Source organism: Mesorhizobium sp. C264A (assembly GCF_040324515.1).
GTDB lineage: Bacteria > Pseudomonadota > Alphaproteobacteria > Rhizobiales > Rhizobiaceae > Mesorhizobium.
In genome coordinates this window covers 2,232,844-2,288,735 of the sequence record NZ_JAMYVY010000002.1, presented here as the reverse complement: position 1 = coordinate 2,288,735, position 55,892 = coordinate 2,232,844, and the positions used below count along the sequence as shown (strand labels likewise).

The following is a 55,892-nucleotide window of genomic DNA, read 5'->3' as shown; positions in this document are numbered from 1 at the left end:
CCCGGATCGCCAGGCCGATGCCGAGATTGGTGTCGACCTTGAGGCGCGAGAAATCATAGTCGATCTTGCGCACGGCCTCGTCGGCGAAGCGATCCCCGAGCAGCGAATGCGGCAGCCGGCTTTCCAGTGCCTTGCCATAAAGCGTCATCAGCAAGGTTTCCCTTGCTCCGCTCAGATTCACCCTTTCGCCGGCCATTGGCATCTCCCGGGGCGCAATCCAGTATTTATCTGGTAACAGGCGGCAACAAGGCAAGTTTCGGGTGGTTGCAAGGGCGGAAAGACCGATATTCGCGGTCAAGGAGATATTGCCATGAACGCCCAGATGACCATGAATACGCAGATGAAACCGACAGCGATCCTGCAGCACGACATCACCCCGAGGGCAGCGACTACGAGGTCGTGCGCCGCGCCATCGAGAAGATCAGCCTCGACTATCGCGACCAGCCCTCGCTGGAAGCCCTGGCAGCCGATGTCGGCGAGACACCCACGGGCCTGCAAAAGCTGTTCACCCGCTGGGCCGGCCTGTCGCCAAAAGCCTTCCTGCAGGCGGTCACCCTCGACCATGCCCGCAAACTGCTCGATTCCGGCATGCCGCTCCTCGAAACATCGTTCGAACTCGGCATGTCCGGCCCCGGCCGGCTGCACGATTTGTTCGTCACCCACGAGGCGATGTCGCCGGGCGACTACAAGACGCGCGGCGCTGGCCTGACCATCCGCTACGGCTACCACATCTCGCCCTTCGGCATCGCCCTGATCATGGTCACCGACCGTGGCCTTGCGGGGCTCGCCTTCAACGATCCGGGCGGCGAGCGGGCGGCGTTCGCCGACATGTCGGGCCGCTGGCCGAACGCCACCTATGTCGAGGACATGAGCGCCACCCAGCCCTATGCGGCGCGCATCTTCGATCCGACATTGTGGCGCGCCGACCAGCCGCTGCGCGTGGTGATGATCGGCTCCGACTTCCAGCTGCGCGTCTGGGACGCGCTGCTCAGGATCCCGATGGGCAAGGCCTGCACTTATTCCTCGATCGCCTCCAGGATCGGCGCGCCAAACGCCAGCCGGGCGGTGGGGGCGGCGGTCGGCGCCAACCCATTGTCATTCGTCGTCCCTTGCCATCGGGCGCTGGGCAAGTCCGGCGCACTCACCGGCTACCACTGGGGCCTGACCCGCAAACGCGCCATCCTCGGTTGGGAAGCGGGCCAGACCGCGTCCTGAAGCTGCCCGCATCAAACAACACCGGCGAAATCCCTTCGCCGGTGTTGTTCTTTTTGCGAGCTCCCGGCGCAAAACATCCGCACGCTCTGGCAAGCCGCCGGCTTACAGGTTAGCTTCCCGCGCATTCCGCAGGAGGCTTTTCTTGATCATCGTTGTCGGCTCGATCAACCTCGACCTTATCGCCAATGTCGACCGCCTGCCTTCGCCGGGCGAGACGGTCCGCGGCTCCGGCTTCGCCACCGCGCCCGGCGGCAAGGGCGCCAACCAGGCGCTGGCTGCGGCGCGCGCCGGCGCCAAGGTGCGCATGGTCGGCGCCGTCGGCAAGGACAATTTCGCAACCGAAGCCCTGGCTTTGCTCGTGGCCGGCAAGGTCGATCTCTCCGGCGTCGGCCAGAGCTTCGCCTCCACCGGCACGGCGCTGATCCTCGTCGGCGCCGATGGCGAGAATGTCATTGCCGTGGTGCCGGGCGCCAATGATTCGGTGCTGCCCGGCGATCTCGCCAAGGCTTTCCTTGCGAAGGGCGACGTCGTCCTGCTGCAGCACGAGATCCCGTTGCAGACTGTCGATGCAGCGCTCGACGCCGCACGCGCCGCCGCCGCGGTCACCGTGCTCAACACCGCGCCGTTCCGTAGCGAGGCGGCAGCGTTGCTCGGCAAGGCCGACTACGCCGTCGCCAACGAAACCGAATTCGACCTTTACGGCGAGGCGCTGTCGCTGAAAGGCCGCGACCGCCCGGCGCGCATGCGCGACTTCGCCCGCAAGACCGGCCGCACCATCGTCGTCACGCTCGGCGGCGACGGCGTGCTGGCGGCGACCCCGGAGGATTTCCTGACCGTGCCGGCGCTGAAGATCACGCCGGTCGACACCGTCGGGGCCGGCGATACTTTTTGCGGTTATCTCGCCGCCGGGCTGGCGTCCAACCTGCCGCTGGAGCAGGCTCTCACCCGCGCCGCAGCCGCCGGCTCGCTCGCCTGCCTGAAGCCCGGCGCCCAGCCGGCCATCCCGCTGGCCGCGGATGTGGACACCGCCCTGCGCAACAACGCCGGATGACAGCCCTGCGCCCCGCAACGAAGCACGCCGTGCCCCCCGCCGGCGACATCTGCCGGATGTCCGCTGTCGACCTGGCCGAGGCGATCCGGCTGCGCCGCCTGTCCGTGCGCGAGTTGGTCGCCGCATTCCTTGACCGCATCGACGCGGTAAACCCGCTGGTCAATGCCATCGTCTCGTTGCGCGAGCGCTCCGACATCCTGCGCGAGGCCGACGCGGCGGACGCGCATCTAGCGCAAGGCGGGCCGGCCGGCTCGCTGTTTGGCCTGCCGATGGCGATAAAAGACCTCGCCATGACGCGCGGCTTGAGGACCAGTTTCGGCTCGCCGATCTTCGCCGATTTCGTGCCGCAGGAGGATGATTTCTTCGTCGAGCGCATCCGCAAGGCCGGCGGCATCATCATCGGCAAGACCAACGTTCCCGAATTCGGGCTGGGATCCAACACCTACAATAATGTTTTCGGACCGACGCTGAACGCGTTCGATCCGGCGCTGACCGCCGGCGGCTCGAGCGGCGGCGCAGCGGTCGCCCTTGCGCTCGACATGGTCCCGGTCGCCGACGGCAGCGATTTCGGCGGCTCGCTCCGCAATCCGGCGGCGTGGAACAATGTCTTTGGCTTCCGCCCGTCGCAGGGCCTTGTCCCCGGTGGGCCGGACCTCGAAGTCTTTCATGCCCAGATGGGCATAGACGGGCCGATGGGCCGCAGCATCAGCGACATGGCGCTGCTGCTCGATGTGCAGGCGGGCTACCACCCGCACGCGCCGCTGTCTTGGGAGAAACCCGGCTCGTTCCTCGAAGGGCTGGCAACGCCGGCAAGCGGCGGCCGCGTCGGCTGGCTCGGTGATCTCGGCGGTCACCTGCCGGTAGAGCCTGGCATCCTCGATCTGTGCGAGGCCGCACTCGGCCGCTTCGCGGAGGCATCCTTCCTGACCGAGCCCTTGCTGCCGGATTTCGATTTCGAGGCACTGTGGCAAGCCTTCGTGGTGCTGCGGCAGGCGAGCAGCGGCTCGGCGCTGAAAGTCCATTACGACGACCCGCTCAAGCGCGCCCTGCTGAAGCCGGAAGCCGTCTGGGAGGTGGAGAACGCCATGCGGCTGACGGCGCCGCAGATCCGCGCGGCCTCGGTCATCCGCACCTCCTGGCACCGGACGCTTCTGTCGCTGTTCGAGCACTTCGATCTCATCGCGCTGCCGACGGCGCAGGTCTTTCCTTTCGACGTCGGCACGCATTGGCCAAGTGAGGTCGCCGGACGGACGATGGACAGCTACCATCGCTGGATGCAGGTTTCGGCCTTCGCCACGCTCGGCGGCTGTCCGGCGCTCAACGTGCCGGTCGGCTTCGACGACAAAGGCCGCCCCTTGGGCATGCAGCTGATCGGCCGGCCGCGCGGCGACCTCGCCGTGCTCAGGGCCGGAGCGGCCTATGAGGCGACCTTGCCTTGGCAGGTGGGGGCGTCCTGACGCGAGGGGCGGCACGGTCTGCGACCGGCTTGCACCAGCCCCGCCGCCATGCATTGATTGCAGCCAGCCGCCTAAGCGCATCCTCGAGGAAATCCCCCATGTCGCTGGAACTCTACGCCGCCTATGTCCTTGCCTGCATCGTCATCATCCTGGTGCCCGGTCCGACTGTCACGCTGATCATCGCCAACAGCATCCGCCATGGCTACCGCGCCGGCCTTGCCAATGTCGCCGGCACGCAGGCTGGGCTCGCCGTGATGATCGCCATTGTCGGCATCGGCCTCAACACGCTGATATCGGGCATGGGCCACTGGTTCGAATGGGTACGCCTGATCGGCGCCGCCTATCTGATCTGGATGGGGGTGCAGATGTTCCGTTCCAAGGGCGCGCTGAATGCCGACGGCACCGCGAGAAAGCCGCGCGGCGGCTTCTTCCTGCAGGGCCTGCTCGTGGCGCTGAGCAACCCCAAGACCCTGGTGTTCTTCGGCGCCTTCTTCCCGCAATTCATCGCCCCGCAGGGCAATTACACCCTGCAGATCGTCGTCATGGGCCTCACCGCCATGATCTTCGCCGCCGTCTCGGATTCCACCTATGCTCTCGCCGCCAGCCGCGCCGGCCGCCTGCTCTCGGCAAGCCGCATTAAGCTGATGTCCAGGATCAGCGGCAGCTTTCTGGTCGGCGGCGGCCTGTGGCTAGCTTTTTCGAAGGCGAAGTAACAACCGTGGACGGTCGTTTCCAACGGCAGAATGAGCCCGTACGTGAAGGCTGATTGAAAGTCAGTCTCCACGCCACCACATGACTTTGTGCTGGGGATTCTTTCAAATGTCATGGACTTATAGGGATTTGAAAAGGAACGCGCCCGGCGTGGTCCTGATCGTCGCCATGTTCGCGATGATGGTTCCTTCGGCGCTCTACAAATGGACGAATGACGCGAGCCCTATCCGGTCAGTCGAGCCAATCCACGCAACGGTCAAAAGCGCCCAATCGGACCACGACCACACCCTTTATCTGGTTTCGCTCGAAAGCGGTTCGTCCATTCTTGTCGATGACGACCGGCCGCATCTGATCGGCGCGACGGCAAACATGGAGCGCGTCACGCGCGAGAATGGAATGGTCTTCTATCGATTTGCAAAGTGAACGGCGGCGGCGCCTTCCTTCTCCCCCTGTGGGAGAAGGTGGATCGGCGCGATAGCGCCGAGACGGATGAGGGGTGTTCCAGCGGAGTGAGACGTGGGCGTTCCCTGGAACACCCCACATCCGTCGCCTTCGGCGACGCCGCCCGGGGGCGAGCCACTTGTCTCGCCCCGTCCCTTCGGAACCCACAATGGGAGAAAGGAAAGACAGAGCTAAAGCCGCGCCAACCTCTCAACCAGCAGCGCGAAAAACGCGTCATGGTCGATGTCGCGCATCACCATGGCGTTCTTCGGCCGCTTGGTCACGCCCCACCAGTCGATCACGGTCATGCCCATGGTGAGTTCGGAGGTGGTTTCCACGGTGACGTTGCAGTTGCGGCCCTTGAACAGCTCCGGCTTCAACAGATAGGCGATGACGCAGGGGTCGTGCAGCGGGCCGCCATCGGTGCCGTATTTCTCCTCGTCGAAGCGCTCGAAGAACTCCAGCATCTCGGCCGTCGCGGTGCCGACCCTGGTGCCGAGCTGGCGGATGGCCTGCGTGCGCTTGGCCGTGGTCAGCGCCTTGTGGGTAACGTCGAGCGGCATCATGACGATCGGAATGCCGGATTTGAAGACCAGGTCGGCGGCTTGCGGATCGACATAGATGTTGAATTCTGCGGTCGGCGTGACATTGCCGCCTTCGAAGAAACCGCCGCCCATCAGTACGATTTCCTTGATGCGCGGCGCGATCTTCGGCTCACGGATCAGCGCCAGCGCGACATTGGTGAGCGGGCCGAGCGCGCACAGCGTGATCGTGCCGGCCTCTTCCTTCATCAGCGTCTCGACGATGAAGTCGACCGCATACTGGCCCTGCAGCTTCATCTTCGGATCGGGCAGTTGCGGGCCGTTGAGGCCGGTCTTGCCATGCACTTCCTCGGCGGTGACCAGCTCGCGCGCCAACGGGCGGATGGCGCCTGCATAGACCTTGATATCGGGCCGTCCCGCCAGTTCGCAGATTTTCCTGGCGTTCTTTTCGGTCAATTTCAGCGGCACGTTGCCGGCAACAGCAGAGATGCCGACGATCTCCAACTCGGCGCTGCCGAGCGCCAGCAATATGGCGACGGCATCGTCCTGGCCGGGATCCGTGTCGATGATGATCTTGCGGGTCTGGGGCATTTCATTTCCTTATGCGGGGGAGTCTTTTTGGCGAGGGTGTTCGGCGGCTTGAACTTGGCCGCGGCGCGGACCATATCAAGACCATCGGGAAAAATGCCATCCGGGTTTTTCCAGTTTATGTCGCTCCAAAGAGGACAGTGTAACATGAGCCGAATGACGCCCTTCTCCAGCCCGCTTCTCCTTGGTTTCGATGCCATGGAAAAGACCCTGGAACGACTGGCGAAATCCGGTGACAGTTATCCTCCCTACAACATCGAGCGCCTCAGCGGTGCTGACGGCAAGGCCGAAAGGCTGCGCATTACGCTGGCTGTCGCGGGTTTCGCCGAAAGCGATCTCGATGTCACCACGGAGGAAAACCAGTTGGTCGTGCGCGGCCGTCAAACCGACGACACCGAGCGCGAATTCCTCCACCGCGGCATCGCCGCGCGCCAGTTCCAGCGCTGTTTCGTGCTGGCCGACGGCATGCGGGTGATCGCAGCGGAACTGAAGAACGGCCTTTTGTCGATCGATCTCGATCGGCCGGATACCGAACGGCTGGTACGGAAAATAAATATATCGGTGAAAGACTGATCTTTACCGATGGCTCTCATGCGGGATGGCCTTGAGCGGCGTCCTCGCGCCAAGGAGGCTTGAAATGACCAGAACTGACGAAACCATCACCATGACCAGCGGCGAATTCGCCCATCTCGGCGAAGGCTCGGTCGCTTATCTCCGCAAGGTATCGAGCGACGAGCTGCTCGGGCGCTTCCCCAACCTCGGCGAAATAGCGCCTGGTATGGTCCTGTGGGCCCTGTTTGCCGCCAACGGCCAGCCGATCCTGCTTTCGGATGCGAAAGACCGGGCTTTGGCCGGCGCCATGGAAAACGACCTGACCACTGTCGCCATTCACTAAGGCGACTGCTGGCGGTTGAAATGGAGAGGGCCGCCTTCGGCGGCCCCTGGAAGACTTAAATCCGAAGAACTTCAGGCGGCGTGCGAGGCCTGCGTGTCCGAAAGCAGTGCGTGGATGGCGACCGCGTCGCGCGTGCCTCTGATCTTGGCCACCGTGTCGGCGTCGCGCAAAACCCTGGCGATGCGCGACAGTGCCTTGAGGTGATCGGCGCCGGCGCCTTCCGGGGCCAGCAGCAAGAACACCAGATCTACCGGCTGGTCATCCAGGGCCTCGAAATCGACCGGCGTCTCCAGCCGGGCAAAGACACCGGCGATGCGCTTCACCCCGGCGAGCTTCCCGTGCGGAATGGCGATGCCGTTGCCGACGCCGGTGGAGCCCAGCCGTTCGCGCTGCAGGATGGTGTCGAACACTTCGCGCTCCGGAATGCCGGAAATCGCCGCCGCTCTCTCGGACAGCAACTGCAGAAGCTGCTTTTTGGAGTTCGCCTTCAACGCCGGCAAGATCGCCGGAACGTTGAGAAGATCGCTCAGATCCATGTTTGAAATCCCTTATTCGCCTGCCGTCGCCAGTCCTCGCCCCTCGCGCGGCTGGCTATTATCCCTGTGCGACCATTGTCGTCACCTGTGCGACCGTTGTCGTTGTCGTCACGCCTGTGCGACTTTGGTCGTCGACGGGTCGATCCAGCCGATATTTCCGTCCGGCCGCCGATAGACGATGTTGAGGTGGTCGTTTCCGGCGTTGCGGAAGACGAAAACCGGGCTGTCCTTGGTGTCGAGTTCGATAACCGCCGACGCCACCGACATGGTCTGCAGCGTCATGGTTGATTCGGCGACGATGGCCGGGGCGTAGTCCTCCGGAATGTCCTCGTCGTCGGTCAGCGGCGCCATCACCGTATAGGCGATGTCGGTGATTTCGCCATTTCCATTGCCTGAATTGTGCGATTTCAGACGGCGTTTGTAGCGCCGCAGCCTGGTTTCGAGGCGGTCCGCGGCCGCCTCGAAGGCAAGTGTCGGATCTTGGGAATCGCCGGTTGCCTGCAGCGAAGCGCCGGAATCCAGCCTGATCATGCAATCGGCCGAGTAACGCGACCCCGATTTGATGACCGTGACGTGCCCTGAAAAACCGCGATCGAAATATTTTCCAATCGCCTCGCCGACACGATCGGTAATGCGCGTACGCAACGCATCGCCGATATCCATGTGTTTACCCGATATGCGCAATTTCATCTGAAAACTGACCTTCCTTGCTCAGGCTTCAAACTGGCCAGAGTTTATACTCGTGATCCGTGCGCACAAGCTTTGCGGCGTCAACTCGCGCCGATTTTAGATCCGAACTTTCCGGTTGATCACAATCCGCCTTCTTGGCCGTCCCGTGGCCTTCATCGTGACGGACCATCCGCATGCGGGCCGCGAGCCCGTCTCATGCGGGCGGGCTTCTAGACACTTCATTGCAGCTTGTCAATTAATGCATGTCGCCCAGAAGTGCGCTGCGGTTCTGGGACAACGACATGCATCAAAACAAAGACTTAAAGCGCGTCGTATGAATCCGTTTCAGCGCGGTGCGCTTTAAGGTCGGAAAGTTGTGGAATCCAGCCATAGCAAAAGCCTTGCCGGGCAAGCAGACCTAGCGCCCCGCGCTCGCCAGAGCGCGCTTTTCACGCCGCCGCTGCACCGACGAGGGAATATTCATACCCTCCCGGTACTTGGCCACCGTGCGCCGGGCAATATCGACGCCGCTTTCCTTCAACATATCGACGATTGCGTCATCGGACAGCACATCGGCGGGCTTTTCCTCGTCGATCAGCTGCTTGATGCGGTCGCGCACCGCTTCCGAGGAATGCGCATCACCGCCGCCCGACGCCGCGATCGAAGCCGTGAAGAAATAACGCAGCTCGAACACGCCACGCGGCGTCAGCATGTATTTGTTGGCCGTCACCCGGCTGACGGTCGATTCATGCATGCCGATGGCATCGGCCACCGTGCGCAGGTTGAGCGGCCTGAGCTGGCGCACGCCATGGACGAGAAAAGCGTCCTGCTGGCGCACGATTTCCGACGCCACTTTCAGGATCGTCTTTGCCCGCTGGTCGAGGCTCCGCGTCAGCCAGTTGGCATTCTGCAGGCATTCGGCCAGGAAATCCTTCTCCGCCTGATTCTTCGCATGCGGCGAGACCTGGGCGAAATAGATGTGATCGACCAGCACGCGCGGCAGCGTCTCGGCATTGAGCTCGACCGTCCAGCTACCGTCATTGGCGGCACGGACTTCGACATCGGCGACGATGGCATCGCTGGCGCCGCCTGAAAACGCCATGCCCGGACGCGGATCGAGCGCGCGGATTTCGGCCAGCATGTCGAGAAGATCCTCCTCGTCAACCCCGCAAAGCCGCTTCAGCGTCTGGAAATCGCGCCGCGCCAGGAGTTCGAGGTTGCCGATCAGCGTTTTCATCGCCGGATCGAGACGATCGCGCATGGCAAGTTGCAGCGACAGGCATTCGGCAAGGTCGCGCGCAAAAAGGCCGACCGGCTCGAATGTGTGGCAGGCTGCCAGCACCTTGGCCACCACCGCCTGATCGGCGCCGAGCCGTTTGGCGATCTCGGCGGGATCGGCGCGCAGATAGCCGGCCTCGTCCAGGCCGTCGGCCAGTTCGGCTGCGATCAGCCTTGCGGCCGGATCGGCAAAGGCAAGCGCGATCTGCTCGCCGACATGCTGGCGCAGCGTGATCGCCGCGGCGGCCATGTCGCCGACGTCGAAGCCTTCGGAAGAACCGGACGAACTATTGCCGGTGGCCGACTTCCACTGCGCCGTCAGGTCCGGACCGAGCCGCTCGCTGGTGCCGGGATCGTCGGGGAACAGATTTTCCAGCGAGCTGTCGAGCTTGTCGGAGATCGCTTCGGCGCTCCACGCCGTCTCGTTTTCGAACCAGTCGCCATCGGCAGCAGGCTCAGGAGCGGCATCGCCCTTCTGCACCTGGTCGCTTGCGGCGTCATCCTGGGGCTCGGCGCGCTCCAGCAGCGGATTGCGCTCGATCTCGTCGTCGATGAAGTGGTCGAGCTCGACATGGGTGAGCTGCAACAGCCTGATCGACTGCATCAGCTGCGGCGTCATCACCAGCGACTGGGATTGTCGTAGCTGTAGTTTCGCCGCCAACGCCATGGTTCGGTTTCAAACGCCCTTCTGCACCCGGAAGCCTACACATCAGAAGCTGCCGGAAAATGAATTTTTCCGACCTTCCATAGAAACTGGCCCGGCTTTTGCTTGTCAAGGCGAACGATGGCAAAAGGCCCCTACCGAAGCATTATCTCACGCAAAATCGGAGAAAAAGCCCGGCGGGGCGGCAAAAATCACGTCAGGAAACAAATTTCACGCTCAGAGCGTGAAACCTTCGCCGAGGTAGAGCCGGCGCACATCGGGGTTCGCCACCACCTCGTCGGCACGGCCATGAGTCAGCACCTGGCCGGCATGGATGATGTAGGCGCGGTCGATGAGGCCGAGCGTTTCGCGCACATTGTGGTCGGTAATCAGCACGCCGATGCCGCGCGCCGTTAGATGACGAACCAGCTGCTGGATGTCGGCGACGGCAATCGGGTCGATGCCGGCGAACGGCTCGTCGAGCAGCATGTAGGCCGGGCGCGTCGCCAAAGCTCGGGCGATCTCAAGACGCCGCCGCTCGCCACCCGACAGCGACATGGACGGCGACTTCCGCAGATGGCTGATGTGAAATTCCTCGAGCAGTTCGTCGAGATTGCGCTCGCGCACCTTGCGGTCCTTCTCAACCACTTCGAGCACGGCGCGGATGTTCTGCTCGACATTCAGGCCGCGGAAGATCGAGGCTTCCTGCGGCAAATAGCCGATGCCGAGACGGGCGCGGCGGTACATCGGCATCGAGGTGACGTCGAAACCGTCGATCTCGATCGTGCCCTCATCGACCGGCACCAGGCCGGTGACCATGTAGAAACAGGTGGTCTTGCCGGCGCCGTTCGGCCCGAGCAGCCCGACAGCCTCGCCGGCGCGCACGCCGATGGTGACACCGCTGACCACCTTGCGGCCCTTGTAGCTCTTGGTCAGACCCTTGGCGATCAGGGTGCCCTTGAACTTCGCGGAATCGACGGTGACTGTGGCCGGTGCAGCAAGTTTACTGGCCGCCCGTCCCGGAAGGCGGGTCAGCAGCGAAGATACGCCAGTCATTCGGGCTTCGGGGCCTCGGATTTCGGTGGCGGCGTCATCGACATGATGACGCGCCCGCCGCAGCCATCGACCTGAGCAAGGCCGCTTTTCATCTGCACGGTGAGCTTGCAGCCCTTGAGGACGTTGGGTCCTTGGGACAAGACGACCTCCTTGCCCGACAGAACTAGCACCTGCGTCTTCATGTCGAACGTGGCGTTGTCGCCGGTGGCGATCTGGTCATTCGACTTGATGTAGACTTTGTTCTTGACCACCAGATGGTCGATATTGGCCGAACCGGTCATCGCCGAAGCGCCGGCGGCAGCACCTTTGGCGGCGTTGGGGTCCTTGACGTAGTAGACCTCCATGCTGCCGGCCTTGAGCAGCGTCGGCCCTTGCGTGACGGTGACGTTGCCGCTGAACAGCGCCATGCTGTCGGCCTGGCGGACCTCAAGTTTGTCGCTCTCGATCTGGATCGGCTGGTCGCCCGACAGTTTGAGCCCGGACTGGCTGCTGGCGCTGGACTGAGCCCAGGACGGCGCCATACCCAGCAACAGCAAGGCCGAAGCTGCGGCGACAAGCCGTGCCGAATTACTGGGACGCATTCGTTTCTCCGCTCTTTGCCTCTGCCGCCTTCATAGTGGCCGGATCGATGTGAACGCTTACCTTGTTCTCGAAAACGATGACCTTGCCATTGTCTTCGACCGACATTGAACCCGCGGTGATCCGCGAGCCGTTACGGCTGACATCGACCGCATCACCTGTCTTCATAGAGCCTTTGCCCATATCGAGGAAGACCGATTTGAAGATGGCAGCGACGCCGTCGGTGGTGGTGACGGTAACGTCGCTGGTCATGTCCATCGTGTTGGCGTTTCTGTTGTAGATCCCGCGCTTGGCGTCGACGGTCGCCACATTGTCGGCCGTCAGCGGCAATTTGGCATGGATGCCTTCGAGTTCGATGATGTCCTGCTTGCCGACATCCTGGATGGCGCGCAAGGCCGTCAGCGAATAGGGCAGCTTGTCCTTGGTGAAGCCGTTGAGCTTCGGATTGGCCATCACCAGCTTGCCATCCGCGAAAGCGGTGCCGTCTGCCTGTATCGAAATGTTGATCGGCGCCGCCAGATAGGAATAGACCGGAAACGCAACCGCGATCCCGGCGGCAAGCACCGGCACGGCAAACTTAAGCACGCGCACGCGGCGCGAGTGGCGCTGGGCGCGGTCGAAGGCGTCGCCGCGCGTGCCCGCTGGCGCCGTGGGCGCCAAGGCCGCATCGGCGTTGGTCGGTTCGTTCGATCGCGCAAGCATGACTGACTTCTAATAAACCCTTGTCCGCCAAAACACCTGCTATAGGTGGGTTGCCGGCCCCCGCAAGCAAGCACAAGCGGAGGAAAACCGCAAAAATGTGACGGCCGCTGTTTTACAGACGGAACTCAGGCGACACAATTTCGTCACTTCATAGCAGAAACGAACGCGCCGCGTCATTTTTTCGTGAAATGCCTCCGTCGCGAAGGTCGCTTCGTCGCAGGCTCTTGAGGAAGAGGTAGCCGGGCGCGGACGCTTGCTTTAAAAGCATCGCTTCCCACCGACTGTGAGGCAGACCATGGCACTGAGAGCCGACGACCTGATCGACCGCCGCCGCTTGCGGCGCAAGCTGACCTTCTGGCGCGGCGCCGCCATTGCCATCGTGGCCCTTGGGGTGATTGCGCTTGCAAGCTGGTTCTATGGGGGCGACCTCGGCGGTTCTTCCGTCGACCACATCGCCAAGGTCAGGATCGAAGGCACCATCGCCGAGGACGAGGAACTGATCAAGCGGCTGGAAACCATCCGCACATCCCCGCAGGTCAAGGGCGTCATCCTGGCGATCGATTCGCCCGGCGGCACCACGGTCGGCGGCGAATCGATCTACGAGGAGGTGCGCAAGCTTGCCGCCGACAAGCCGGTGGTGGCCGAGGTCGGCACGCTGGCCGCATCGGCCGGCTACATGATCGCCAGTGCCAGCGACCATATCGTTGCCCGCAAGACGTCGATCGTCGGCTCGATCGGTGTGCTCATCCAGTATCCCGATGTCAGCGGTCTGATGGACAAGGTCGGCATCAAGCTCGAGGAAGTGAAATCCTCGCCGCTGAAGGCATCGCCCTCGCCCTTCAAACCGACCAATGAAGACGAGCGAGCCATGGTCCGCAAGCTCATCCTCGACAGCTATGACTGGTTCGTCGGCATCGTCGCCGAGCGCCGCAAAATGACCCGCGATCAGGCACTGGCCCTTGCCGACGGCTCGATCTTCACCGGCCGCCAGGGCCTTGCCAACGGGCTGATCGACGCTGTCGGCGGCGAGAGCGTGGCGATCGACTGGCTGGCGACCAAGGGTGTCGACGCCAAGCTCAAGGTGGTGGAATGGAAGGACACCGAGCGGCGTGGTGGCTTCCTGTTCTCGAAAGCAATAGCGCGCAGCGTCGGCAGCGCGCTCGGCCTGTCGGAGGCCGGCAGCGACGTGCTTCACGAAATTGGCGCGGATCGCTTGTTTCTTGACGGTCTCGTTTCCGTCTGGCACCCTTGATCTGCCGGTTGGGGCGAGTAAAAAAGCAAATAAAATCATCCTGATAATTTGACCGCAGCGCTTTCACGGGGACCTTTCTGATGATCAAATCCGAGCTTGTGCAGATCATTGCCACGCGCAACCCGCATCTTTTCCTGCGCGACGTCGAAAACATCGTGGGAGCGATCTTCGACGAGATCACCGATGCCCTGGCGGAAGGCAATCGGGTCGAGTTGCGTGGCTTCGGCGCTTTTTCGGTGAAAAATCGCCCTGCCCGCACCGGCCGCAACCCGCGCACCGGCGAATCCGTCGACGTCGAGGAGAAGTGGGTGCCGTTCTTCAAGACCGGCAAGGAATTGCGTGAAAGGCTGAATGGCGGCAAGTAGGCGCGGACCAACGCGCCGGCGTTATCAAGGCCTGCCTTCTCCAGGGAATCTCTATGTTGAACCGCTTCATACTTATCGTGGTCTTCGTGCCGCTCGCCGTCATCCTGATTGCGCTGGCCGTCGCCAACCGCGAGCTGGTCGCCTTCACGCTCGACCCGTTCAACCCCGGCAATCCGAAACTGACGCTGACCTTGCCGCTGTTCATCTTCCTGTTCGTGGCGCTCGCCATCGGCATGGTCGTCGGCAGCCTGGCGACCTGGGTCAAGCAGGGCCGCTACCGCAAGCTGGCGCGCCAGCGCGGCGTCGAGGCCGAGAATTTGCGCCAGGCGGTCAGCCGGGTACCCGCCGCACCGCAAGGCTCGGGCCAGGGGCCGGCGCTGCCGAAGCCAACGGCCTGAAGCCGGCGCTTTTATCTTCGCGGAGTTTTGCATGCTGACCATTTCGGCCGACGCTGTCGACCAGGCGCTGACCTTTCCCGGGCTGGTCGAGACATTGCGCGCGGCCTTCCGCGAGGGTGCTGTGCAACCCGTCCGCCATCATCACGGGGTCGAGCGGCCCGACGGTGCCACATCCACGCTGCTTTTGATGCCGGCGTGGACCGACTTCCATGCGGCCGGCACGTCGGACGGGGGTCATATCGGCGTCAAGATCGTCACCGTATCGCCCGACAACAACGCCATCGGCAAACCGGCGGTAATGGGGCTCTACCTCCTGCTCAACGGCGCCACCGGCGAGCCCGAAGCGCTGATCGACGGCCAACGGCTGACACAGTGGCGCACCGCTTGCGCCTCGGCGGTGGCGGCCTCCTATCTCGCCCGCGAGGACGCATCGCGGCTTCTGGTGGTCGGCGCCGGCGCGCTGTCGCCGTTCCTCGCCAAGGCGCACTCCGCGGTGCGGCCGATCAAGACCATCCGCATCTGGAACCGCACGCCCGCCAATGCCGAAAAGGTCGCGGCTGATTTGCGCGCGGACGGTTTCAACGCCGAGGCCGCAAGCGATCTCGACGCCGAACTCGCCGAGGCCGACATCGTCTCATCGGCGACGATCACGACGACGCCGCTGGTCAAGGGTGCGCTGCTCAAGCCGGGCGCGCATGTCGATCTGGTCGGCGGCTTCACGCCGACCATGCGCGAGAGCGACGACGACGCGATCGCGCGCGCCCGCGTCTATGTCGACACCCGCGCCGGCGCCACCAAGGAAGCCGGCGACATCGTCCAGCCGCTCGCCTCCGGCGTGCTGAAGCCGGAAGCCATCGTCGCCGATCTGCATGAGCTGGCGCGCGGGGAAAAACAGGGCCGGCAGAGCGCCAGTGAGATCACGCTGTTCAAGTCGGTCGGCGCCGCGCTTGAGGACCTTGCCGCCGGCATTGCCGTCTACAACGCGCTCAAGCAGTAGCGTCTGCCTGCACCGGCGCCGGCGCCGTTCCTGAGGCCAAACTTCCTGACCGCTTCCGCGCTGCCCGCGCCTTGGTCCCATCCAAACATTAGGCCTAGGAGACCAAGCGACTGAGAAGCGTGGGGAAGCGGAACGGCGGCTTTCGGGCCAAATCGCCGCTTCGCGTACGTCAGTGGTGACCGACAAATCTACGGGCGTTTGAAAGAAACTAGAATTGTGAAAGCGAGGAGACCCAAGCCAACGCTTATTGGTACGGCTCTTGGCGAAATCCAGTCCATGAGTGACCCGGTTCCAGTCGATCCCATAACGCTGCCTATGGAGTAGGCCAAAGAAAAGCTGGCAGTTCCGGCTACTAACATCCCGCCCTCGAAGCGCTCGCCCAAGATTGTGAGGGCACAAGTGCTCAAGGCGAATGTTGCAACGCCAATTATAGCGAACACCACCAGGATAGCGGCCTCGGATTGCAAAAACGGGATTGCCAGGAACGCGACCGCTCCTACAAGGCCGCAGCAGATCGTCACACCGGCACGCGATGTCTTGTCCAGCAACCATCCGACCAGAGGCTGGGCAAACGCGGTGGGAAGTGACAGCACGGTAATGGCATATGCTGCGAAAGCTTCGGAGTGGCCGACGCGAACGAAGTAGACCGCCATGCCTGAAATCGCAGCAATATCGGCAAAGCCGAAGGCCAATTCTATCAGAACCAGAATGGGTGCGGCGCTGATAAATCGGAGCAGCGCGCCTGCCGGCGCGCGTTCAGGCGATGTGCGGGTACTGCCGGTAAAGGCTGCGCAAGCAAAGCCAATCAATGCAATGTAACCGGCCACCAAGGCAAAAGCAGAACCGTTAGACGTGCCGACAAGCGGAATGGCCAATGGTCCGATGGCAAAGCCAGCGCACATGCCCGCCCCGTAGAATCCGGAGATACGCCCACGTATCCGGTCGGGACTCGCAGTATTTAGCCACGCTCCGCTTAGAATCGAGATCAAGCTCGCGCAGAAGCCGATCAAGAAGCGCGCTATGAACCAGATAGGCAAATAGTCAATTGTCGCGAATGTCGCCAAGCTGATCGAGCAGATAAACAGGGCCGCTACGATCAGCCTGTTTCCGCGAAACCGAGCTGTGAGCTGATCAATCCACAGGACGGCGACGATAGCTCCGGTCGCGTAGGCAGCGGCATTTAGCCCTATCAGGCTTCCGGCCACGCCCCTTCTTTCCAGCACAAGAGAGATGAGCGGAAACGTCAGGCCTTGGGCAACCGCAAAAGCCGTAACGCTCAATATGACTATCACGATAGCAGCCCAATCCGGGGCATCGACTTCATGCGTTCTCGTGGCGACCATGGCTGCTGCTCTCCGTACGTTTTATCAGCGCGGTCGGCCAGCTTAGGAGATATTGTTGTGTCTTAATGTCGATGATACGTTTATGAATATCTAGGATTCGTCACACCGCTGGTTGTTTACAAGATGATGCATCCAGGAGCGCATCCTCGATATATCCGCGAAATCGAAAGCCAAGAGATTGGTCAGGATCTCGGCTGGCACACTCATGATTTCGGGCAGTTCTTTTCCGCCATTCGCGGATCGATATACGTTGGCACGCGCAACCGCGTTCTCTTGCTAAGCCCAGCCATGGCTGTGTGGATACCGCCAGATGTGGAACACTGGCTGCGATATGTTACGGGCAACGAAGTTCTTTATGTCGACGTCAACCGCGCGGAGTCAGGTAAGTTGGGCGCAGCGCCCCGTATCGTGCAGATGACGCCGCTTCTTCATGCTCTGATGCACGCCATTCCAGACAACAACGCCTCAAGTCTCCCAAAACCGCATGAGGCAGCTCTACACGAACTGCTTTTTCACGAAATTCTGGCGGCAAGGGATGTGCCGCTTTCAATCGCGATGCCCAAAGACAAGCGGATTTCCGATCTAGCGCATTCCGCCATGGACGATCCGGGTTCGATTGTCTCTGTTGATGAATGGCTCACCGGCGCTTCGGCCAGCCGCAAGACCATCGAACGCCTGTTCATAGCCGAAACCGGAATGCCGCCTTCGCGGTGGCTAAGACACGCCCGCATTCTCCAGGCCATCTCACAGCTCTCTGCTGGCAAGAAAATCAGCTCTGTTGCATTCGATCTCGGGTACGAATCCCCAAGCGCGTTTACCTACATGTTTCGTAGCGCTATCGGCTTGAGTCCACGCCGCTTCCTGCGGTCAGGAAACAACGTCGGCTAAAGTTCCCGGCGATCCGCCGCTTTGGGGCAACGGCAGAGCATCTCGAATGTCTCGGAAGCTGCCGCTACCTCTCATGGTAGGAATGGCCGGTCAGTCGGCCTTCATGGCAGCGCCCATCGCCTCGGCGATCAGCGCGAAATCATGCGCCGTAATTTCGAACAGCCCAAAGCGCAGTTGATAACCCCAGTTCGATTTGCCCGCGGTGAAGTCGAACTGCTCGAGCAGCGGCTTGATCGGCGCCTCCTCGGCCTTGGCCCATTCGACATCCCTGCGGAACGGCGTGAAGCCACCGCCCATGTCGCCCTGGTAAGGCTCGCCTTCTCGCACGGTGCCGATTGCCGTGAAGGCCTGCAGGCCGTCCTTCTCGCGCAGAATTGTGGTCGGCGAGTAGTAGATGATGCCGTCGCCGGGCTTGATGCGGCGCAAAGGTGCCGCCTTGCCGTGGTTGACCTGCATGAAGCCGGCCTCGCGGCCGCGCCGGACATGTTCGGCGGAAGCGACCGCGATCCAGTGCGCACTCATTTCTGTTCTCCATTGGCCTGTTCCCCATTGGCCTGTTCTCCGTCGTTCAGCCAGTAGACGCGCAGCCGGTGCTTGTCGGGATCGAGCGCAACGAAGGTGCGGCCGAAGTCCATGTCGGTCGGCGTCTGCAGAACGGTCAAGCCGCGTCCTGCCCAGTCCGTGTAGGCGGCGTCCACCGCATCAGGCCGGTCCAACGCGAAGACGAGCTCCGCACCGCCGCCCGCGGCCGCGGCCGACGGCTCCACCGTGTGGCGCGACCACAGGCCGAGCTTGAAGCCATTGTCGAGCACGAACAGCACGAAGGTCGGCGACGTCTCCACCGGCTGGCGTCCCAGCAGCGCACCGTAGAAGGCGCCGCTCCGCTCCGGGCTGTCGACATAAAGGATGACGAAATTGGGGGTGTTCATGTCTGCTCTCCAGGTTTCGATTGGAGGAGCATAGGTGACCCCACTGTCAGATTCTGGCAGCAGCGTCTTGTGGGCGCGTGGAAAGGAGCATTAAGCGCCAGGCTGGCGCTTCGGTGCGTCCAGCGTCGCGCGCCATTCCTTCAGCAGCGCCTGCCGACGACGCGGATAGCGGATATCCGTGGTGTTGAGCCCCGACATCCGGTCGGCGCGAAAATGTCTGAAATCCTGCCGCGTCTCGCACCAGGCCACCACCACCCGCACCTTGTCGAAAAAGCCGAGCGCGAATGGCCAGATCAAGCGCTCGGAGGCGGCGCCGCCGGCGTCGCGGTAAAGAAAGCCGAGTTTTCTCTCGTTGCGGATCGCCTGGCGCACCAGGCCAAGGTCGATGCTTTCGACAGCATCGCCGTGCGGCCCGACCAAAAGCGCGGTCGCATCGAGGTCCTCGCGCAGATCATCCGGCAGCACAGCGGCGATCTTGGCCAGCGCGTCGGTGGCGGCGGCCGACAGCCGCTTGTCCGGTTGTCTGGCAACCCAACGCGATCCCAGAACGATGGCCTCGATCTCCTCGTCGGTGAACATCAGCGGCGGCAGCATGAAGCCGGGTTTCAGCACATAGCCCAGCCCAGCCTCGCCCTCGATCGGCGCGCCTTGCCCCTGCAGCGTGGCAATGTCGCGGTAGAGCGTTCGGATCGAAACGTCCATCTCGCCGGCAAGCGTGCGACCGCTCACCGGCCGGCGATGCCGGCGCAGGATCTGGATCAGGTCGAGCAGGCGTTCGGAACGGGACATGATTCGAGATTTGCCTGTTTCCTCAGCGAGGTCCACCACCTCAGACATTCGCACGCTGGACCATTTTGTTTGCGCAGCCGGTGACCCTATGCCAAAAGCGGCCTGCCGCCTCCGGAGACGCTCCTGCTTGAAGTCCTTTCGCGACAAACGCCGCGACAACCGTCCGCCCGCAAAAGGCAGGACCGAACATGCGCGGCCGCAGCCGGAGACCGTACCAATCCGACCCGAAGCCAGACAGCAACGCCACGAAACAAAACCGGACGACCGGTCTGATCCGAAGCCCGCCCCCCGTATCCTGGCGCGTCGCGAAGGCATCCTGCCCACTGAGCGCCTGCCGGTGATCCTCGAAGTGGCGCCCAATCAGGATTATGCACTGCTCGACAGCGGTGCCGGCGAGAAGCTCGAACAATACGGCCCCTACCGCATCGTGCGGCCCGAGGGACAGGCGATCTGGCAAAAGGCCTTGCCCGCCAGGGACTGGGACCGAGCCGACGCCATCTTCACCGGCGACACCGACGAGGAAGGCATCGGCCGCTGGCGGTTCCCGAAGGTACCGCTGGGCGAGACCTGGCCGATGAAGCATGACGGCATCGACTATCTCGGCCGCTTCACCTCGTTTCGCCATGTCGGCGTCTTCCCCGAGCAGGCTTCGCACTGGGACCATATGGCCAGCCTGATCGCGGCGGCCAACCGCCCGGTCAAGGTGCTGAACCTGTTCGGCTATACCGGGCTCGCGTCTCTCGTAGCCGCCCGCGCCGGTGCCGAGGTCACCCATGTCGATGCCTCCAAGAAGGCGGTCGGCTGGGCGCGCGAAAACCAGGAAATGGCCGGTCTCGGCAGCAAGCCGATCCGCTGGATCGTCGACGATGCTGTGAAATTCGCCGAGCGCGAAGAGCGCCGCGGCAGCCGCTACGACATCATCCTGTTCGACCCGCCCGCCTATGGCCGCGGCCCCAAGGGCGAGGTCTGGCAGTTGTTCGAGGACCTGCCCGGCCTGACCGACCTTTGCCGCGCGATCCTGACGCCGAAACCGGTCGCCATAGTGCTGACCGCCTATTCCATCCGCGCCTCCTTCTTCGCCATCCATGCCTTGATGCGCGACACCTTTGCCGGCATGGGCGGCACGGTTGAATCAGGCGAACTGATCATCCGCGAGCAGTCCGCCGGGCGGGCGCTGTCGACATCGCTGTTTTCGCGCTGGGTGGCCTGAATGCCCCGGAGACCTGAATGCCCGGGAGTCCCGAATGAATGAGCGGCACGCAGGTGCGCCCGGGCAGGTCAAGGAAGTCACCAGCCTTGCCAATCCGCTGATCAAGGACATCAAGGCGCTCGCCCAGAAGAAATTCCGCGACCAGCAGAACGCCTTCATGGCCGAAGGGCTGAAGCTGGTCATCGACGCCCTCGACCTCGGCTGGTCGATCAGGACGCTGGTTTTCGCCAAGGCCGGACGCGGCAATGCGGCGGTCGAAAAGGTGGCGGCGCGCACGGTTGCCGCCGGCGGCACCGTGCTCGAAGTGTCCGAAAAAGTGCTGGTCGCCATCACCCGCCGTGACAATCCGCAAATGGTGGTCGGCGTCTTCCGGCAAAAACTGCTGCCGCTAAGAGACATCCGCGCTCACGACGGCGACGTCTGGGTGGCGCTCGACCGGGTGCGCGATCCCGGCAATCTCGGCACCGTCATCCGCACCGTCGATGCCGTCGGCGCCAAGGGCGTCATCCTGGTCGGCGAGACTACCGATCCTTTTTCTGTCGAGACCGTGCGCGCCACCATGGGCTCGATCTTCGCCGTGCCGGTGACCAAGGCGACGCCGGAAGCATTTCTGGCTTGGCGAAACAGCTTCTCGGGCCTGGTGGTCGGCACCCATCTGAAGGGTGCGGTCGACTACCGCTCGGTCGATTTCTCCCGAGGACCGGTGCTCTTGATGATGGGCAATGAGCAGCAGGGCCTGCCCGACAATCTGGCGGAAAGCTGCGACCGGCTGCTGCGGATTCCGCAGGCCGGCCGCGCCGATTCACTCAATTTGGCGGTCGCCACCGGAATCATGCTGTTCGAGATCCGGCGCGGCGCGCTGAAACTTGCCCCGGAGGACGCCACATCGTGAAATCATGGTCTCCCTATGCGCTGCTGGTGGTGATGGCAATCGCGCTCGACCAGTGGATAAAGCATCTGATCGAGACCGGCCTCGTCTTCCAGGAAAAGCTCGACCTGGTGCCATTCCTGGCGCTGTTTCGCACCTACAATACCGGCATCGCCTTCTCGATGTTCTCGTCCTTCGGCGACACCGGCCTGGTCGTCATCGCGGTCGTGGTCGTTGCCTTTGTGCTTTACCTCGCAACGCGCACCCCCGCCGGCCATGTGCTGGCCCGCATCGGCTTTGCCCTGATCATCGGCGGCGCGATCGGCAATCTGATCGACCGCGCCGTCTACGGCCACGTCATCGACTATATATTGTTCCACACGCCGGTATGGTCCTTCGCCGTCTTCAACCTCGCCGATGCCTTCATTTCGGTCGGCGCGGCGCTGGTCGTCTTCGACGAGTTCATAGGATGGCGGCGCGAGGCCAAGCCGCAAGGCCCAGAAGCTTGACGGCCCGACTCTTTTGACCAATTGACCTCGCCGGACGGTCGCCGCACAGTTCGGCCAGAGCCAGCCAATGCCGACCGCCAGCCTTTGCGAAGCCGAGGAGAAGAGATGCCTGAAACCTTCAAAGCCATCCTCGTTTCGCGCGACGCCGAAAAGAAACAGTCGGTGGAGGTCGTCGATTTCGGCGAAGCCGATCTGATGGAAGGCGACGTCACCGTCGCCGTCGAGGCGACGACGGTCAACTACAAGGACGGGCTGGCCATCACTGGGAAAGCGCCAGTGATCCGCCGCTGGCCGCTGGTGCCGGGCATCGATTTCGCCGGAACCGTCCTCTCCTCATCGCATGCCGACTGGCGCAAGGGCGACAAGGTCATCCTCAATGGCTGGGGCGTCGGCGAGACGCATTTCGGCGCCTATGCCGGGCGCGCGCGCGTCAACGGCGACTGGCTGGTGCCGTTGCCCGACGGCATCAGCGCGCACGATGCGATGGCGGTCGGCACCGCCGGCTATACGGCCATGCTGTGCGTCATGGCGCTGGAGCGGCACGGCATCCTGCCGGATCGCGGCCCGGTGGTGGTGACGGGTGCAGCCGGCGGCGTTGGGTCGGTCGCGGTCTCGATCCTGTCCAGCCTTGGCTATCACGTCATCGCCTCGACCGGCCGCAACGCCGAGAGCCCCTATCTGATCGACCTCGGTGCCGCCGAAGTGATTTCGCGTGAGGAACTCTCCCAGCCGGCCAAGCCGCTGGCCAAGGAGCGCTGGGCCGGCGGCATCGATGCCGTCGGCAGCCACACGCTGGCCAATGTGCTGTCGATGACCGCCTATGGCGGCGCGGTCGCCGCCTGCGGCCTGGCGGGTGGCATGGATCTGCCGTCGAGCGTCGCCCCGTTCATCCTGCGCGGCGTCTCGCTGCTCGGCATCGATTCGGTGATGGCGCCCAAGGCCGTGCGCCTCGAAGCCTGGCGCCGCATCGGCAGCGATCTCGATCTGCAAAAGCTCGCCGGCCTGTCGACGACCATCGGCTTCGACGACATCATCGCCGCCGCCCACGACATCGTCGAGGGCAAGATCAGGGGGCGCATGGTCGTGGATATGTGAGGCCCCGAAGCCGCCAGAACGGGCGGCAAAAATGCATGACCGCTAAAATTCGAACGATCCGCCGCGCTTTTCCATAATCTCTATCTGGCAAGGATTTCCGCATGATCGCGGAGTCCGCCAGGAAAGAGAAGAGCCGCGCCGAAAGCATCGACGGGCCGAACCCGGCGACGCCCAAGCGGCAGCATGTTGCTGCGCCGCCGCTGGCGCCGGATTTTCCGCGCGCCACGCACGAGGGCCTGCTGTTCCTGACGGTCGTCGCCAGCGTCGTGCTGGCGGGCCTGTCTCACCTCACCGGCGCGCCGATCTTCATCACGTTCGGTCTGCTGGCGACCGGCCTTGCCGGCGTCGCCATGCACCTGCGCAACCGCCGCACCGTCCACCGCGCGACGGCCTTGCTCGACGAAACCGCCGCGCGCAGCCGCGCCGAGATCGAGACGCTGGCCGACCGCATGTGGGAGATGCAGGAGAGCGAGGAGCGTTTTCGCGGGCTGATCGATGCGCTCGGCGATCTCGTCGTCCACCGCGACCGCGACGGCCACATCGTCTATGCGAACATGGTTTTCGCCGGCCTCGTCGGAACCGATCAGCGCGACCTTGCCGGCAGGACTCTGGCCGACCTCGGCATCGATGTCGGTATCGTTCCCGACGCCGCCTTTTCCGATCATGAATGCCTGAGTTCCACCGACGTCTCCATACGTACCCCGAACGGTCCGCGCTGGTTCTCATGGATCGAACTGTCGGTGCGCGACAAGGATAGCGGCGCCGTCTCGCACCGGGCGATTGCCCGTGACATCACCGCCCGCAAGCGCGCCGAATCCTCGTTGATCACCGCGCGTGAGCGCGCCGAATATGCCAGCCAGGCCAAGTCGCGCTTCCTCGCCACCGTCAGCCATGAGATCCGCACGCCGATGAACGGCATCATGGGCATGGCCAAGCTTCTGGCTGACACCAATCTGTCGCCCGAGCAGCGCACCTATGTCGGCGCCGTCTCGACCTCGGCCAGCGCCCTTTTGGCGCTCATCGAGGATTTGCTCGACTATTCCAAGATAGAGGCCGGCCGTTTCGACCCGGAGCCGCAGCCGACATCGCTGCGCGAAATCGCCGACAACATCATCGAACTGATGGCGGCGAAAGCCTTCGCCAAGAACATCGGCCTCGGCTGTCATGTCGAGCCCGACGTGCCACAGATGATCATGGCCGATCCCGGCAGGGTCAGGCAGGTGCTGCTCAACCTGATCGGCAATGCGATCAAGTTCACCGACACCGGCGGCGTGCTGGTTTCGGTTGCACGGGCCCGCACCGAGACCAGCGACCGCATCTGCTTCACCGTCGCCGACACCGGCCCTGGCCTGCGCGAAGAGGATATGGAGCGCATCTTCGAGGAGTTCGAACAGTCCGACGGCACCTCGACCCGCACCCATGGCGGCGCCGGCCTCGGTCTGGCCATATCGAGGCGCCTGGTCGCCGCCATGGGCGGTGCCATTTCGGTGTCGAGCCGGCTTGGCGAGGGATCGGAATTCGTCTTCGAGATCCCGGCCGCAGGAGCAACCGAGGCACCGCAGAACCGGCAGAACATCCTGGCCGGCCGGCGCGCCGTGATCGTGTCGAAGAACGCCGTCGAGGCCGACGCCATCGCCCGCACCATCCGCGCCCATGGCGGCGCCGTCGACGTCGCCGCAACCGCTTCCCAGGCGACGCCCTTCGCCGAACATTGCGATGTGCTGTTGATCGACGCGGCCCTGGAGGACGGCGACGGCAGACTGCTCAAGCGCCTGCGCCAGAGTGGCTTTGCCGATTGCGAGGCGATCACGCTGATCGCGCCGACCGACCGCGGCATGCTTGGCGAATTCCGCGCCAGCGGCTACGCCACCTTCCTGGCAAGGCCGGTGCGCGGCGAAACGCTGCTGCGCGTGCTGTTGACCAATCACGCCCCTGCCTTGCCCCAGCCCAAGCCGGAAAAGAGCGGCGTGTCCGCCCTTCGTGTCCATGGCGGGCGCCGGCAAGGCTTGTCGGTGCTGATCGCCGAAGACAACGACATCAACGCCATGCTTGCCCGCGCCACGCTTTTGAAGGCGGGACATCGCGTGAAAGTGGTCGGCAATGGCAAGGCCGCGGTCGAGGCGGTGACCGAAGCCGGGCTGAAAAACCGCTTCGATGTGGTGCTGATGGATCTGCACATGCCGGTCATGGACGGGCTGGACGCGATCGCCGCCATCCGCCGCCACGAGGAGGAAATGGCTGTGCCGCCGGTTCCGATCATGGTGCTTTCGGCCGACAGCCAGGAAAAGACCCGCCACACCGTGCTCGCCCATGGCGCCAGCGGCTTTGTCACCAAGCCGCTCGATCCCGACGCGCTGGTCCATGCCGTCGAGGGCCAGGTGGCCGCCTGAATTCATGTCGCTCGAAAATGGCCCCGGTTTTGAGAAGACGACATGCACAAAACAAAGACTTGAAGCGCGTCGCGTGAATCGTCCCAGCGCGACGCGCTTCAAGGTGACGCTGGCGCAATCCTCGCGTCACGTAGGTAGCCGAATGAGGGTTTTCGCCAGCCGACGAAGTATTGCCCGTCGCGCCGTATCACGGTACTGTCACAATCCTGTTGCACCTACACCGTATCCCCGTGCCAAGAGGGATGGCTCGAAGGAGAATCACTCGTGCATACAGTTATGCCGGAATGTGACACTCGGCCCAGCGCAGGCGGCGCTTTGCTCGCCGCGCGGAACGCCGATGCCGTCGCAACAGGCGCACCGCTGGGCCGTATCGGCAATCTCGAAGTGCGGCTTGCCCGCAATGAGGCCGAGATCGCCGCCGCGCAGGAAGTGCGCTACCGGGTGTTTTATGACGAGCTTGGCGCCAGGAAGGACCTGTTCCAGGCGCAGGACCGGCGCGACGCCGACCGCTTCGACCCGCTGTGCGACCATCTCCTGGTGCTTGACACCTCGATCTCCGGCCCCGAGCATCGCCGCATCGTCGGCACTTACCGCCTGCTGCGGCAAGAGATTGCGGCGACCGCCGGCGGCTTCTATTCCGAAGGCGAGTTCGAACTGACCAAGCTGATCGCCCGCCATCCCGGCCAGCGCTTCCTTGAGCTCGGCCGCTCCTGCGTGCTGCCGGAATACCGCTCGAAGCGCACCATTGAGGCGCTGTGGCAAGGCATCTGGGCCTACATCAACCACTATGAGATCGGCGTGATGACCGGTTGTGCCTCGTTCCCTGGCACGGTGCCGGCTGCGCATGCCGAGGCGCTCACCTACCTTGCCCATCACTGCCGGACCAACTCCGCCTGGGATGTGCGGGCGGTCTCCGGCCGCTATTGCTCGATGGATCTGATGCCGATCGAGGCGGTCAACGCCAAGGCGGCGATCGCGGCCATGCCGCCGCTGGTCAAGGGCTATCTGCGCGTCGGCGCCCGCATCGGCGACGGCTGCGTCATCGACCGTGAGTTCTCCACCGTCGATGTGTTCGTGGTGATGCCGGTCAAGGAAATCGGCGCCCGCTACGTCAACTATTATGGCGGGGAAGCGCAGCGCTTTGCGGCGTGAGGCAGTAGGCAGTAGGCAGTAGGCAGTAGGCAGTAGTGAAGGCTGCCGCGAATTGCTGACTACCGACTATTCCCTATTCCCTATTCCCTATTCCCTAATCCCTCTCCCTACGGAATATCCTCCGGTCGCCGTCCCGGGCGGCTCTTGTAGGACGGAAAGGTCCAGCCGAATTTCAGCGCGCCGCCGCGCACCAGGAAAGACGCGACGAAGCCGGCGATATCCGAGGCGAGCGGCGGCAGGCCGGCAAGATCGCCAAGTGTGTAGAGGCCGGCGCCCGCGAGTGCGGCGGTGACGTAGATTTCGGGCCTGAGCAGCACCGATGGCTCGCCGGCCAGCAGATCGCGCAGGATGCCGCCAAATGTGGCGGTCAACACGCCCATAACAACGGAGACGACCGGCGAGCCGGTGATGGCCAGCCCCTTGGCCGCGCCCATTACGGAAAAGGCCGCCAATCCGATGGCGTCGAGCCAGAGCAGCCATTTCCAGCGGGATTCGACGCGGTGGGCGATGAAGAAGACCAGCACCGCAACCGCCGCGCAAACCAGCACATAGCCGGAGTTGGCGACCCAAAAGACGGGCAGGTTGAGGATGACGTCGCGAAGCGTGCCGCCGCCAATGCCGGTGACGCTGGCCAGAAACAGGAAGCCGATAATGTCGAGCTGCTTGCGCGAAGCCGCCAACGCCCCGGTCGCGGCAAAGACGGCGACGCCGGCATAGTCGAGGAGGTCGATGGGTGTCAGGGACATGAGGTAGTAGGGATTGGGAATTAGGGAAAGTATGAATAACACGAAGCCGCGCGATTGATACGCCTGCCCCTATTCCCTATTCCCTATTCCCTATTCCCTATTCCCTATTCCCTATTCCCTATTCCCTACTGCCTACCCTACTCACGCATCCTTCTCGGCCTGCTCGTTCACCGGCCCCGGCTCGACCGGCGCTTCGGTGGCCGCGATCTTGGGGCCGCCCTTGGCGACCCCGACCATGGCCGGCCGCAGCACGCGCTCGCCGATCGAATAGCCCGGCTGCACGACCTGGACGACGGTGTTGGCCGGCACATCGGGATTGGGCACTTCGAACATCGCCTGGTGGAAATTCGGGTCGAACTTCTCACCTTCCGGTTCGAGCTTCTTCACCCCATGCCGTTCCAGCGTCGACAGCATGGCGCGCTCGGTGATCTCGACGCCGTCGATCAGCGCCTTGAAGCCGGCATCTCCGGCCGCTTTCGCCTCGGCGGGGATAGCATCGAGCGCGCGGCGCAGATTGTCCGACACCGACAGCATGTCGCGGGCGAAATTGGCCACCGCATAGGCGCGCGCATCATGCACGTCGCGGGCGGTGCGGCGGCGCAGATTCTCCATCTCGGCTGCGACGCGCAGCGCGCGGTCCTTCAGCTCCTCGTTTTCCTTCAGCAGCCGCACCAGCGCTTCATAGTCGCCGTCGATGCCGCCTTGCGTGCGCTCGGCCTCGGCCGTTTCGATATCCTCGGGCGCGCGTTCGTCTTTTGTCTGGTCGCTCATCGCCATTTCCCGTCATTCGAATGGTTTGGATTTGCGCCCGATATCGAGGTTTGGCGGCCAAAAATCAAGGGGCAAGCCCAGGAGGACGCCCCACAGCAGGCAATGTTGCGGGCTGCCCGTCGGACTTGGTGCGGGGCGCAAGGACGTTCAAAATTAATTCAAACTTTACCGTAACGGCAGCCTTTGCTTGCCAATACCCCGCTATGGGGAACCATTCAAAGCTTGGAGGAGTTTTGAAACCGACACAGGATTTGAGACAATGGACCGCAATACTGGCAACAGAAGCGAAGAGCTCGCCGCCGACATCAGGCGCCAGTTCGGCACCGAGGCGACGACGCGCTTCTTGCGCACCTTGCCGGCCTTCCGCACCGAGGCCGACATTCCCGCCCGTTTCCGGGATCTGCTCGACCGGCTGGACGGCATAGAAGCCAGCATGGCCGGCGGCCAACGCCGTCAATAGCGATGCTATCGCGCGACAATTACGCGCAGTAATTTTGCGTGAGCTTTTCCTTGCGGCAGCGGGACGCCCCGCCTATGCTTCCTGATGAACATGATTTCCCCCGAGACGGCCGCCAACAGCAAGCGCGCCTGGTTGAAGATCCTGGCGCGCTACAAGAAGCCCGACCGGCGACGCAGCACTCTTGAACTCGCCATCACCCTTATTCCTTTCGTTACGCTGTGGGCGCTGTCTTCGGCAGCCTATTCCTATGGCCACTGGTGGGGCTTGATCCTGATCCTTCCCGCCGCCGGTTTTCTGGTGCGGATCTTCATGATCCAGCACGATTGCGGCCACGGCTCCTTCTTCGCCAACCGCACTGCCGACGACTGGATCGGCCGCGCGCTCGGCGTGCTGACGCTGACCCCTTACGATTGCTGGCGGCGCGCGCACGCCACCCATCACGCCAGCGCCGGCAATCTTGACGAGCGCGGCATAGGCGATATCAGGACGTTGACGGTTGCTGAATACCGGCAGCTGTCTTGGCGGGGACGCCTTGCCTATCGTCTCTACCGCCATCCCCTGGTGATGTTCGGCCTTGGCCCGATCTGGCTGTTCATCTTCGAGCAGAGGCTGCCGGTCGGCATGATGCGCGGCGGCCTGACGCCCTGGGTGTCGTCGATGACCACCAATCTCGGCATCGCGGTCGCGGCAGCGCTGCTTATCTGGCTGGTCGGCCCCGGCGCTTTCCTGATCGTCCATTTGCCGATCGTGATCCTGGCCGGATCGGCCGGAATCTGGCTGTTCTACGTCCAGCACCAGTTCGAGGAGACGGAATGGGCGAAGGACGAAGAGTGGGAATTCCAGCGTGCCGCCCTGCACGGCTCGTCCTATTATGATTTGCCGCCGGTGCTGAACTGGTTCACCGGCAATATCGGCGTCCATCACGTGCACCATCTCTCGGCCAAGGTGCCGGGCTACCGGCTGCAGGAAGTGCTGCGCGACTATCCCGAACTGCGCGGCATCGGCCGCGTCACGCTCCTCGACAGCCTGCGCTGCGTCAAGCTTGCGTTGTGGGACGAGAACCGCCGCAAGCTGGTCTCGTTTCGCGAAGCGCGGGCCTTGGCCTAAAAGCAATTCCAGCAAAGTGTGAGGCGGTTTTCCGGGCTTTCGCTTGGGAATTCCGTAAGACAAAGAAAAAAACCGCCGCACCGAAGGCGCGGCGGCATCTCCCAAAAACCGGCTCAGGCAGCCTTGCGCTCCTCGCGCATCCAGACCTTGCAGCCCTGATCATGTCAGGCGCCTTTTCGGCGATCATGATGGACGGTGCATTGGTGTTGCCGCCGATGAGCGCCGATTCCTCCCTCGCGCCCGGCGGATATTTCCGTCCGGACAGCCAGGAGAAGGCCCGATCACAGTCTTTGTAAAGACAGGCGGAATTACCGTCGCGTCAGCTGTTGCGAACGCGCCGCCAGGAGTATTTCGGCCCCTTCGGCTCCGACGCTTCGGTCGGCTGATAGTAAAGGCCCAGCCCGCCTGTGCGGCCTTCTTCGAGGCGCTTCAGCAGAACCGGGTTGGAGATCTCGAACTCGTCGAAGCCGAGGCGCAGCATATGCGGCAGCTGGTCGACGAGCACCTGGCCCGTGGCGCGGACCGCGCCCTCGAAATCGTAGCGGCTGCGCAGCAATTCGCCCTTGGAAAACGAGCGGCCGTCGCTGAAGGCCGGAAAGGCCAGCGCCACCAGCGACAGCTGGTCGAGCAGATCCACGATCTTTTCCAGCTGGTCGCCCGGCAGCAATGCGACGCCCAGCCGCTCCTTGGCCGAGCGCCGCACCTCGGCATCGAGGCCGAGAAATGCCTGCAACGGCAGGATGAAGCGGCCATTGCCCGCCAGTGCATCCGCACTTTCGGCATGTGTCCACTCGTCCTCGCGAAAACCCGTCCGGGTCCAGAGGCGGGTCTCCGCTGTCGTCGGTTCAGTCATCGAAAATTCCTAAAAGCCCCAAAATCGAAGTCCGCGAAAGCCGGTCCACACGGCCTCCGGGCGGAAGCCGCCGTTGCAGGCCAGCCTCACCTGAATATCACCATAGCTTAAAGGGATGCGTCGGTCAGCGACACTTCCAGTCCCGACAGATGGATGCCGCACTCGGTTTTGGCATGACCGGCCCAGCGGCCGCTGCGCGCATCCTCTCCCGGCTGCACCGGCTGCGTGCACGGGAAACAGCCGATCGACAGATAACCGTACGCAACCAGCGGATTTTCGCGCAGCGCATGCGCGCGCATGTAGTCGGCCTGGTCGGATGTCGTCCAGTGCGCCAGCGGATTGATGCGTACGCGCGGGCCGACCGCCTCGAACACCGGCAGCGCCGCACGCGTCGCCGCCTGGAAGCGCTTGCGGCCGGTCAGCCAGGCCCGGAAGGGGGCGACGCCCCGCGCCAGCGGCTCGACCTTGCGCACGTCGCAGCAGGCATCGGTATTGCTCTGGTGCAGATTGCCGGTCGGATCGACCCGCTCGAGCGCCGCGTCTTCGGGCTTGATCACCCTGATGTTGGTCAGCCCGAAATCGGCGACCAGCGCATCGCGATAGCCCAGCGTCTCTTCGAAATGCTTGCCGGTGTCCAGGAAGATGACCGGCAGCGTGCGGTCGACCTTGGCGATCATATGCAGCAGGACGGCGGAATCCGCGCCGAAGGACGACACGGCGGCGATCTCGTCATGAAACAATTCGCTCGCCGCGCGTTCGATGATGTCGAGCGGGCTCAGATGTCCATACAGCGCGTCGAACCCCGCCGCTTTGGCGGCGATGCTGTCGTCGACGTCGACGATGCGGTCAAGCGGCCTTGGTTTCGCCAGCATAGAGCGCCTCCTTGAACGGCGCGGGACCGACACGGCGGTAGGCGTCGATAAAACGTTCACTGGGACCGAGCCGAAGGCCGAGATAGGTGTCGACGATCTGCTCGATGGCGTCCGTGATCTCTTCCGAAGAGAAGCCGCGGCCGATGATTTCGCCAACCGAGGTGTTCTCGTCGGCCGATCCGCCAAGCGTCACCTGGTAGAGTTCGGAGCCTTTCTTCTCGACGCCGAGGATACCGATATGGCCGACATGGTGATGTCCGCAGGCATTGATGCAGCCGGAAATCTTCAGCTTCAATTCGCCGATCTCGCGCTGCCGCTCCAGCGAGGCGAAGCGAAGCGAAATCTCCTGCGCGATCGGGATCGAGCGCGCTGTCGCCAGCGCGCAATAATCGAGGCCAGGGCACGCGATGATGTCGCTGATCAGGTTGGAATTGGCCGTCGCGAGGCCAATGTCGACCAAAGCGTCGTAGACCGCTTTCAAATCGGCGCGCGCCACATGCGGCAGGATCAGGTTCTGCTCATGGCTGACGCGCAGTTCGTCGAACGCGTATTTCTCGGCGATGTCGGCGACCGCTTCCATCTGGCTGTCGGTGGCATCGCCCGGCACTTCGCCGATACCTTTCAGCGAAATCGTCACCGCGGCATAGTCGGGATGGCGATGCGTCACGACATTCTGGTCGAGCCAATCCGAGAAGCTTCTGGAATCGAGCCGCGCCAGCTTGATCGCCGCGTCGCCTTCCGGCCGGGCGGTCAGTGCCGGCGGCGCGAAATAGGCGTCGATGGCACGGATGTCGGCTTCCGGCAGCTTCAGCTCGGCGTCCTTCAGCTCCTGCCATTCGGCCTCGACCTGGCGGGTGATTTCCTCGACGCCGGTCTCGTGGACGAGGATCTTGATGCGCGCCTTGTACTTGTTGTCGCGGCGGCCATAGAGGTTGTACACGCGCAGGATCGCGGTGCAGTAGGACAGCAGGTCGGCTTCCGGCAGGAAGTCGCGGATCTTGCGCGCCACCATCGGCGTGCGGCCCTGGCCGCCACCGACATAGACGGCAAAGCCGAGCTCGCCGGCGGCGTCCTTCTTCAGATGCAGACCGATATCATGCGTCTGGATGGCGGCGCGGTCGCGCTCGGCCCCGGTCACCGCGATCTTGAACTTGCGCGGCAGGAACGAGAATTCCGGATGCACAGACGACCATTGCCGCAGGATCTCGGCATAGGGGCGCGGATCAGCAACCTCGTCGGCGGCGGCGCCGGCAAAATGATCGGCGGTGACGTTGCGGATGCAATTGCCGCTGGTCTGGATGGCATGCATCTCGACGCTGGCGAGATCGGCCAGGATCGCCGGAATGTCGGACAGCGCCGGCCAGTTGAACTGGATGTTCTGGCGCGTGGTGAAATGGCCGTAGCCCTTGTCGTATTTGCGCGCGATGTGGCCGAGCATGCGCAACTGGGCGCTGTTCAGCGTGCCATAGGGCACCGCGATGCGCAGCATGTAGGCGTGCAGCTGCAGGTAGACGCCGTTCATCAGCCGCAGCGGCCGGAACTGATCCTCGGTGATCTCGCCGGACAGCCGGCGTTCGACCTGGTCGCTGAACTCGGCGACGCGGGCTTGGACAAAATCGTGGTCGAACTCATCGTAGCGGTACATGTTTCGTCTTTCAGGGCGCGTCCGCCCGTATTTTGTTACGCTGCCCGCGCAGCCTGCTTGCCCAGATCTTCCCGGATGGTCGGGCCGGCGGCGCGGATCTTTTCGCGCAGCCGCACCGGCACGACGATGCCATTGACGACTTCAGCGTCGATCAGATTGACGTCGACAACCTGATTGTTGGCGTTGGCCTTGGCGCCGATTGCTTCCAGCCTGTCCTCTGCCGCTTGGTCATGGGCAAGGTCGGCATGGTCGACCGTCTCGGCCCAACCGCCATCGGCGTACCAGACGGCGATGCCGTCGGAGAGGCGGTTTGCGGTCAGTATCTTCATGGCTCGACCTCTGCGTCGGCCGCGTTGGCGGCGCCCTCATAGTTATGTGCCGCAAGCGGCTCGGAACGTTCAAAGTTGGCGCCGGCAACCGCGTCGCCGATGATGGTCATCACAGGACCGGCCAGGTCGGCGCGCTCTTCCAGCGACGGCAAATCGGCCAGCGTGCCGTGGAAACGGCGGCGGTTCTGCAAGCTGGCATTCTCGACCACGGCAACCGCCGTGTCCGGCGACAGGCCGGCCTCGATCAGCCGTCCGGCGACTTCGGCGGCGACCGAGCGGCCCATATAGACGGCGACGGTGGCGCCGGAAATGGCGAGCTTGGCCCAATCCGGCAGCGAATTGCCCTTCAGATCATGGCCGGTGGTGAACACCATCGACGAGGAGACGCCGCGCAGCGTCAGCGGCAGCTCGAAATCGGCGGCGGCGGCAAAGGCGGCGGTGACCCCGGGAACTACATCATAGGCGATGCCGGCATCGCGCAGTGCGGCCATCTCCTCGCCGGCGCGGCCGAACACCAGCGGGTCGCCCGACTTCAGCCGCACGACGCGCTTGCCCTGCCTGCCGAGATCGACCAGCAGCGCATTGATCTCGGCCTGGCTCTTGGTGTGGCATCCCTTGCGTTTTCCGACCGGCAGCCGCTCGGCGTCGCGGCGGCCCATGGCGACGATCGCCTCCGGCACCAGCGCGTCATAGACGATGACGTCGGCTTCCATCAAAAGCCGATGCGCGCGCAGCGTCAGAAGATCCTCAGCACCTGGCCCGGCGCCAACCAACGCGATATGGCCCGAAGCCGGAGCCTTCGACAGCAACAGATCGGCGGCGGCGTCATGCGCCTGCGAAAGCTCGCCGGCTTCGACGGCGCGCGCCGGTGCACCCTGGAAAAAACTGCTCCAGAACTGGCGGCGGGCGTTGCCTTTCGGCAGCAGCTTTTCGGCGGCACCCCGGAACGAGGCGGCAAGCGCTGCCAGCGGCCCGAGCGACGGCGACAGCATGCGGTCGATGCGGCTGCGCAGCATCTGCGCCAGCACCGGACCCGCGCCTTCCGTGCCGATGGCGATGGCGACCGGGGCGCGGTTGACCAGCGCCGGGGTGAAGAAATCGCATAGCTCCGGCCGGTCGACGGCATTGACCGGAATGCCAAGGCGGCGCGCATCGTGGGCGACGCGGCGGTCGAGCGTCTCGTCGCCGCTGGCGGCAAACACCAGGACCGCGCCTTCGAGATGCGCGGCGTCGTAGGGGGCGTCGATACGGATGGCGCCGGTCGTGGCGATGAAGCTCAGCAATTCGGCGTCGGCAACATCGGCAATGATGCGAAGCACAGCGCTTGACTGATCAAGCAGCCGCGCCTTGGCCAACGCTTCGCCTCCGCCGCCGACGATGGCCACGGCTTCGCCTTCGACCCGCATGAAGACCGGGAACGCGGTGAGCTTGGGATTGGCGTGCGGCATGACGAACAGATTCCGGAACAATTTCGGCAGTTTTAGGCGCGGACGCGAAAAAGCTGAAGGAACCCACTCGCGCATCCCCTGACGGGAGGCAATCGGTTTTCCGCAAGCCAAACGGCCAAGAGAAAAATATTCCACATCCGCATATCAGGCGGATTCAAGCTGCTGCCGCAGGCTTTGTTCTGCGGCTCTTTTATCCGGGAGCCGGCCAAGCTGCAAAATTATTTTTTCTAAATTCTACCAATCTAGTAGATTAAAGCCGTCACCTCGGACATTGCTCCGATAGACGATAGATCGGGCTCGATATGGCTGCGTGCGATCTCGGCGAACGAAGTGGAACGTTCCCGCTTCGCCACGCGTTCTGCCCCTGCCGTAACAGACAATCGTCGGCTGGATTTGAACCTTCAAACAGGAGCCCGCAAATGAGCAAGATCAACCTGAAACATGGCCTTCTGGTCATGGTGGCCGATGGCGAGAAAGCGCTGTTCCTGAAGAACGAGGGCGACAATCTCTATCCGAACCTGCAGCTCTTCCAGGAGATGAAACAGGACAATCCGGCAACGCGCGAACAAGGCAGCGACAGTCCCGGCCGCTACAATGACGGCCCCTCCGTGCATCGCAGCGCGGTTGAGGAAACCGACTGGCACCGGCAGGGCAAGGAACGCTTTGCCGAAGAGATCGCGGACCGGCTCTACAAGCTCGCCCATCACGGCATCTTCGACGACATCGTGCTGGTCGCGCCGCCGCTGGTGCTCGGCACCATGCGCAAGAAATTGCACAAGGAAGTCACCGACAAGGTGCAGGCGGAGATCCCAAAGACACTGACCAACCGCCCGCTGATCGACATCGAGGCCATGCTGCAGCAGGCAGCCTGACGCTATCTCATAGATCATTCGCGCGCGCAGCGTTTTCGCTGCGCGCGCCTTTCGTTTTTCGGCGCCTCTGGCCACCAATTTACGTCTCGCGGGTTGCGTCGCCCGCACCCCCTCCACCATATTGCAAAGGCGGCGGCTGCGGGCGGCGCACACCCGACATTTCCCGAAAGGCGCTCCATAGACAATGCCGCATGACACGCCCCTTATCGCCACCATCGTCGCCGGTCTGGGGCTGGCATTCATCTTCGGGGCGCTCGCCAACCGTTTTCGCATCCCGCCGCTGGTCGGCTATCTCGTCGCCGGCGTGCTGGTTGGACCGAACACGCCGGGTTTCGTCGCCGATGCCGGTCTTGCCAATGAGCTGGCCGAAATCGGCGTCATCCTGCTTATGTTCGGCGTCGGCCTGCATTTCTCGCTGAAGGATCTTCTCTCCGTCCGCGCCATCGCCGTACCCGGCGCCATCGTCCAGATCGGCTTTGCCACCGCGCTGGGCGCCGGCCTTGCCTGGATGCTCGGCTGGTCGATGGGCGCAGGCCTCGTCTTCGGCCTGGCGCTTTCCGTCGCGTCCACAGTGGTGCTGTTGCGCGCGTTGCAGGAGCGACGGCTGATCGAGACCGAGCGCGGCCGCATCGCCGTCGGCTGGCTGATCGTCGAGGACCTCGCCATGGTGCTGGCGCTGGTGCTTTTGCCGGCGTTGGCCGGCGTGCTCGGCGGCCAGCCGCAGGTCGATGACCATGCGAGCCTTTTGTCGCTGCCGGCCAGCTTCGGCATCTGGGGCGTCGTCGGCCTCACGCTGGCCAAGGTCGTCGCCTTCGTCATCGTCATGCTGGTGGTTGGCCGCCGCGTCATTCCGTGGATCCTGCATTACGTCGCCCATACCGGCTCGCGCGAACTGTTCCGGCTGGCGGTGCTGGCGATCGCGCTCGGCGTCGCCTTCGGCGCCGCCAAACTGTTCGGCGTCTCGCTGGCGCTCGGTGCCTTCTTCGCCGGCATGATCATGAGCGAATCCGAGCTCAGCCACCGCGCGGCGGAGGAATCACTGCCGCTGCGCGACGCCTTCTCGGTGCTGTTCTTCGTCTCGGTCGGCATGCTGTTCGATCCGTTCAGCCTGATGAGCAATGGCTGGCCGATCCTGGCGACGCTGGCCATCATCGTCATCGGCAAGTCGCTGGCCGCCTTCGTCATCGTCATCGCCTTCCGCTATCCGCTGGGAACCGCCTTGATGATCTCGGCCAGCCTCGCGCAGATCGGGGAGTTTTCCTTCATCCTGGCCGAGCTCGGCGTCGGGCTGAAACTGTTGCCGCAACAGGGACGCGACCTGATTCTTGCCGGCGCCATCCTGTCGATCCTGGTCAATCCGCTGATGTTCCTTGCCCTCGACTGGATGAAGCCGTGGCTGGACGCGCGCGCCGCCAAGGCAGCACCACCGGAAGAGGCCAAGCCGGTCGGCCCGGCGACGCAGCCCGGACAAGTGGCCTCGGTGGCCGCCGCGGCAAAAGAGAATGGCCCACCGCCACGCACAACGCTTTCGGGCCACACCATCCTGATCGGCTACGGCCGCGTCGGCAGCCTGGTCGGTGCCGCGCTGAAACAAGCATCGCTACCGTTCCTGGTCATCGAGGACGCCGACAAGACGCTGGCGAGGCTCAGAGACGACGGCGTCGAAATCGTCTCCGGCAATGCGGCCAATGGGGGCGTGTTTGCCGCCGCCAATCCGCAGGGGGCCAAACGCTTGATCCTTGCCATCCCCAACGCGTTCGAGGCCGGGCAGATCGTGCTCAGGGCACGCGCCGCGAATCCCGGCATCAACGTCATAGCGAGGGCCCATTCCGATGCCGAGGTCGAGCATCTCAAAGGCCTCGGCGCCGACACCGTCATCATGGGCGAACGCGAGATCGCCCGCGGCATCGTGCAAGAAGTGCTGGAGAAAAAGCGGATGCCGCGCCCCGAAGCCATTGAGCCCTCCCCGGCCTGAGGCTTGCCACAGGCGCATCGATCATCCAACGAAGGCGGAGCCGCCATTGTGCGCGACGCTGGCGAGATACTTTGCCGGCGGCTTGCCGAGCGCTTTCTTGAACATGGTGATGAAGGCGGTGACGGAGGCGTAGCCGAGATCGCCCGAAACCTGCTGGACACTCGCACCGGAGGCCAGCTCCCTTATGGCGACGATCAGGTGCAATTGCTGGCGCCAGCGGCCGAAGCTCAGTCCGGTCTCCTTCACCACAAGACGGGCGAGACTGCTTTCTGAGAGCGCGACGCGGTTGGCCCACTCGGCAAGCGTGCTGCGATCGGCAGGGTCTTGCGCCAACGCTTCGGCGATCCGCCGCAAGTGCGGCTCGGCGGAGATCGGCAGATGCAGCTGCTGGACCGGCATGCGCGGCAGTTCGGAGAGCAGGATCGTGGTCAGCAGCACGTCCCTCGCCCCATCCTCCTCCACGCGATCGGCCAGCTCAACGATCAGTTCGCGCAGCAGCGGCGAGATCGACAGCGTGCAGCACCGGTCCGGCAGATCGGCGGCTCCCGGCTCGATATAGACGAAGAAAATCCGCGCATTGGCCGTCGCGATATTGCTGTGTTCCATGCCACCGGGAATCCACACCCCGCAATGCGGCGGCACCATCCACAGACCGCTGGGCACGCGGCAGGTGACGCCACCGCCGAGCGCGAAGACGAGCTGGCCCTTCCGATGCCAATGGGTCGCCACTTCCGCTTTGGTTTCGGTGACATCGACGCGAACCGCAATTGCAGGAGCGATCACATCATCGACGTCGAAATTGACCCAGGGGTAGCGGAGAGGCTGTCTCATGATTGACGGCTTTTAGCGACTATTCGCCATGATAGCTAAATTCTTTGATCCGGGAAGTCGATAGGCTCTGGTTCGTGGCTGGCATTTCACAAACCGGCAGGAAGGCTTCCCATGCGCGCCCTCGTCATCTCTCCCGACAGCCCCACCGGACTGACGTTTGCCGAGGCCAACGAACCTCAACCCCTCGCCAACGAAGCGCTTGTCTGCGTCCACGCAACCTCGTTGAACCGCGGCGAACTGCGCCTGCTCACCATACGCCCAAAAGGCTGGATACCCGGCCAGGACATCGCAGGGATTGTCGAACGGGCGGCAGCCGATGGCTCCGGGCCTGCCGTCGGCGCCCGGGTTGTGGCTTTGGTCGACGAGGCCGGCTGGGCCGAACGGGCGGCCGTTCCGACCGACCGTCTCGCCGTCATCCCGGACGATGTCAGCTTCGGGTCCGCCGCCACGCTTCCGGTCGCGGGCACGACGGCTCTCAGGGTCTTGCGCCATGGCGGCGACCTCGCGGGACAGCAGGTGTTGATCACCGGCGCCAGCGGCGCGGTCGGCCGTTTCCAGATCCAGATCGCCCGCGAGCAAGGCGCCGCGGTGACTGCAATCGCCGCCGCCCGGCACGCCGAGGATCTCCGCGGTCTTGGTGCTCACGAAGTCGCCGAGTCGATCGAACTGGCCGAAGGGCCATTCTCTCTGATCACCGAGTCGGTCGGCGGCCAAAGCCTCGCCCATGCCATCGAACGCGTCGCCCCCGGCGGCACCATCGTCATGTTCGGTTCGAGCAGCGGCGAACTCACGCCGGTTGGCTTCAGACAGTTCGTTCCGGGCCATGAGGGAGCGAGGCTTCAGACTTTCGCCTACTACACATCCGGTCCAGCAATTGGCGCGGACATCGCCTCGCTGCTCGCTCTGGTCGCGGCTGGCCGGCTGGAAACCCGTGTGTCCATGACCGTGCCGTGGACAGACATCGCCCAGGCTCTGGACGCCCTGCGACAGCGCAGCTTCAGCGGCAAGGCTGTTCTCACCATCGCCGAATGAGCAGTCTGTCAGTGCTCAGACGTGCTGGCCGCCATTGATGTGGATTTCCGAGCCCGTCACATAGGACGCCTGCTGCGAGCACAGGAAGAAGATGATGTCGGCGACTTCCGAGGTGGCGCCAAGGCGCCTGAGTGGGATCGTCTCGACGATCTTGTCGGTGCCAGGCGACAGGATCGCGGTGTCGATCTCGCCCGGCGCAATCGCATTGACGCGGATGCCGTGCGGGCCGAAATCATGCGCCATCTCGCGCGTCAGCGAGCCGAGCGCCGCCTTCGAGGTCGCATAGGCGGTGCCGGCGAAAGGATGCACGCGCGTGCCGGCGATCGAGGTGACGTTGACGATCGAACCTTTCGCTGCAGCAAGCTCCTTGAAGAGGCCCCGCGCGAGCATGATCGGCGCGAAGAAATTCACCTGGAACACATCGCGCCAGACATGCATCGGCGTGTCGATCGAATCCATGCGGCTGTTGCCGTCCTTGAGCTTCGGCGAAATGCCGGCATTGTTGACCAGCGCGTGCAATTGCCCGCCATGCGCTTCCAGCCGGTGACGGATCTCCGAGACGGCGATGCCGACATCCTCCTGGTCGGCGAGATCGACCTTGATGTGGTCCTCTGGGCCGGCCGGCCACGGGCAATCCTCGGCAAAAGCCTGGCGCGAACAGGTGATGACCCGCCAGCCCTCACGCGAAAAGCGCTTGACCGTGGCATGGCCGATGCCGCGGCTGGCTCCGGTCAGCACGATGGTTTTTCTGGTGTCGGTCTCAGCCATGTCTGTCACTCCGGCCGGAGATGTAGCCGAATGCGGCGGAGGTGGCGAGAGGCCGAATTGTCACCGCAGCTCTCATATGAGGAACGGATTGCCAGCTCGCCATTGGTTTGAAGCCAGAATGACGAGCCGCTCAGCCGCCGCCGAGAATATCCAGGATTGAGGTTTTCCGCTTCTTGGCCGGGCCGCCGACGCTGCCCGGCGGTACTGGATGCTTGATCGAGGCCGTGGTGCCGCCGTCGCCCGGCATGTCGAAGCCGTCGGCATCGACGGTTTCGGCCGGACGGCGGACCGGCGCTTGTGCGGGTACAGCAGCAGGTGCCGGCGCGGCAGCAGGCTCCGAACGGCTGACGGCCACGGCAGGCAACGGCGCCGCCTGATTGTTATCGACTGACGGAATATCGTCGGGCACGATGGTGTCGGGCGGCGTCGACTTCCAGGTCCCGGGCAGCGGCCGGACCGGCACACCTTCATGCGCGGCCACCATGAACTCGTGCCAGGCCTGTGCCGGCAGCGCGCCACCGGTGACCTTCTTCATCGGCGTGCCGTCATCGTTGCCGAACCACACGCCGGTGGTGAGGTTTGCGGTGTAGCCGACGAACCAGGCGTCGCGCGAATTCTGGCTGGTTCCGGTCTTGCCAGCAGACGGCCAGGCGAAGGCCGCCTTCTTCGCCGTGCCGATCTCGACCGTGCCGGTCATCATCGAGTTCATCATGCCGACAATGTTCTGCTTGACGACGCGCGGCGCGCTGCCGCCATTGTCGTCATAGAGCACCTTGCCTTCGGTCGTGGTGATGCGGCGGATGAAATGGATGTCGGGCTTGTAGCCACCATTGGCGAACGGCACATAGGCCGATGTCAGCTCCAGCGGCGTCACTTCCGAAGTGCCGAGCGCGATCGAGGTGTTGGCGATCAAATCGGATTGGATGCCCATGCGGTGAGCCGCCTCGACCACCGCGTCGGGGCCGACCTCCATGGTTAGCTGTGCCGCGACGGAATTCAGCGACTTCGCCAAAGCGGTCGCCAACGTCACCTTGCCGAAATACTTGCCGCCGTAATTGTCCGGTGTCCACTTGCCGATCTTGATCGGTGCGTCGTTGCGCACGCTGTCGGGCGTGCGACCAGCTTCCAGCGCGGCCATATAGACGAACGGCTTGAACGCCGAGCCCGGTTGACGGCGTGCTTCGGAGGCGCGGTCGAACTGGCTCGTCGAATAGTCGTAGCCGCCGACCATGGCGCGCACGGCGCCGGAATTGTCGATCGAGACCAGCGCGCCTTGGCTGACATTGAGCTTCTTGCCGCTCTCGTCGATCAGCCGGCGGATCGACTCTTCGGCGAGCTTCTGCAGGTTGAGGTCGACGGTGGTGTCGACGACGATGTCGCTGCGCACGTCGCCGATCAAATCGGGCAGCTCTTCCATGATGGTGTCGGCGACGTAGTTTTCCGAACCGGTCCAGTAGGATGGCGCGCGCGTTGCCGGCGCGCTCATCGCCGAGGCCAGTTCCTTGGCGCTGATCTTGCCTTCGTCGCGCATGGCGGCGAGCACCAGCTGCGAACGCTCCTCCGCCGCCTTCGGATCCCGCGCCGGCGACAGTCGCGACGGCGCCTTCAAGAGGCCGGCGAGAAGGGCCGCCTCCGACAGAGTGACATCGCGCGCGCTCTTGCCGAAATAGCGGCGCGAGGCCGCCTCGACGCCATAGGCGCCGGAGCCGAAATAGACCCGGTTGAGGTACATTTCGAGGATCTGGTCCTTGGTATGCTTGTGCTCCAGCCACAGCGCCAGCAGCACTTCCTGCACCTTGCGCTCCAGCGTGCGGTCGGGCTTCAGGAACAGGTTCTTGGCCAGTTGCTGGGTCAGCGTCGAGCCGCCCTGCGAGAAACGCCGGCCCAGAACATTGGTCACCATGGCGCGTGACAGGCCGATCGGGTCGATGCCGAAATGCGAATAGAAGCGGCGGTCCTCGATGGCGATGACGGCTTCCGGAATGTAGGGCGACATTTCGTGCAGGCCGACCGCCTCGCCGCCGCTCATGCCGCGGTTGGCAAGCAGTTGCCCGTCGACCGAGACGATCTTGATGTTGGGCGCACGGTCGGGGATCGACCAGGTGGTCGCCGCCGGCATCTTGGCGCCGTAATAGACGACGATGCCGGCCACGGCGATGCCGCCCCAGATGCAGAGCACGAAGCACCAGTAGAACATCCGGGCCATCACGCCGAAAAGGCCGCGCCGGGCTTTGCCTCGCTTGCCGCGTGACGATGATTTTGCCTTGGAGGTTTTGCGCGCCGAAGATGATTTGCGATTGGCCGGCACGACCCGATCCTCCTCGTTCACCGAAAAACCGGCCGCGGATTTCGCCTTTGGCGATCCCTCGAAGCTGGGTTCGATGCGACTGTCTCTGCGGTTCGCCATGCGTTGCGCTGTCTTCCCGGTATCAATGGCGCTCGGGTTGGAGGGTAGATGCGGCGGTTTAAGGGCGCGTTAAAGCAGGGTTTATGCACCCTTCTGGAATTCCTTAAGAATTTCTAAAATCCGCTGCCGCTGGCTAACAGGCGTCGGCAACGCGGTACTTTGGCGGGTGCCCGAGATCACTGTTCAAACAGTTTGACGGATCTTGTCTCGCAACGCGGCGGCGACAAAGGCCGATCGGGTGACCCCCAACCGATTGGCTGTTTCGTCAGCCTCGGCGAGCAAACCGGCATCCAACGAGATATTGGCCCGGGCCGGACGGCCGGCATCTCGGATCAAGGGCACGGACATCAAGATAGCGCCAGCGGCGAGCGCTGCTCGAACCTCAGCATCTTCTAAAAGCGCCTCGACTTTGCGAGGAGTGGGGATTTTACGGCCGTCCGCGATTTCTTCAGCCACCCATTCGGCCAACGCGGCCATAGCGTCCTTTACAGCCTCGTCCCGGCTTTCCGACTGCGCGACGCAGCCAGGAGCATCGGGAAACGAGACGCCGACAAAGCCGTCGGCAGCATCCACGAGTGCGACATAGCGAGACATATCTAACAGCTTTCCTTATTCCGACTTTATGTCCATTAGGCTTCGGAACGCGATGAGGTCGGTTTATTCCCAGCCTGCCGCCTTGGCTATAGACCGAGCTACCAACGGCGTCAGAGTCTTGTGGCGAGGAACCATGATCGTCGGCATGCCGTCTTTTTTGTACTTGTCATGCTTCGTGCCGCCGACGTTCTTCCAGCCTTCCCTCTCGAGCCGGGCCTTGACTTTGGCGGTGTTGGTTTCGTTCATTTCTCGGCTCAAATCTATGTGCAAATTTTTGCACATAGTGGAAACGAAAGTCAATCACGATGTGCAAATATTTGCACAAGGAAACTCCCAATCGCCGTAAAATGCCTGGATGACAAATCAGCGCCACCCGCAGGCGGACATCATCAATTCTGCTGGATCGAAATGCCTTTGTCGTCGATCTTCAGCTCCACGCCCTTTGGCTTGGTCTGCTCGTGATAGACATAGATACCTAGCGCAATGACCACGACCAAGAGCGCGCCGATGAGGAGATAGAGGGTGTTCTGTTTCATGGCGCGCTCCGTTTCGTATCGAGCGTCACGCTCGCTTCAAGACCTTGACCAGCACCAGCAGGATGACAGCGCCGATCGTGGCGTTGATGATGGCAGCCAGAATGCCGCCGCCGATTGCGAAGCCCAGCCTTGGAAACAGCCAGCCGGCGATCAGGGCGCCGATAATGCCGACGACGATGTTGCCGATGAGGCCGAAGCCGAAGCCCGAGACGATGAGGCCGGCGAGCCACCCGGCAATGGCGCCGATTATGATGAAGATGAGAAGGCTTTCGATGCCCATGACGCGTTCCTCCAGGAAGAGAGGCTACGGAGCGGAAGGCCCGAATCGGCCTCGATATCAACGACTTCAGGCTATGCGAAAGCAGTTGCACCCGCCAGCGGCGCTCATTGATCGTCGTCATCGTCGCTGGAGACTGGCCGCCAGCTGGTCGGGTCGACCTTTTTCTGGGTATCGCTGTCGGTGTAGACCCACCAGGCGCCGTCGCGATATTGCCCGACGGATTCGCTGACGACGCCGGCGCCGTCCTTCCACAGAACAGTGACCTTGGATCCATCCGTCGGGGCGGTCGCTATCGGTTTGCGGTCTGCCACGTCATCCCCCTCATTGAGTCGACAGAACGCCACGACGCGTGTCTGGTTGCAAGGCTGCCGGAAGCGTTATCCGAAGGCCATCAGCTGTGGGCAAAAATATCCTCTTCGTCCCAACCCATCAAATCGAGCTTGGCACGCGTCGGCAGGAAGCGGAAGCAGGCGTCGGCTTCCTTGGTGCGCCCGTCCCGCGCCAGGCGTCCAGCCAGCACCTCGCGCAGACGGTGCAGATAGAGAACGTCGGAAGCGGCATATTCGAGCTGTTCGGGCGACAGGGTCTCGGCCGCCCAGTCCGACGATTGCTGCGCCTTCGACAGGCCGACGCCAAGCAGTTCGAAGCAGATGTCCTTCAAGCCGTGCCGGTCGGTATAGGTGCGGGTCAGCCGCGAGGCGATCTTGGTGCAGAACACCGGCTCCGGCATGACGCCGAAGGCATTGTACAGCACGGCGAGGTCGAAACGGCCGTAGTGGAACAGTTTCGATATGCCGCGGTTGCGGAGCAGGCTGACGAGGTTCGGCGCTTTCTTCTGGCCGGGCGCGATCTGGATCACGTCGGCCGAGCCATCGCCGGGCGAGATCTGCACCACGCAAAGCCGGTCGCGGTGCGGGTTCAACCCCAGCGTCTCGGTATCGATGGCCACCGCGTCGACATTGTAGTGGGCGAGGTCGGGCAGATCGTTCTTGTGGAAGCGGATGTCGGGCATAGTTGTCTCCGGATCGCGGCGTAACTCGTCCTCGCCGCGATCCGCTGAAAAATCAACAAGAAAACTTCCCAGCCTCCTCAGCGCGTCAGCGCATCGAGAATGCGCGCCCAGGAGCGCTGGCCCTTGTGGAAGGAGGTCAGCTCGTATTTCTCGTTGGGCGAGTGGATGCGGTCGTCGTCGAGCCCGAACCCGACCAGCAGCGATTCCATGCCGAGATAGGTCTGGAAGTCGCCGACCACCGGTATCGAGCCTCCGCTGCCGGTCGTCACCGCTGGCTTCGGCCATTCATCCGACAGCGCAGTCTTGGCCTTGGCCAGGAATGGCGAGTCGTAGGAAAGCTGAATTGCCGGCCCGCCGCCATGCGGGTGGAATTCGACCGAACAGTCCCTGGGAATGCGCGCCTTGACGAATTCCCGGAACGCGGCGCGGATCTTCTCGGGGTCCTGCTTGTGGACGAGGCGGAAGGAGATTTTCGACGACGCTTCCGCCGCGATCACCGTCTTGAACCCCTTGCCGGTGTAGCCGCCGATGATGCCGTTGAACTCGGCCGTCGGCCGCGCCCAGGTCAGTTCCATCACCGAGCGGCCTTTTTCGCCCGACGGGATCGAGAGGCCGATCGGTCCGAGGAAGGTTTCGGCGGTCTCGCCCAGAGTTTCCCATGATTTCAGGATCTGCGACGGCGTTTCCTCGACCCCGTCATAGAAGCCGGGAATGGTGATGTGGCCGTTCTCGTCATGGATGTCGGCGAGGATTTTCGCCAGGATGCGGATCGGGTTGGCGGCGGCGCCGCCATAGAGGCCCGAATGCAGGTCGCGATCGGCGGCCTTGACGGTGACCTCCTCGCCGACCATTCCGCGCAGCGAAACGCAGATCGACGGCGTTTCGCGGTCCCACATGCCGGTGTCGCAGACCAGAGCGAAATCGGCCTTGAGCTCATCGGCATTGGCCTCGAGGAACGGCTTCAGCGACGGCGAACCGGACTCCTCCTCGCCCTCGAACAGGATGGTGATGCGGCAGGGCAGATTGCCATGCACCTGCTTCCAGGCGCGGCAGGCCTCGACGAAGGTCATCAGCTGCCCCTTGTCGTCGGCCGAGCCACGGCCGGTGATTACCTTGTGACCGGGCTCGATCTCCTTGACCGCCGGCGCAAACGGGTCGTTCTCCCAAAGCTCGATCGGATCGACCGGCTGCACGTCGTAATGGCCGTAAAACAGCACATGCGGCGAACCGGCGGGGCCTTCATGGTGCGCAACCACCATCGGGTGTCCCGGCGTGTCGCGCACCGAAGCGTCGAAGCCGATCAGCTTGAGGTCCGCCACCAGCCATTCGGCGGCCTTGCGGCAGTCGGCGGCATAGTCTGAATCGGTGGAGATCGACTTGATGCGGAGCAGGCCGAACAGGCGCTCCAGGCTCTGGTCGAGATTTTTGTCGAGACGGTCGAGGACGGAGGAAATGGTGGACATTACTGCGGGCCTTTCTTTTCGGTGCCGGGACCGTAAAGGCAGCGCATCAAAACGAAAAGCCCGCGATCGTTGGACCACGGACCGTAAACACTTGTCAGAAGGCAAAAAAGAACCGCCGTGGTGGAGGGGAACCACGGCGGTCTTTTACTCGAAACGATGCGGCAGCCCGGAGAGGGGGGATAGGCTGCCGCAATTGTCCGGGATAGGCGGGGGACGGGCCTTGCTCCGGACTCGGCGAAAACTGCCGATGACCTTTATTTGTGTCTCGGATCGTGGCGTTTCAAGGGCACAAAAATTACACTTTTGTAACATAGCCGTGAGCGCCGAGGCAAACAGCAGCAGGACCTATCGGCAGGCAGGCTCTGTCAGCATGTCGCCGCAACACCTGTTGGAAGCCCGCCTTTGCCATGGACCGCGCCGTCCTGCCGCGCTATCCCTGCCGGCATGAAAAAAGGCGACCATCTCTTCCTTATCGACGGCTCCGGCTACATCTTTCGCGCCTATCATGCGCTGCCGCCGCTGACCCGCAAATCCGATGGGCTGCCGGTCGGCGCGGTCTCCGGCTTCTGCAACATGTTGTGGAAGCTGATGCAGGACGCCCGCAACACCGATGTAGGCATCGTGCCGACGCATTTAGCGGTCATTTTCGATTATTCGTCGAAAACCTTCCGCAATGATCTTTACCCGGAATACAAGGCCAACCGCAACGCACCGCCCGAAGACCTGATCCCGCAATTCGGTCTGATCCGCCAGGCAACCGTGGCCTTCAACCTGCCTTGCATCGAGATCGAAGGCTACGAGGCCGACGACCTCATCGCCACTTATGCCAGGCTGGCGTGCGAGGCCGGCGGCGACACCACTATCATCTCCTCTGACAAGGATCTGATGCAGCTGGTCGGACCCACGGTCGGCATGTACGACCCGATGAAGGACCGCCAGATCGGCATCCCCGAAGTCATCGAGAAATGGGGCGTGCCGCCGGAAAAGATGATAGACCTGCAGGCGCTGACCGGCGACTCCGTCGACAATGTGCCGGGCGTACCCGGCATCGGGCCGAAAACGGCGGCGCAGCTTCTGGAACAGTTCGGCGACCTTGACGGGCTGCTCGCCCGGGCCAGCGAGATCAAGCAGGACAAGAGGCGCGAATCCATCATCGCCAATGCCGACAAGGCGCGCATATCGCGCCAGCTGGTGACGCTGAAGAACGACGTGCCGGTGACCGACGGGCTCGACGATTTCGTGCTGCATGCGCCGGATGGGCCGAAGCTGATCGGCTTTCTCAAAACCATGGAATTCACCTCGCTGACCCGCCGTGTGGCCGAGGCGACCAGCACCGAAGCCGGCGATGTGCAGGCTGTCGCCGTCACCGTCGAGCGCGCCGACACCGCGCACGGCCCCGATGTCGGCTCCGGCACACCGGTGCCTGCGGCAACACAGGATGAAGCCAAATCCGAAACCGCAAGGGCCGGGGACGCGCCTTCGCTGCTTGCCGCACTTCGCCTGGAAACGGCCGCCGCGGCCAAAATCGATCCTGCCGCCTATGTCGCCATCCGCGACACGGCAACGCTCAAGACCTGGCTGGCCCAAGCCAAGGAGACCGGAACCGTCGCCTTCGACACCGAAACCACGTCTTCCGATCCGATGCTGGCCGACCTCATCGGTTTCTCCCTGGCGATCGGCCCCGGCCGCGCCGCCTATGTGCCGCTCGCCCACAAGAGCGGCGCTGGCGACCTGCTCGGCGGCGGCACGCTGGAGAACCAGATTCCGGTCCGCGAGGCGCTGGCGCTGCTGAAGCCGTTGCTGGAAGACAAATCGGTGCTCAAGATCGCCCAGGACGCCAAATACGACATCGTCGTCATGAGCCGCCACGGCATCGATATCGCACCCTTCGACGACACGATGTTGATTTCCTATGTGCTCGACGCCGGCACCGGCCACCACACTTTGTCCTCGCTTGCCGACAAATGGCTCGGCCATGCCACGACGCCGCTCAAGGATCTCGCCGGTTCCGGCAGAAGCTCGGTCGGGTTCGAGCAGGTCGACATCGACCGGGCGACCGCCTACGCCGCCGGCCATGCCGACGTAGCGCTGCGGCTATGGCAGGTGCTGAAGCCGCGGCTTGCCGCCAAGGGCCTGGTTTCGGTCTATGAGCGGCTGGAACGGCCGCTGGTGCCGGTGCTGGCGCGGATGGAACAGCGCGGCATCTCGGTCGACCGCCAGATCCTGTCGCGGCTCTCCGGCGAGCTGGCGCAAGGCGCTGCACGGCTGGAGGAGGAGATCTACGGCCTTGTCGGCGAGCGCATCAACATCGGGTCGCCAAAGCAACTCGGCGACATCCTGTTCGGCCGCATGGGCCTGCCCGGCGGCTCCAAGACCAAGACCGGGCAATGGTCGACCTCCGCGCAGCTTCTGGAAGACCTCGCCGCCGAAGGCCACGAACTGCCGCGCAAGATCGTCGACTGGCGCCAGCTGACCAAGCTGAAATCGACCTACACCGACGCGCTGCCCGGCTTCATCCATCCCGACACCAGGCGCGTGCACACATCGTATGCGCTGGCCGCAACGACGACGGGCCGGCTGTCCTCCTCCGATCCCAATCTGCAGAACATCCCGGTGCGCACCGCGGAGGGACGCAAGATCAGGACGGCCTTCATCGCCGACAAGGGCCAGAAACTGGTCTCGGCCGACTACAGCCAGATCGAACTGCGCGTGCTTGCCCACGTCGCCGAGATCCCGCAGTTGAAGCAGGCCTTCGCCAATGGCGCCGACATCCACGCCATCACCGCCTCGGAAATGTTCAACGTGCCGGTCGAAGGCATGCCGTCCGAAGTGCGCCGCCGCGCCAAGGCGATCAATTTCGGCATCATCTACGGCATCTCGGCCTTTGGGCTCGCCAACCAGCTGTCGATCCCGCGCGAGGAGGCCGGCGCCTACATCAAGAAGTACTTCGAGCGTTTCCCCGGCATCCGCGACTATATCGAGGCAACAAAGGCCTATGCGCGCGAACATGGCTTCGTCGAAACCATCTTCGGCCGCCGCATCCACTATCCTGAGATCCGGTCGTCAAACCCGTCGATCCGCGCCTTCAACGAGCGCGCCTCGATCAACGCCAGGCTGCAAGGCACCGCCGCCGACATTATCCGTCGCGCCATGGTGCATATGGACGAGGCGCTGGAGAAGGCCGGCCTGTCCGCCCGCATGCTCTTACAGGTGCATGACGAATTGATCTTCGAGACGGTTGAAGCGGAAGTCGAGGCGACGATCCCCGTGGTGCGCAGGGTGATGGAGAACGCGCCGATGCCGGCCATCTCGATGTCGGTGCCGCTGCATGTCGATGCCCGCGCAGCGAACAACTGGGACGAGGCGCATTAGCGCCGGATACGCCGCGATCCTTCACACCCCCCTCTGCCCTGCCGGGCATCTCCCCCGCAAGGGGGGAGATCAGCCGCCACTTCCGGTTTCGCCAATCTCCGACGTTGCTGCAATGGGCGCAGCGCTTGAACTGCCAATCTCCCCCCTTGCGGGGGAGATGTCCGGCAGGACAGAGGGGGGTGCTGTCCCGCCAGCGTCGAAAAGCTAAGCCGCCTCAGCCAGGCACTTGGCACACGTCCCTCGAAACTCGATCACCGCCTTCTTGGCGGCAAACCCGGTCGAGCGCACCCATTCGTCCAGCCGATGGTCGACGTCATGGTCGGACATCTCCATCACCTGCCCGCATGTGTCGCAGATAGCGAAGGCTGTCATCGAATGCGTATGGTCGTGCGGTTCGGCGCAGGCGACGAAGGAGTTGAGGCTTTCCAACCGGTGCACGAAGCCTGACTTCACCAGGCTGTCGAGCGCCCTATAGACCTGTAGCGGCGCGCGGAAACCGCGCTCGCGCAGCTGGTCGAGAAGCGTATAGGCGCTGAGCGGTCCGCTGGCGGCCTCAAGCTTTTCGAGCACGCTCAGCTGATTCTTCGTCAGCACATCCCTTGCCGCCATGATCCCGTTTTCCGATCGTTTAGAGCATGATGCCGAAAAGTGTGAAGCGGTTCTCGGACGACATCATGTTCTATCTGTTTGATCCAGCGCCGCTCGCAAATCATTTCTGCCATGCGGCGGTCTCAATTCCCTTGAGATAGCGATGAAGCGGGCTTTTTGCCACTGTTTCCGTTATCGCCATCGACACCATGACCACCACCGCCGATTGACGGCACCGACCACATTCAAAATACTGACAAAATTCGCGACGAAAGGTGCCGCACTTGCAAATTCGATCGGGCTTGGGGAAGCAATTATGATCAAACTGACACGACGGACGCTGCTCGTCGGCACGTCGGCGCTTGTGGCTGCCGGTACGGTCTCGTTCCGCGGCCTCGCTGCCTCGCGCACCTATCACGCGCTGCTGGTTGCCTGCACCGACTATCCGAACCTACCGCAGAAGAACTGGCTGATCGGGCCGAAGAACGATGCCGGCCTGGTGCGCGACTATCTCCTGAAGAACACGCCCGATCCGGTGAAGTTCTCGGCCGAGAATGTGATCCTGCTCGCCAAGGACGTCGAAGGCGCCAACGGCCCGCCGACGCATGCGGCGATCAAGGCCGCCCTTGCCGACCTCGCCGGCAAGGTGCAACGCGACGATTTCGTCTATCTGCATCTGTCGGGCCACGGCGCCCAGCAGCCGCAAGCCAAGGCCGGTGACGAGACCGACGGCCTCGACGAGATTTTCCTGCCGTCCGATATCGACAAATGGATCAACCGCGAAGAGGGCGTGCCGAACGCGCTGGTCGACAACGAGGTCGGCGCCGCACTCGACGCCATCCGCGACAAGGGCGCCTTTGTCTGGGTGGTGTTCGACTGCTGCCATTCCGGCACCGCGACGCGCGCCGCGGAAGTCGATGACGAACTGGAGCGCAAGGTCGAGTTCGCCGACCTCGTCGGCGGCGACGACGCGGCGAGAGCAGCCGCGGTGAAGGCCTATGACGACATCTCGGCAAGCGCATCGCGCGGTTTCGACGAGAATGGCGGCCGCAAGCCGGCCTTCAACCTGACGCCGACCGGCGCAGAGCCGATCGCCAGGGGCAAGCTGGTCGCCTTCTATGCCGCGCAGACGGTCGAGACGACGCCGGAAATGCCGCTGCCCAAGGGCACGCCCGACGCGCCGCGCTTCGGCCTGTTCACCTTCACCATCCTGTCGAAATTGGCCGAGAACCCCAACGTCACCTATCGCCAGCTCGGCCAGGCCGTGCTGCAGCAATATTCGGCCGACGGCCGCACAAGGCCGACGCCCCTGTTCGAGGGCGAACTGGACGCCCGCGTGTTCGGCACCGACAAGACCGACGCCGTCATGCAATGGCCGATTGCCGTCAAGGACGGCGATGTCGCGATCGGCGCCGGGCTGCTGCAGGGTCTGACCCCGGGCAGCAAGCTCGCCATTTTGCCTTCGGCGCTGTCGAAGCTCTCCGACGCCGTCGGCTATCTCGAAGTGAAATCGGCAAAAAACCTCGAATGCCAGCTCGCACCGGTCGAATTCGACGGCAAGCCGGCGCTTGCGCCGACGGCGGTGCCCGCCGGCGCCTATGCGCGCGTTGCCGAACTCGCGGTCGACTACAAGCTGCTGGTGGCAAAGCCGGCGCCGACCGCAGGGCTCGAAAAGGAAACCGAGCTGGTCAATTCGGTTCTGGACGAATTGGTGGCGAAGCCGAAGTCCGGCTTCCACATCGCGCTGGTCGAGCCCGGCAAGAGCGCCGATCTGCGGCTTGCGGTGCTGCGCGAAAAATCCATGGACGGCGCTGCCGCCAACGCCAGCGACGAACCGGCGCTGTGGTTCCTGCCGGCGTCCGGCGACATCAGCTTGAAGGACGGCAGCAAGCCGCCGCGCATCGTCATCCATCAGGATGGCCGCGACAAGCTTGCGGAAAACACAGCCAAGACCCTGACCACGATCTTCCGCGCCACCGGCCTGTCGCGGCTCGCCGCGGCGTCCGACTACCGGCCGGACGAGGTCAGCGTCCAGTTCCTGATCAAGCGCCAGGACAGCGATGTGCTGGAGCCGATCGAATCCTCGACGGTGCCGCGCGTTTCGCCGGGCGATCAGGTACACATTGCGGCCAGGAACGAGTCCGACGAGTTCGTCGACATCAACGTGCTCTATATCGGCAGCGACTATTCGATCACCCACATCGTCGCCGAGCGGCTGGCGCCGATCAACCAGCAGGCCGACCAGGGCCTGAAGGAAGGGCTGCTCGCCTTCACCGACACCAGCTTCGGCATGGAGCGCATGATTGCCGTGCTGACCGAGGCGCCGCCGCAGAGCGAGAAAGAGGATCTGAGCTTTCTTGCCCAGGAAGGCGTGCGCGCCGTGACGCGTGCCGCATCGGGAACGCCTGGTTTTTCCGACATGCTGGCCGACATCGGCATGGCGCCGGCGACGCGCTCGGTGATGCGGCTTGCCGACAAGAGCGGTCCCAAAGGCGCGGTGATGATCTTCCCGATGGAGACGGTGCCCCGCGCCTGACCTGACATCGCTTCGCCGGCTCTTGCCGGCGTGATATATGAACATTCCCGGCTCGCGACACTTCTATGCGCCGCGGCTGAATGCAACAGATGAGGACATCAGTGACTATCCCCGTGCTCTCCTGGCGTGCAGCGACGGCCGGCCTTGCCGGAAGCCTGTTGCTGGTTGCCAGCGCCTCGGCGGACGAGAATTGCGGCCTGTGCGCCAAGCAGATCGTCACCAACTCCGAGCTCGCCACCTGCTTTCTCGACCAGTACGACCAGATCGCCAAGACCGGCAACACGGCCGTTGTCGTCGATCTCTCCAGCTGCGCCTCGCGCGGCGTGGTCGAGCCCTTGCCGTCACCCAGCAAGGCGGCTGCCGAACCGGACGTGCAGTTCATGATTTCGCGCACGCAGCTCGATTGCCTGAAAAAGAAGCTGGAGACACCCGGCATCGTGCTCGATCCCACCGCCATTATCCGACTGGACAGCTGCGGATGAAAAAGCCGGGGGGCACTGCAACGCAAAAATCGCCAGCCACATCGGCGCCGGCACCGGCCAAGAAGCCGGCGACCTTGCCCGAAACCACCGAAGGCTTTCCGTGGCCGAGCAGTCACGAGATCAAGAAGGAAGCCAACCCGTTCACCGACCGCGACTGGCGCATGCTGATCTATGCCTGGTCGGGTCTCGCCGTGCGCCTGGCGATCGTCTTCACCTTGGGCTTCTCGGTCTTCCAGTTTCTGGCAAACCAGGAACAGAAGCGCGTCGAGCAGACGATGTCGCTGGTCGAGCTTTGGGAAAGCAAGGATTTTCAGCAGGCGCAGCGCGCGCTCAAGGAGCGCCTCTCGTCGCTCAACGCCAAATACGACAATCTGCTCAGCGCCACGCCGTCGCCGACCGAGGAACGGGTCTTCCGGCAACGCATTGGCATCGAGGCGATGACTGCCGGCGGCGGCACCATGCCGATCGCCGATTTCAACGACAATTTTGATCGCATCGTCTATTTCCTCAATCGTCTCTCCATCTGCGTTGAGGGCAAGCTCTGTTCGCGCGATGTCGCCGATGCCTATTTCCGCGACTATGCGGTGTCGTTCTGGAGCTATTTTGCCGGCTACATCGAAAAAGAGCGCAAGGCCGGTTCCGCCAGTTATGCCCAGGCGATCGAGAATTATGTGCGTCACGGGTCGGCGCCGCCCGCCGACTCCAAATAGCGGCGCAACAAGGTGCCGGGCAGCTCCCATCCCTTGCGTGCTATCCGGTGGCTAATCCTGGTCGGTCTTCTGGCGTTAACGTCAACCGCCGGTGCCGAGGACCTCGATTTCCACCTCGATCTCAACACCGGCGGCCACAGCGCCAGGGTCACCGACCTTGCCTTCACGCCGGACGGCGAGGAACTGGTCTCCGCATCTGACGACAAGACCATCCGCATCTGGGACTGGCAGAGCGGGGTGACGCTGCGCACCATTCGCGGCTATCTTGGCAATGGCAATGACGGCAAGGTCTTTGCGATTGCCGTGTCGCCGGATGGCAAGACGATCGCCGCCGGCGGTTATTACGGCGCCGGCATCGGCGACAAGCCCCCTTATGGCGATATCAGGCTGTTCGATTTCGCCACCGGCAAGATCAAAACCGTGCTCAAGGCCGCCGACTATGCCATCTATGATGTCGCCTTTTCACCCGACGGAAACACGCTCGCCGCCGGCGGTGGCGATGGTTTCGTCTACCTCTGGCGGGCGGACGACAAATCCGCGTCGGGCTGGACGCTGGCGGAAAAACTCGATGCCGATTCCTGGCGTGTGGAAAAGCTCGCCTTCGCCGCTGCGGGAACCCGGCTGGCAGCGACGACCACAGACAACGGCATAAGGCTCTGGGACATCGCCAAGTCAGAGGAAATCGCTTTGCCCGCCGAGGCCGAACCGCTGCGCGATGTCGGCGTCGCCGCACTCGCCGTGTCATTGGATGGCAGCCTGTTCGCCACCGGCAGCAAGGACGGCGACGTCCAGCTCTGGCAGGCCAGCACCGGCAAATTCGTCCGCGCCATGCCGAAGCAGGATTTCCAGATCGGCGCTCTGAGCTTCGCCACGGGTTCGCGGCTTGTGGCGTCATGCAGCTATCGCTGCGCCGACAAGCATCGCTCGGTGGTCTGGAATACCGACAGCGGCGAGCAACTGCTCGACTATAACGGCCATGACGGCACGGTCTTTGCTGGCGCCGGCAATGCCGACGGCTCGCTGGTGGCGACAGCCGGCGGCACCCGCAACGCCATCCAGGTCTGGAACCCCATGACCGGCGAGCGCAAGGCGCTGCTGCAAGGGGTCGGCGAACCGGTGACGGCGATCGGGATCGATGCGGCGAGCAGCTCCATCGCTTGGGGCAACACCAACCCCTGCCCTGAACGCGTGTCCTGTCCCGAGCTGCAGGGCACGCTGGACAAGGTGCTGGCACTACCGACGGCCGAGCGGTTCTTCGAAGACCCGAAGGCGTTGGCGGAACAGGGCACCTATACCCGCGCCGCACTGACCGACGGTGAGTGGTCGCTTCGCGCCGTCCCCGGCGGCAAGGACGGCCTGGAGAATGCCGTGCTCGAAATCGCGAGCGGCGGAAAGGTGATGCACAGCATCGAGAATGCCGCCACCAATGGCTTCGTCCATTCGGTTTACACGCTGATCGGCAATGGGCTTGGCCTGATCACCGGCGGCAGCGACGGCACGCTGTTGGAATACAAAACCGCGACCGCCGAGGTATCGGGTGAATTCACCGGCCACACCGGCGAGATCAACGCCATGGTTGCCGCCGAGAAGGAAGGGCTGTTGTTCACCGGCAGCGCCGACCAGACCGTGCGGCTGTGGAATTTGAAGACACACAA

57 protein-coding genes and 1 pseudogene (2 of these 58 only partly in view) are annotated in these 55,892 nt (G+C 63.5%); 28 read left to right on the top strand and 30 right to left on the bottom strand.

Going from position 1 to position 55,892, the window contains the following annotated elements:
• A protein-coding gene (locus tag NKL04_RS30230; RefSeq protein WP_352724801.1) for a class I SAM-dependent methyltransferase crosses the window boundary here: on the bottom strand, positions 1-367 show its 5' end (the start). 620 nt of this gene lie to the left of the window's left edge; only the first 367 of its 987 coding nucleotides appear in the window; the start codon lies at positions 365-367; its stop codon lies beyond the left edge, outside the window.
• Here NKL04_RS30230 and NKL04_RS30225 point away from each other — a divergent pair.
• The 5 genes and pseudogenes from NKL04_RS30225 (at position 311) to NKL04_RS30205 (ending at position 4,857) form a co-directional block, all read left to right on the top strand.
• Positions 311-1,215: pseudogene (locus tag NKL04_RS30225) on the top strand (methylated-DNA--[protein]-cysteine S-methyltransferase). The gene NKL04_RS30230 and the pseudogene NKL04_RS30225 sit on opposite strands and share 57 nt — an antisense overlap.
• A 142-nt stretch (positions 1,216-1,357) precedes the next feature.
• Complete coding sequence (locus tag NKL04_RS30220) at positions 1,358-2,266, top strand: ribokinase (protein WP_023740841.1); 909 nt, start codon at positions 1,358-1,360, stop codon at positions 2,264-2,266.
• A complete protein-coding gene (locus NKL04_RS30215; protein WP_031209132.1) occupies positions 2,263-3,723 on the top strand; it encodes an amidase in 1,461 nt (486 codons plus the stop codon). The genes NKL04_RS30220 and NKL04_RS30215 overlap by 4 nt, the downstream gene beginning before the upstream one ends.
• Before the next feature lie 98 nt (positions 3,724-3,821).
• Positions 3,822-4,436, top strand: coding sequence for a LysE family translocator (locus NKL04_RS30210; protein WP_023669737.1), 615 nt, complete (start codon positions 3,822-3,824; stop codon positions 4,434-4,436).
• 148 nt (positions 4,437-4,584) lie between these two features.
• Positions 4,585-4,857 carry a hypothetical protein gene (locus NKL04_RS30205; RefSeq protein ID WP_245261353.1) on the top strand — a complete coding sequence of 91 codons (273 nt, stop codon included), beginning with the start codon at positions 4,585-4,587 and terminating at the stop codon, positions 4,855-4,857.
• A gap of 209 nt (positions 4,858-5,066) precedes the next feature.
• Here the strand turns inward: NKL04_RS30205 and NKL04_RS30200 are convergent, their stop codons facing one another.
• A complete protein-coding gene (locus tag NKL04_RS30200) occupies positions 5,067-6,008 on the bottom strand; it encodes a nucleoside hydrolase (RefSeq protein WP_023698210.1) in 942 nt (313 codons plus the stop codon).
• Positions 6,009-6,152: 144 nt separating this feature from the next.
• On the opposite strand from NKL04_RS30200, the gene NKL04_RS30195 reads away from it, so the two are divergent.
• Positions 6,153-6,578, top strand: a complete 426-nt coding sequence (locus NKL04_RS30195) for an Hsp20 family protein (protein ID WP_023669741.1) — start codon at positions 6,153-6,155, stop codon at positions 6,576-6,578.
• A gap of 64 nt (positions 6,579-6,642) precedes the next feature.
• Positions 6,643-6,900, top strand: a complete 258-nt coding sequence (locus NKL04_RS30190) for a BQ00720 family protein (RefSeq protein WP_023683072.1) — start codon at positions 6,643-6,645, stop codon at positions 6,898-6,900.
• A gap of 71 nt (positions 6,901-6,971) precedes the next feature.
• Here NKL04_RS30190 and ptsN read toward each other — a convergent pair whose 3' ends face one another.
• From ptsN to lptC, 6 genes are all read right to left on the bottom strand, one after another.
• Positions 6,972-7,436, bottom strand: a complete 465-nt coding sequence (ptsN, locus tag NKL04_RS30185) for a PTS IIA-like nitrogen regulatory protein PtsN (protein ID WP_023669743.1) — start codon at positions 7,434-7,436, stop codon at positions 6,972-6,974.
• A gap of 108 nt (positions 7,437-7,544) precedes the next feature.
• Positions 7,545-8,126, bottom strand: a complete 582-nt coding sequence (hpf, locus tag NKL04_RS30180) for a ribosome hibernation-promoting factor, HPF/YfiA family (RefSeq protein WP_031209135.1) — start codon at positions 8,124-8,126, stop codon at positions 7,545-7,547.
• A 397-nt stretch (positions 8,127-8,523) separates the two neighbouring features.
• Entirely contained in the window at positions 8,524-10,050 is a 1,527-nt protein-coding gene (gene rpoN, locus NKL04_RS30175) for an RNA polymerase factor sigma-54 (protein ID WP_031209137.1), read from the bottom strand.
• Between the two features lie 213 nt (positions 10,051-10,263).
• Entirely contained in the window at positions 10,264-11,082 is an 819-nt protein-coding gene (gene lptB / locus NKL04_RS30170; RefSeq protein ID WP_023700100.1) for an LPS export ABC transporter ATP-binding protein, read from the bottom strand.
• Positions 11,079-11,663 carry an LptA/OstA family protein gene (locus tag NKL04_RS30165; protein WP_023683069.1) on the bottom strand — a complete coding sequence of 195 codons (585 nt, stop codon included), beginning with the start codon at positions 11,661-11,663 and terminating at the stop codon, positions 11,079-11,081. The genes lptB and NKL04_RS30165 overlap by 4 nt, the downstream gene beginning before the upstream one ends.
• Entirely contained in the window at positions 11,650-12,363 is a 714-nt protein-coding gene (lptC, locus tag NKL04_RS30160; RefSeq protein WP_023669748.1) for an LPS export ABC transporter periplasmic protein LptC, read from the bottom strand. Before lptC ends, NKL04_RS30165 begins: the two co-directional genes overlap by 14 nt.
• A 295-nt stretch (positions 12,364-12,658) precedes the next feature.
• On the opposite strand from lptC, the gene sppA reads away from it, so the two are divergent.
• The 4 genes from sppA (at position 12,659) to lhpI (ending at position 15,375) form a co-directional block, all read left to right on the top strand.
• Positions 12,659-13,615 carry a signal peptide peptidase SppA gene (sppA, locus tag NKL04_RS30155; RefSeq protein WP_023700101.1) on the top strand — a complete coding sequence of 319 codons (957 nt, stop codon included), beginning with the start codon at positions 12,659-12,661 and terminating at the stop codon, positions 13,613-13,615.
• 80 nt (positions 13,616-13,695) lie between these two features.
• Positions 13,696-13,980 carry an integration host factor subunit beta gene (locus tag NKL04_RS30150; RefSeq protein WP_023700102.1) on the top strand — a complete coding sequence of 95 codons (285 nt, stop codon included), beginning with the start codon at positions 13,696-13,698 and terminating at the stop codon, positions 13,978-13,980.
• Positions 13,981-14,033: 53 nt separating this feature from the next.
• Entirely contained in the window at positions 14,034-14,378 is a 345-nt protein-coding gene (locus NKL04_RS30145; RefSeq protein ID WP_023698203.1) for a lipopolysaccharide assembly protein LapA domain-containing protein, read from the top strand.
• Positions 14,379-14,409: 31 nt separating this feature from the next.
• Positions 14,410-15,375, top strand: a complete 966-nt coding sequence (lhpI, locus tag NKL04_RS30140; RefSeq protein WP_352724794.1) for a bifunctional Delta(1)-pyrroline-2-carboxylate/Delta(1)-piperideine-2-carboxylate reductase — start codon at positions 14,410-14,412, stop codon at positions 15,373-15,375.
• Positions 15,376-15,563: 188 nt separating this feature from the next.
• On the opposite strand, the gene NKL04_RS30135 is transcribed toward lhpI, so the two are convergent.
• The gene (locus tag NKL04_RS30135; protein WP_023700104.1) at positions 15,564-16,718 is read right to left on the bottom strand and encodes an MFS transporter; all 1,155 of its coding nucleotides are present in this window, start codon (positions 16,716-16,718) and stop codon (positions 15,564-15,566) included.
• 123 nt (positions 16,719-16,841) lie between these two features.
• On the opposite strand from NKL04_RS30135, the gene NKL04_RS30130 reads away from it, so the two are divergent.
• Positions 16,842-17,606 carry a helix-turn-helix domain-containing protein gene (locus NKL04_RS30130; protein WP_023700105.1) on the top strand — a complete coding sequence of 255 codons (765 nt, stop codon included), beginning with the start codon at positions 16,842-16,844 and terminating at the stop codon, positions 17,604-17,606.
• 90 nt (positions 17,607-17,696) lie between these two features.
• Here NKL04_RS30130 and NKL04_RS30125 read toward each other — a convergent pair whose 3' ends face one another.
• The 3 genes from NKL04_RS30125 to NKL04_RS30115 form a co-directional block, all read right to left on the bottom strand.
• Positions 17,697-18,128 (bottom strand): EVE domain-containing protein, encoded by a 432-nt coding sequence (locus tag NKL04_RS30125; RefSeq protein ID WP_023700106.1) that lies wholly within the window; start codon positions 18,126-18,128, stop codon positions 17,697-17,699.
• Positions 18,125-18,535 (bottom strand): VOC family protein, encoded by a 411-nt coding sequence (locus NKL04_RS30120; protein WP_023683064.1) that lies wholly within the window; start codon positions 18,533-18,535, stop codon positions 18,125-18,127. Before NKL04_RS30120 ends, NKL04_RS30125 begins: the two co-directional genes overlap by 4 nt.
• 90 nt (positions 18,536-18,625) lie before the next feature.
• Positions 18,626-19,324: a helix-turn-helix transcriptional regulator gene (locus tag NKL04_RS30115; RefSeq protein WP_023700107.1), complete on the bottom strand. Its 699-nt coding sequence runs from the start codon at positions 19,322-19,324 to the stop codon at positions 18,626-18,628.
• Between the two features lie 127 nt (positions 19,325-19,451).
• On the opposite strand from NKL04_RS30115, the gene NKL04_RS30110 reads away from it, so the two are divergent.
• The 6 genes from NKL04_RS30110 (at position 19,452) to olsB (ending at position 26,548) form a co-directional block, all read left to right on the top strand.
• A complete protein-coding gene (locus NKL04_RS30110; protein ID WP_031209139.1) occupies positions 19,452-20,534 on the top strand; it encodes an RsmD family RNA methyltransferase in 1,083 nt (360 codons plus the stop codon).
• Between the two features lie 34 nt (positions 20,535-20,568).
• On the top strand, positions 20,569-21,426 hold the full coding sequence (locus tag NKL04_RS30105) for a TrmH family RNA methyltransferase (protein WP_023683061.1): 858 nt from the start codon (positions 20,569-20,571) through the stop codon (positions 21,424-21,426).
• Positions 21,423-21,911 carry a signal peptidase II gene (gene lspA / locus NKL04_RS30100; RefSeq protein ID WP_023700109.1) on the top strand — a complete coding sequence of 163 codons (489 nt, stop codon included), beginning with the start codon at positions 21,423-21,425 and terminating at the stop codon, positions 21,909-21,911. Before NKL04_RS30105 ends, lspA begins: the two co-directional genes overlap by 4 nt.
• Positions 21,912-22,016: 105 nt before the next feature.
• Positions 22,017-23,006, top strand: coding sequence for an acrylyl-CoA reductase (NADPH) (gene acuI, locus NKL04_RS30095; protein ID WP_023700110.1), 990 nt, complete (start codon positions 22,017-22,019; stop codon positions 23,004-23,006).
• Between the two features lie 101 nt (positions 23,007-23,107).
• Complete coding sequence (locus NKL04_RS30090; protein WP_023669762.1) at positions 23,108-25,396, top strand: response regulator; 2,289 nt, start codon at positions 23,108-23,110, stop codon at positions 25,394-25,396.
• A gap of 276 nt (positions 25,397-25,672) precedes the next feature.
• Entirely contained in the window at positions 25,673-26,548 is an 876-nt protein-coding gene (gene olsB, locus NKL04_RS30085) for a l-ornithine N(alpha)-acyltransferase (protein ID WP_023683057.1), read from the top strand.
• 107 nt (positions 26,549-26,655) lie between these two features.
• Here the strand turns inward: olsB and NKL04_RS30080 are convergent, their stop codons facing one another.
• Together NKL04_RS30080 and grpE are read right to left on the bottom strand one after the other, a co-directional pair.
• The gene (locus tag NKL04_RS30080) at positions 26,656-27,288 is read right to left on the bottom strand and encodes a trimeric intracellular cation channel family protein (protein ID WP_031209141.1); all 633 of its coding nucleotides are present in this window, start codon (positions 27,286-27,288) and stop codon (positions 26,656-26,658) included.
• 147 nt (positions 27,289-27,435) lie between these two features.
• Positions 27,436-28,065, bottom strand: a complete 630-nt coding sequence (grpE, locus tag NKL04_RS30075; protein WP_023691975.1) for a nucleotide exchange factor GrpE — start codon at positions 28,063-28,065, stop codon at positions 27,436-27,438.
• 259 nt (positions 28,066-28,324) lie between these two features.
• On the opposite strand from grpE, the gene NKL04_RS30070 reads away from it, so the two are divergent.
• Together NKL04_RS30070 and NKL04_RS30065 are read left to right on the top strand one after the other, a co-directional pair.
• Positions 28,325-28,525, top strand: coding sequence for a hypothetical protein (locus NKL04_RS30070; RefSeq protein WP_023669766.1), 201 nt, complete (start codon positions 28,325-28,327; stop codon positions 28,523-28,525).
• 84 nt (positions 28,526-28,609) lie between these two features.
• Positions 28,610-29,632, top strand: coding sequence for a fatty acid desaturase (locus tag NKL04_RS30065; protein ID WP_023700112.1), 1,023 nt, complete (start codon positions 28,610-28,612; stop codon positions 29,630-29,632).
• A 319-nt stretch (positions 29,633-29,951) separates the two neighbouring features.
• Here the strand turns inward: NKL04_RS30065 and NKL04_RS30060 are convergent, their stop codons facing one another.
• The 5 genes from NKL04_RS30060 to cysG form a co-directional block, all read right to left on the bottom strand.
• Positions 29,952-30,485 (bottom strand): DUF934 domain-containing protein, encoded by a 534-nt coding sequence (locus NKL04_RS30060; RefSeq protein ID WP_023700113.1) that lies wholly within the window; start codon positions 30,483-30,485, stop codon positions 29,952-29,954.
• Positions 30,486-30,592: 107 nt separating this feature from the next.
• On the bottom strand, positions 30,593-31,357 hold the full coding sequence (locus NKL04_RS30055) for a phosphoadenylyl-sulfate reductase (protein WP_023700114.1): 765 nt from the start codon (positions 31,355-31,357) through the stop codon (positions 30,593-30,595).
• Positions 31,332-33,002 (bottom strand): nitrite/sulfite reductase, encoded by a 1,671-nt coding sequence (locus NKL04_RS30050; protein ID WP_023700115.1) that lies wholly within the window; start codon positions 33,000-33,002, stop codon positions 31,332-31,334. Before NKL04_RS30050 ends, NKL04_RS30055 begins: the two co-directional genes overlap by 26 nt.
• Before the next feature lie 35 nt (positions 33,003-33,037).
• Positions 33,038-33,331: a DUF2849 domain-containing protein gene (locus NKL04_RS30045; protein WP_023691980.1), complete on the bottom strand. Its 294-nt coding sequence runs from the start codon at positions 33,329-33,331 to the stop codon at positions 33,038-33,040.
• Complete coding sequence (gene cysG / locus NKL04_RS30040; protein WP_023713439.1) at positions 33,328-34,779, bottom strand: siroheme synthase CysG; 1,452 nt, start codon at positions 34,777-34,779, stop codon at positions 33,328-33,330. The genes NKL04_RS30045 and cysG overlap by 4 nt, the downstream gene beginning before the upstream one ends.
• A 419-nt stretch (positions 34,780-35,198) precedes the next feature.
• Here cysG and NKL04_RS30035 point away from each other — a divergent pair, with 419 nt between their 5' ends.
• Together NKL04_RS30035 and NKL04_RS30030 are read left to right on the top strand one after the other, a co-directional pair.
• On the top strand, positions 35,199-35,651 hold the full coding sequence (locus tag NKL04_RS30035; RefSeq protein WP_023700117.1) for a baeRF12 domain-containing protein: 453 nt from the start codon (positions 35,199-35,201) through the stop codon (positions 35,649-35,651).
• A gap of 184 nt (positions 35,652-35,835) precedes the next feature.
• A complete protein-coding gene (locus NKL04_RS30030; RefSeq protein ID WP_023700118.1) occupies positions 35,836-37,626 on the top strand; it encodes a cation:proton antiporter domain-containing protein in 1,791 nt (596 codons plus the stop codon).
• Positions 37,627-37,647: 21 nt separating this feature from the next.
• Here the strand turns inward: NKL04_RS30030 and NKL04_RS30025 are convergent, their stop codons facing one another.
• Positions 37,648-38,457: an AraC family transcriptional regulator gene (locus NKL04_RS30025; RefSeq protein ID WP_023700119.1), complete on the bottom strand. Its 810-nt coding sequence runs from the start codon at positions 38,455-38,457 to the stop codon at positions 37,648-37,650.
• A gap of 111 nt (positions 38,458-38,568) precedes the next feature.
• Between NKL04_RS30025 and NKL04_RS30020 the strand changes: the two genes are divergently transcribed.
• Positions 38,569-39,489, top strand: coding sequence for a zinc-binding dehydrogenase (locus tag NKL04_RS30020; protein ID WP_023700120.1), 921 nt, complete (start codon positions 38,569-38,571; stop codon positions 39,487-39,489).
• A gap of 15 nt (positions 39,490-39,504) precedes the next feature.
• Here NKL04_RS30020 and NKL04_RS30015 read toward each other — a convergent pair whose 3' ends face one another.
• The 9 genes from NKL04_RS30015 to NKL04_RS29975 all read right to left on the bottom strand — a co-directional run bounded on the left by NKL04_RS30015 (position 39,505) and on the right by NKL04_RS29975 (position 46,549).
• Positions 39,505-40,257 carry an SDR family NAD(P)-dependent oxidoreductase gene (locus NKL04_RS30015; protein ID WP_023669777.1) on the bottom strand — a complete coding sequence of 251 codons (753 nt, stop codon included), beginning with the start codon at positions 40,255-40,257 and terminating at the stop codon, positions 39,505-39,507.
• Between the two features lie 130 nt (positions 40,258-40,387).
• On the bottom strand, positions 40,388-42,664 hold the full coding sequence (locus NKL04_RS30010; protein ID WP_023700121.1) for a transglycosylase domain-containing protein: 2,277 nt from the start codon (positions 42,662-42,664) through the stop codon (positions 40,388-40,390).
• 183 nt (positions 42,665-42,847) lie between these two features.
• Positions 42,848-43,258, bottom strand: a complete 411-nt coding sequence (locus NKL04_RS30005; RefSeq protein WP_023669779.1) for a type II toxin-antitoxin system HicB family antitoxin — start codon at positions 43,256-43,258, stop codon at positions 42,848-42,850.
• Between the two features lie 63 nt (positions 43,259-43,321).
• Positions 43,322-43,504, bottom strand: a complete 183-nt coding sequence (locus NKL04_RS30000; RefSeq protein WP_023669780.1) for a type II toxin-antitoxin system HicA family toxin — start codon at positions 43,502-43,504, stop codon at positions 43,322-43,324.
• A gap of 143 nt (positions 43,505-43,647) precedes the next feature.
• On the bottom strand, positions 43,648-43,794 hold the full coding sequence (locus NKL04_RS29995) for a hypothetical protein (RefSeq protein WP_023683048.1): 147 nt from the start codon (positions 43,792-43,794) through the stop codon (positions 43,648-43,650).
• 25 nt (positions 43,795-43,819) lie between these two features.
• Positions 43,820-44,074 (bottom strand): GlsB/YeaQ/YmgE family stress response membrane protein, encoded by a 255-nt coding sequence (locus NKL04_RS29990; RefSeq protein ID WP_023683047.1) that lies wholly within the window; start codon positions 44,072-44,074, stop codon positions 43,820-43,822.
• Positions 44,075-44,178: 104 nt separating this feature from the next.
• Positions 44,179-44,385 carry a hypothetical protein gene (locus tag NKL04_RS29985; protein WP_023683046.1) on the bottom strand — a complete coding sequence of 69 codons (207 nt, stop codon included), beginning with the start codon at positions 44,383-44,385 and terminating at the stop codon, positions 44,179-44,181.
• Positions 44,386-44,465: 80 nt separating this feature from the next.
• A complete protein-coding gene (locus tag NKL04_RS29980; protein WP_023698188.1) occupies positions 44,466-45,086 on the bottom strand; it encodes a ribonuclease D in 621 nt (206 codons plus the stop codon).
• Between the two features lie 77 nt (positions 45,087-45,163).
• Complete coding sequence (locus tag NKL04_RS29975; protein WP_023686593.1) at positions 45,164-46,549, bottom strand: M20/M25/M40 family metallo-hydrolase; 1,386 nt, start codon at positions 46,547-46,549, stop codon at positions 45,164-45,166.
• A gap of 444 nt (positions 46,550-46,993) precedes the next feature.
• On the opposite strand from NKL04_RS29975, the gene polA reads away from it, so the two are divergent.
• The gene (gene polA, locus NKL04_RS29970; protein ID WP_023700122.1) at positions 46,994-49,921 is read left to right on the top strand and encodes a DNA polymerase I; all 2,928 of its coding nucleotides are present in this window, start codon (positions 46,994-46,996) and stop codon (positions 49,919-49,921) included.
• Between the two features lie 204 nt (positions 49,922-50,125).
• On the opposite strand, the gene NKL04_RS29965 is transcribed toward polA, so the two are convergent.
• Positions 50,126-50,530, bottom strand: a complete 405-nt coding sequence (locus NKL04_RS29965; protein ID WP_023669789.1) for a Fur family transcriptional regulator — start codon at positions 50,528-50,530, stop codon at positions 50,126-50,128.
• 295 nt (positions 50,531-50,825) lie between these two features.
• Here NKL04_RS29965 and NKL04_RS29960 point away from each other — a divergent pair, with 295 nt between their 5' ends.
• The 4 genes from NKL04_RS29960 to NKL04_RS29945 all read left to right on the top strand — a co-directional run.
• Complete coding sequence (locus NKL04_RS29960) at positions 50,826-53,045, top strand: caspase family protein (protein ID WP_023700123.1); 2,220 nt, start codon at positions 50,826-50,828, stop codon at positions 53,043-53,045.
• A gap of 101 nt (positions 53,046-53,146) precedes the next feature.
• A complete protein-coding gene (locus NKL04_RS29955) occupies positions 53,147-53,527 on the top strand; it encodes a hypothetical protein (protein ID WP_245261352.1) in 381 nt (126 codons plus the stop codon).
• Positions 53,524-54,237 (top strand): DUF4760 domain-containing protein, encoded by a 714-nt coding sequence (locus tag NKL04_RS29950; protein ID WP_023700125.1) that lies wholly within the window; start codon positions 53,524-53,526, stop codon positions 54,235-54,237. Before NKL04_RS29955 ends, NKL04_RS29950 begins: the two co-directional genes overlap by 4 nt.
• Positions 54,238-54,270: 33 nt before the next feature.
• Positions 54,271-55,892, top strand: the 5' portion of a protein-coding gene (locus tag NKL04_RS29945) for a caspase family protein (protein ID WP_023700126.1). 1,381 nt of this gene lie beyond the right edge of the window; only the first 1,622 of its 3,003 coding nucleotides appear in the window; the start codon lies at positions 54,271-54,273; its stop codon lies beyond the right edge, outside the window.

Bases quoted from the DNA above. Each gene is read 5' to 3' on its own strand.
- NKL04_RS30090 (WP_023669762.1), top strand. From the start codon at position 23,108: ATGATCGCGGAGTCCGCCAGGAAAGAGAAGAGCCGCGCCGAAAGCATC.
- NKL04_RS30065 (WP_023700112.1), top strand. From the start codon at position 28,610: ATGAACATGATTTCCCCCGAGACGGCCGCCAACAGCAAGCGCGCCTGG.
- NKL04_RS30215 (WP_031209132.1), top strand. From the start codon at position 2,263: ATGACAGCCCTGCGCCCCGCAACGAAGCACGCCGTGCCCCCCGCCGGC.
- NKL04_RS30150 (WP_023700102.1), top strand. From the start codon at position 13,696: ATGATCAAATCCGAGCTTGTGCAGATCATTGCCACGCGCAACCCGCAT.
- NKL04_RS30005 (WP_023669779.1), bottom strand. From the start codon at position 43,258: ATGTCTCGCTATGTCGCACTCGTGGATGCTGCCGACGGCTTTGTCGGC.
- acuI (WP_023700110.1), top strand. From the start codon at position 22,017: ATGCCTGAAACCTTCAAAGCCATCCTCGTTTCGCGCGACGCCGAAAAG.
- NKL04_RS30130 (WP_023700105.1), top strand. From the start codon at position 16,842: ATGATGCATCCAGGAGCGCATCCTCGATATATCCGCGAAATCGAAAGC.
- NKL04_RS30035 (WP_023700117.1), top strand. From the start codon at position 35,199: ATGAGCAAGATCAACCTGAAACATGGCCTTCTGGTCATGGTGGCCGAT.
- NKL04_RS29990 (WP_023683047.1), bottom strand. From the start codon at position 44,074: ATGGGCATCGAAAGCCTTCTCATCTTCATCATAATCGGCGCCATTGCC.
- NKL04_RS30105 (WP_023683061.1), top strand. From the start codon at position 20,569: ATGAATGAGCGGCACGCAGGTGCGCCCGGGCAGGTCAAGGAAGTCACC.
- ptsN (WP_023669743.1), bottom strand. From the start codon at position 7,436: ATGGATCTGAGCGATCTTCTCAACGTTCCGGCGATCTTGCCGGCGTTG.
- NKL04_RS29950 (WP_023700125.1), top strand. From the start codon at position 53,524: ATGAAAAAGCCGGGGGGCACTGCAACGCAAAAATCGCCAGCCACATCG.
- hpf (WP_031209135.1), bottom strand. From the start codon at position 8,126: ATGAAATTGCGCATATCGGGTAAACACATGGATATCGGCGATGCGTTG.
- sppA (WP_023700101.1), top strand. From the start codon at position 12,659: ATGGCACTGAGAGCCGACGACCTGATCGACCGCCGCCGCTTGCGGCGC.
- NKL04_RS30125 (WP_023700106.1), bottom strand. From the start codon at position 18,128: ATGAGTGCGCACTGGATCGCGGTCGCTTCCGCCGAACATGTCCGGCGC.
- NKL04_RS30055 (WP_023700114.1), bottom strand. From the start codon at position 31,357: ATGCTGGCGAAACCAAGGCCGCTTGACCGCATCGTCGACGTCGACGAC.
- grpE (WP_023691975.1), bottom strand. From the start codon at position 28,065: ATGAGCGACCAGACAAAAGACGAACGCGCGCCCGAGGATATCGAAACG.
- NKL04_RS30010 (WP_023700121.1), bottom strand. From the start codon at position 42,664: ATGGCGAACCGCAGAGACAGTCGCATCGAACCCAGCTTCGAGGGATCG.
- NKL04_RS29980 (WP_023698188.1), bottom strand. From the start codon at position 45,086: ATGCCCGACATCCGCTTCCACAAGAACGATCTGCCCGACCTCGCCCAC.
- NKL04_RS30115 (WP_023700107.1), bottom strand. From the start codon at position 19,324: ATGTCCCGTTCCGAACGCCTGCTCGACCTGATCCAGATCCTGCGCCGG.
- NKL04_RS29965 (WP_023669789.1), bottom strand. From the start codon at position 50,530: ATGGCGGCAAGGGATGTGCTGACGAAGAATCAGCTGAGCGTGCTCGAA.
- NKL04_RS30070 (WP_023669766.1), top strand. From the start codon at position 28,325: ATGGACCGCAATACTGGCAACAGAAGCGAAGAGCTCGCCGCCGACATC.
- NKL04_RS30045 (WP_023691980.1), bottom strand. From the start codon at position 33,331: ATGAAGATACTGACCGCAAACCGCCTCTCCGACGGCATCGCCGTCTGG.
- NKL04_RS30190 (WP_023683072.1), top strand. From the start codon at position 6,643: ATGACCAGAACTGACGAAACCATCACCATGACCAGCGGCGAATTCGCC.
- lptB (WP_023700100.1), bottom strand. From the start codon at position 11,082: ATGACTGGCGTATCTTCGCTGCTGACCCGCCTTCCGGGACGGGCGGCC.
- NKL04_RS30145 (WP_023698203.1), top strand. From the start codon at position 14,034: ATGTTGAACCGCTTCATACTTATCGTGGTCTTCGTGCCGCTCGCCGTC.
- NKL04_RS30200 (WP_023698210.1), bottom strand. From the start codon at position 6,008: ATGCCCCAGACCCGCAAGATCATCATCGACACGGATCCCGGCCAGGAC.
- NKL04_RS30020 (WP_023700120.1), top strand. From the start codon at position 38,569: ATGCGCGCCCTCGTCATCTCTCCCGACAGCCCCACCGGACTGACGTTT.
- cysG (WP_023713439.1), bottom strand. From the start codon at position 34,779: ATGCCGCACGCCAATCCCAAGCTCACCGCGTTCCCGGTCTTCATGCGG.
- NKL04_RS30120 (WP_023683064.1), bottom strand. From the start codon at position 18,535: ATGAACACCCCCAATTTCGTCATCCTTTATGTCGACAGCCCGGAGCGG.
- lhpI (WP_352724794.1), top strand. From the start codon at position 14,410: ATGCTGACCATTTCGGCCGACGCTGTCGACCAGGCGCTGACCTTTCCC.
- NKL04_RS29960 (WP_023700123.1), top strand. From the start codon at position 50,826: ATGATCAAACTGACACGACGGACGCTGCTCGTCGGCACGTCGGCGCTT.
- NKL04_RS30000 (WP_023669780.1), bottom strand. From the start codon at position 43,504: ATGAACGAAACCAACACCGCCAAAGTCAAGGCCCGGCTCGAGAGGGAA.
- NKL04_RS29995 (WP_023683048.1), bottom strand. From the start codon at position 43,794: ATGAAACAGAACACCCTCTATCTCCTCATCGGCGCGCTCTTGGTCGTG.
- NKL04_RS30015 (WP_023669777.1), bottom strand. From the start codon at position 40,257: ATGGCTGAGACCGACACCAGAAAAACCATCGTGCTGACCGGAGCCAGC.
- NKL04_RS30195 (WP_023669741.1), top strand. From the start codon at position 6,153: ATGAGCCGAATGACGCCCTTCTCCAGCCCGCTTCTCCTTGGTTTCGAT.
- NKL04_RS30025 (WP_023700119.1), bottom strand. From the start codon at position 38,457: ATGAGACAGCCTCTCCGCTACCCCTGGGTCAATTTCGACGTCGATGAT.
- NKL04_RS30060 (WP_023700113.1), bottom strand. From the start codon at position 30,485: ATGACTGAACCGACGACAGCGGAGACCCGCCTCTGGACCCGGACGGGT.
- polA (WP_023700122.1), top strand. From the start codon at position 46,994: ATGAAAAAAGGCGACCATCTCTTCCTTATCGACGGCTCCGGCTACATC.
- NKL04_RS30165 (WP_023683069.1), bottom strand. From the start codon at position 11,663: ATGCGTCCCAGTAATTCGGCACGGCTTGTCGCCGCAGCTTCGGCCTTG.
- NKL04_RS30210 (WP_023669737.1), top strand. From the start codon at position 3,822: ATGTCGCTGGAACTCTACGCCGCCTATGTCCTTGCCTGCATCGTCATC.
- NKL04_RS30135 (WP_023700104.1), bottom strand. From the start codon at position 16,718: ATGGTCGCCACGAGAACGCATGAAGTCGATGCCCCGGATTGGGCTGCT.
- lptC (WP_023669748.1), bottom strand. From the start codon at position 12,363: ATGCTTGCGCGATCGAACGAACCGACCAACGCCGATGCGGCCTTGGCG.
- NKL04_RS29975 (WP_023686593.1), bottom strand. From the start codon at position 46,549: ATGTCCACCATTTCCTCCGTCCTCGACCGTCTCGACAAAAATCTCGAC.
- NKL04_RS30030 (WP_023700118.1), top strand. From the start codon at position 35,836: ATGCCGCATGACACGCCCCTTATCGCCACCATCGTCGCCGGTCTGGGG.
- NKL04_RS30050 (WP_023700115.1), bottom strand. From the start codon at position 33,002: ATGTACCGCTACGATGAGTTCGACCACGATTTTGTCCAAGCCCGCGTC.
- rpoN (WP_031209137.1), bottom strand. From the start codon at position 10,050: ATGGCGTTGGCGGCGAAACTACAGCTACGACAATCCCAGTCGCTGGTG.
- olsB (WP_023683057.1), top strand. From the start codon at position 25,673: ATGCCGGAATGTGACACTCGGCCCAGCGCAGGCGGCGCTTTGCTCGCC.